We start from the raw sequence: 56,018 nt of genomic DNA, 5'->3' as shown, positions 1-56,018 counted from the left end.
CCGGGCCGTGCCGCCGGTGGGCCTCCTCGGCGGCGCGCACCGACGCGGCGAGCGCCCGCGGCAGGTCGTGGGCGGCCAGCGCGTGCCGGGCGAGCGCGGCGGCCACCCCGGGGGCGTCGTCCCGGCGGGCGAGCAGCGCGGTGAGCCGCGCGTGCAGCCGTACCCGCTCGCCCGGGAGCAGGTCGTCGTGCACGGCCTCGCGGAGCAGGGCGTGCCGGAAGGCGTAGGACTCCGCACCGGGCGCCGGGTCCGGGACGAGCAGGTGGTGCGACACCGCCTCCCGCAGCCCCGCCTCCAGCTCGGCCGCGGACAGCTCGGACGCGTCGCGCAGCAGGTCGTGGGGGATGCTCCGCTCGGCCAGCGAGGCCACCCGCAGCACCTCGCGCGCCGGTCCGCCGAGCCGGTCGAGCCGGGTGAGCAGCACGTCGGCCAGGCCGCCCGGCAGACCGTCGGACCCCGCCGCGACCAGCTCCTCGGCGTAGAAGGCGTTGCCCTCGCTGCGGGCGGCGATCCGGCGCAGGGTGGCCTCGTCGACACCCCCGGTGGCCGCCCGGGCCCGGACCAGGGCCAGCACGGCGTCGGGCGTGAGCGGGCCGAGCTCGACCCGGCGGACGGCGGGCAGCCGGACGAGCTCGGCCAGCGACGCGCGCAGCGGGTGCCTGCGGTGCAGGTCGTCGGAGCGGTAGGTGCCCAGCACCAGCAGCCGCTGCGAGCCCAGCCGGGCGAGCAGGAACGCGAGCAGCTCGCGGGTGGAGCGGTCCGCCCAGTGCAGGTCCTCCAGCACGACCAGCAGCGGCGCCGCCGCGGCCGCGTCGCGCACGGCACCGGCCACCGCGTCTAACACCTGCAGGCGCCCGGAGTCCCCGTCGCCCGCCGCGGGACGGGGTGCCTCCGCCGCGCCGGGCAGCAGCCCGTGGAGCACCGGCCGCAGCGCGGTGCCCGCCCGGGCCAGCGCGTCGAGCACCTCGGAGAAGGGCAGGTAGGGGAGTGCGGCGCCGCCCGCGTCGAGACACCGCCCGACGACGACCTGCGCGCCCGCCCCCGCGGCGGCCCGGCCGAGTGCGGTGGCGAGCCGGGACTTGCCGATCCCCGCCTCCCCGGCGAGCAGCACGGCGCGGGCCCGACCGGCCCGGGCCGCGTCGAGGTCGCGGAGCAGGCCGGCGAGCTCGTCCGCGCGGCCCACCAGATCGTCCGGGTCCGGGCCGGTCGCGCCGCCCCCGTGGGTCCCTCCCGCCGTCATGGAGCGCATCGTGGCACGGGACACCGACACTCCCGGGGCCGCGACGGCGGTACCCGCCCGTCGGCGCGGCTCAGGCACGCGGCCCGGCCAGGACCCGCCCGCCCGGTGCCACCGGGTCCCGCCCGGTCCGTACCGGGGGGACCGGGCCGCGGGGCGCCGACGGGTGCCGCGCGGCCCGGGGCGGGTGGGGTGTCCGGTCCGGTGCCGGTCCGGCGACGGCGGTCCCGCGGGGGACCGGCGGCCGGGCGGCGGTGAGCCGGGCACGCAGCCGCAGCCACAGCCGTCCCACCGCCGACGGGCCGGCCGCGCCGCGCAGCAGCCGCTCCGTGCGGTACCGGTCCGCCTCCTCCCGCAGCCGGGCCTGCCGCTGCTCGGCGAGGGCGACGAGATGGTCCATCGGGATGTGTGTCATCAGCATGGTGACGACACTGCGGCTGAGGGGGCCGCCCGGGCATCGGGCGATCACGCCGTCCCGCGGGCCGCCCGGGGCCCGCGGGTAAGGGGTGCCCTCAGCCCCGTCCGGCGGGCGGGGGCAGCAGGCCCCGGCGGTAGGCCGGGACGAGGGCGCGCGGCACCAGGTGACGGCGTCCCTCCAGGGTGAGCGGCACCAGGTCGGGTGTGGTCGCCTTCCACTGCGACCGGCGGTGCCGGGTGTTCGATCGCGACGTCCGTCGCTTGGGAACGGCCATCAGAGGTCTCCTTCTCGGTCGGAACGTACGGTGGGGTCGTCCAGGGCGGCGGGCCCCACGGGCTCGGACTCGGCGCAGGGCTCGTCGTGGGCCCAGCCGAACGGGTCGGGCAGGGCGGCCCAGGCGTCCTCGCCCGCGGCTATCTCGGCGTCGGTGAGCAGCGCGGAGCGCAGGGCGGCGTCGATCTCGTCGGGGTCGGCGTCGTGGCAGATCGCGACGATGTCCTGGGCGCGGTCGCCCCAGCGCGGGTGCCAGGCCAGGGCGGCCAGCGCCCGGCGCTGGTCGCCGGCCTCGGTCCAGGCCTGCTCGTCGGCGCCGGCCAGCCAGTCGCCGGCGTGGCCGATCCGCATGCCGCCGCCCGCGCTCTCCACCCACAGCACCGCGTCGGGACGGGTGGCGAGCCAGACCCGGCCGCGGGCCCGCACGACGCCGTCGAGCAGGCTGTCGATCGCGTCGTGCAGCCGGTCCGGGTGGAACGGGCGTCGGGCGGAGAACAGCAGGGTGCGGACGCCGCTGTCGGCCTCCAGCGGGGGTGTCCCGCGCAGCAGCGGGTCGTGCACCCCGCCCGGGACACCGCGGCGGGACGCGGGGTCGAGCCCGTCGCAGAAGACCCGGTGGTCGGCCCGCCCGGCGAGCAGCCGGGGTGCGGTCGGGCACAGCCGGTCCAGGACGGCGGCGGTCCGGTCCGCGCCCCTGGGCCCGACCGCGCGGGTCAGCACCAGGACGTCGGCGAACTCGGCCTGCCCGACGGCGAGCCGGGCGACGGTCCGCTCGTCGTCGGGCAGCGTGGACAGCCCGCGCTCGGGCAGGGTCGCGTCCCCGGTGGCGTCGTCCAGCCAGTGGTCCGGGTCGAGCACGGCCACCACCCCGCGCAGGTCGACGAGGTCGGTCGCGGTGCAGGCCTCGCCGCCACCCGGCGGCTCGAACACCACCGCCCCCAGCGCCCAGCACACCGGCTCCGGCTCCAGGCGCGGGTCCAGGTGCAGCACCACCCGGTCCACCGTCCCGGCCAGCGCGGCCAGGGTCGGCAGCACGTCCTCGCGGATGGTGCAGCTCACACAGCCGTGGGCGAGCTCCAGCACGGTGCGCTCGTCGCGGCCCGCGTCCCGCAGCCGCCGGTGCACCACACCGCGGCCGAGGTCACGCAGGTCGTGGTGGAGCACGACGACACCCGGGTCCAGCTCGCGCATCCGCGTGATCGTCCGCTCCACTCCGTCGGGCTCGGTCCCGCACAGGACCACCAGCTCGGTCATGTCTTCCTCCCGGAGTCGGACGTGGTCGCGGTCCGGTGTAGCGTAAACGAAAACGATTCCCATGTTGAGAGGAGGGGCGCGATGGCCAAGTCGACCGACGTCCGGCCGATCGTGAAGCTGCGCTCGACGGCGGGGACGGGCACGACCTACGTGACCCGCAAGAACCGCCGCAACGACCCGGACCGCCTGGTCCTGCGCAAGTACGACCCGAAGGTGCGCAGGCACGTCGAGTTCAAGGAGGAGCGCTGATGCCCGCACGTCCCAAGCCGGTGCGCGCGCCGCGACGCAAGGCCAACCCGTTGAAGCAGCGGGGGATCGAGCACGTGGACTGGAAGGACGCCGCGCTGCTGCGCACGTTCATCTCCGACCGCGGCAAGATCCGCGCCCGCCGGGTGACCGGACTCACCGGCCAGCAGCAGCGGCAGGTGGCCACCGCGATCCGCAACGCGCGGGAGATGGCCCTGCTGCCCTACCCGCACGCGGGACGGTGAGCGATGGCGAAGCGCTGTGACCTGACCGGCCGCGAGCCGGGCTTCGGCAAGTCGGTCTCGCACTCCCACCGGCGCACCAGCCGGCGCTGGGACCCCAACGTGCAGACCCGCCGCTACTGGCTGGCCGAGGAGAACCGCTGGGTGCGGCTCACGCTCTCGGTGAAGGGGATCAGGACGGTGGACCGGATCGGCGTCTCCGCCGCGGTGGCGAAGATCCGGGCGAACGGGGTGAAGGTCTGATGGCCACGACCGGGCAGATCGCGAAGAACGAGCGGCGCAAGGAGATCGTCGCCCGCTACGCCGAGCGGCGGGCCGAGCTCAAGGCGCTCATCGCCCGCCCGTCGACGCCGGAGCCGGAGCGGGCCGCCGCGGTCGCCGAGCTGCGCCGCCAGCCACGCGACGCCAGCGCGACCCGGGTCCGCAACCGCGACTCGGTCGACGGGCGTCCCCGCGGGCACCTCCGCAAGTTCGGGGTGTCCCGGGTCCGGCTGCGCGAGCTCGCACACGACGGCGCACTGCCGGGTGTCCGCAAGTCGAGCTGGTGACCAACAGCGGTTGACCTGCAGGAACCGGGTTCCGGGACCCCCCGTTCGGGGGCCCGGGACCCCGGTGTAAAGTTCTTCCCGTCGGTGAGAGCGAGGCCCTCGGGCCCGCGTGACACCGGTGCTGCCGCCCCCTTAGCTCAGTCGGCAGAGCGTCTCCATGGTAAGGAGAAGGTCTACGGTTCGATTCCGTAAGGGGGCTCTACAAGGGGCCTCGCCGCATGCGGCGGGGCTTCTTGCATGACGGTGTAGCTCAGTTGGTAGAGCAAGCGGCTCATAATCGCTGTGTCGCCGGTTCAAGTCCGGCCATCGTCACCACGTTGGCGCATCATTCACGAGACATGCTGGGAGGCACCCGCGATGGCCAAGGCCACGGACGTGCGGCCGAAGATCACTCTGGCCTGCGAGGAGTGCAAGCACCGCAACTACATCACCAAGAAGAACCGGCGGAACGACCCCGACCGGCTCGAGATCAAGAAGTTCTGCCCGAACTGCGGCACCCACCGGGCGCACCGCGAGACCCGCTGAGTGCGTAGCGACTCCCGGAGCTGACGGTGGTCGACCAGTCCTGGGTCGGGCACAGCTCGGACCCGGTCGGGCCGTACCAGGTCGGTCGCGAGAAGATCCGCGAGTTCGCCGTCGCCATCGGTGACGGCGATCCGCTCTTCCGTGACGTGGACGCGGCACGTGCCGCGGGCCATGCGGACCTGGTGGCCCCGCCGACGTTCCCGACCTGCTTCACGATGCCGGTCATCGAGGGCTTCCTCCGGGAGCCCGCCTTCGGGTGGGACTACACCCGCATGGTCCACGGGGACCAGCGGATCACGTTCCGCAGGCCGGTCGTCGCCGGCGACGAGCTCACCACGGTGCTGCACGTCGACGAGCTGCGCACCCGGGCCGGCAACCACATGCTGACGCTGCGCTGCGAGGTCACCGACGCGGTGGGCGAGCCGGTGGCGACCACGCACTCGATGCTGGTCAGCCCCGCCGGTGAGGACGCGGGCGGCGAGGGGGACGCGTGAGTGCACCGCTGACCCCGCAGACCGCCGCCGCCTGCGCCAAGGGCGACGCGCTGCCGTCGCTGACCGTGCAGGTCACCCGCGCCGACCTGGTGCGCTACGCCGGTGCCTCCGGCGACCTCAACCCGATCCACTGGAGCGACCGCGTCGCCGCGGTCGCCGGGCTGCCCGGTGTGATCGCGCACGGGATGCTCTCGATGGCCCTCGCCGGCCGCGTGCTGACCGCGTGGACCGGGGACCCGGCCGCGATCCGCAGCTACGGCACCCGCTTCACACGGCCCGTCGTCGTCCCGGACGACGACGCCGGCGCCACCGTCGAGCTCTCCGGCACCGTCGCCGAGGTGCGCGAGGAGGGCGGGGAGCGGATCGCCGTCGTCGATCTCAAGGCGGCCTTCGAGGGGAAGACGGTGCTCGGCCGCGCCCGCGCCGAGGTCGTCCTCCCGGGGTGAGGCGACCCGGGGTACGGGCCCGCGGAAGCGGGTGCGTACACTCGTTCCAGCCGGACGCACCGGACGATCCGTTGCGTCCGCCCCGCCGCCACGTGGCGGATCGGGGCAAAGGGGTGTAGCTCAATTGGCAGAGCAGCGGTCTCCAAAACCGCAGGTTGCAGGTTCAAGTCCTGTCACCCCTGCCACGACGCCGCAGGCCGCCGGAGATCACGGCGGCGCGGCCGACGGCACGGACGGCGAAGCGACGAGGGTTCTCCCGAAGCGGAGGACGTGACCGAGGGCGGGCGGACGCCCGCCACGTGCGGAGGGCGACACGCGTGAGCGACGAGCACGAGTCGGAGCGGCCCGGGCGGGAGCGCCCGAGCAACGCCGCCGACCGTCGTGGGCGGCGGGCCTCCGGCTCCGCGAGCACCCCCGGCAAGGGCCGTGCCACCCCGACCCGCGCCACCGCGGCGACGAAGGAGAAGAAGCCGTCGCTCTTCGCCCGGCTCGCCCGGTTCCTGCGGGAGGTCGTCGCCGAGCTCCGCAAGGTCATCTGGCCCGACCGCGGCCAGATGGTGAAGTACACCATCGCGGTCCTGATCTTCGTGTCGATCATGGTGGCGCTGGTGTTCGTGCTGGACTCGGCGTTCGCCGAGGGCGTCGCCCTGCTGTTCGGCAACTGACGCGAGTACGAACGCCGACCGGCTCCGACCGACACCGAACAATGGAAGCGAGTAGGACGTGACCTCCGACAGCAAGGCGTACGACGAGGCGGCCGACGAGGCCGCGATCGACGCCGTCGCCGAGAACGCGGCCGACGAGACGCTGCCCGAGCAGTCCGTCCAGGACGCCGACGTCGAGGCGGCGCACGGTGAGGACGCCGTCTCCGGCGACTACACCGAGGCCGACGACGACAGCACCCCCGGCGCCGAGGCGGAGACGCTGGACGGCGAGGGCGAGACGGTCCCGACCGCCGGGGACGCGGACGACGCCGACTCCGGGGACGCCGACACCGAGGGTGCCGACGCCGTCGCGGAGGAGCCGGCCGAGGACGTGGACCCGGAGGAGGAGCTGCGCGCCGCACTGCGTCGCGCGCCCGGCGACTGGTACGTCGTCCACTCCTACGCGGGCTACGAGAACAAGGTGAAGTCGAACCTCGAGACCCGGGCGCAGACCCTGGACGTCGAGGACTACATCTTCCAGGTCGAGGTGCCCACCGAGGAGGTCACCGAGATCAAGAACGGGCAGCGCAAGAAGGTCCAGCGCAAGGTGCTGCCCGGCTACATCCTGGTGCGGATGGAGCTCAACGACCAGTCCTGGGGCGCGGTGCGGAACACGCCGGGCGTCACCGGTTTCGTCGGCGCGACGTCCAAGCCGTCGCCGCTGACGATCAACGAGGTCGTGAAGTTCCTGCTGCCGAAGGTCGAGGCCCCCAAGAAGGAGGCCGAGGCCGGCAGGACCGCGTCCGGCGGCGGCTCCGGCTCGTCCGGCGGCGCCCCCACCATCGAGGTCGACTTCGAGGTCGGCGAGTCGGTCACCGTCATGGACGGCCCGTTCGCCACGCTCCCCGCGAGCATCTCCGAGGTCAACGTCGACGCCCAGAAGCTCAAGGTGCTGGTCTCGATCTTCGGCCGGGAGACCCCGGTCGAGCTCGGGTTCAACCAGGTCTCCAAGATCTGATCGCACCCGTGAGGAACGTCCGCGGCATGGCAGGGCCGCGCGGCGTGCACATCGATCACTGAGGAACGGACATGCCCCCCAAGAAGCGGAAGCTCTCCGCGATCATCAAGCTCCAGATCCAGGCAGGCGCAGCGACGCCGGCCCCGCCGGTCGGCCCCGCACTGGGCCAGCACGGCGTCAACATCATGGAGTTCTGCAAGGCCTACAACGCGGCGACCGAGGCCCAGCGCGGCAACATCGTGCCGGTCGAGATCTCGGTCTTCGAGGACCGGTCGTTCTCCTTCGAGCTGAAGACCCCGCCCGCGGCGCGGCTCCTGCTCAAGGCGGCCGGTGTCGAGAAGGGCTCCGGCGAGCCGCACAAGACCAAGGTCGCCAGCGTGACCATGGCCCAGGTCCGGGAGATCGCCCAGGTCAAGATGAACGACCTGAACGCGAACGACCTCGACCAGGCCGCCAAGATCATCGCCGGCACCGCCCGGTCGATGGGCATCACGGTCGACGGCTGAGCGAGCCCCCCACACCACCCGTACGCGTGGGAGAGCCGGGCGCGGCTCCTACCACGACCTGACCTCTGAAGGAGACGAGGACAGATGGCACAGCGCAGCAAGGCCTACCGTGAGGCCTCCGCGAAGATCGACGCGGACCGCCTCTACTCGCCGCTCAGCGCGGCGAAGCTGGCCCAGGACACGGCCAGCAAGAACACCGACGCGACCGTCGAGGTCGCGATGCGGCTGGGCGTCGACCCCCGCAAGGCGGACCAGATGGTCCGCGGCACCGTGAACCTGCCGCACGGTACCGGTAAGACCGCCCGGGTCATCGTGTTCGCCACCGGCGACAAGGCCACCGAGGCCGAGGCCGCCGGCGCCGACGCCGTGGGCGCCGAGGACCTCATCGAGCGGATCCAGGGCGGGTGGCTCGACTTCGACGCCGCCATCGCGACCCCTGACCAGATGGCCAAGGTCGGCCGCATCGCCCGCATCCTCGGCCCGCGTGGCCTGATGCCGAACCCGAAGACGGGCACCGTGACGCCGGACGTCACGAAGGCCATCAACGAGATCAAGGGCGGCAAGGTCAACTTCCGGGTCGACAAGCAGGCCAACCTGCACCTCGTCATCGGCAAGGCCTCGTTCGACACCGAGAAGCTGGTGGAGAACTACGGCGCCGCCTACGACGAGATCCTGCGGCTCAAGCCGTCGGCCGCCAAGGGCCGCTACGTCAAGAAGATCACCGTCTCCACCACCACCGGGCCGGGCATCCCGGTGGACCCGAACCGCACCCGCAACCTGCTGGTCGCGGACGAGGAGACCGACTGATCGGCTGATCAGCGCCTGACACGACGACGCCCCCGGTTCCCTGCGGAACCGGGGGCGTCGTCGTGTGCGGGGTCAGGCCCAGTCGCGCAGGACGTCCTCGACGCTCTCCGGTCCGGTGCCGCGACCGGCGGTCTCGGTGACCGTGCGGGAGAAGCGCGGAGCCGGCGCGGCCTGGGGCACGCCGTCGGAGGTGACGATGGTGCCGCGCGCGGTCAGGTGCGCGTTCTCGCGGGCCTCGGCGAACGACAGCACCGGGGTGGTGCAGGCGTCGGTGCCCTCGAAGACCGCGGCCCACTCGTCGCGGGGCTTGGAGGCGAACACCTCGGTGAACCGGGCCCGCATGGCCGGCCAGCCGCCGCGGTCGTACTGCGGGCCGAGCTCGTCCTCGGTGAGCCCCAGGCCGGCGATGAGCTGGGCGTAGAACTGCGGCTCCAGCGCCCCGACGGCCATGTGCCCGCCGTCGGCGCAGGTGTAGGTGTCGTAGAACGGGGCGTGCCCGTCGAGCAGGTTGGAGTCGCGCTCGTCTACCCAGGCGTCCTGGGACAGGAAGCCCCAGAACATCTGGTTCAGCACGCTGACGCCGTCGACCATGGCGGCGTCGACGACCTGGCCCTGCCCGGAGGCCTTCGCCTCCCAGATCGCGGCCAGCACGCCGACGACGAGCAGCATCGACCCGCCGCCGAAGTCCCCGACCAGGTTCAGCGGCGGGACCGGGCGCTCCCCGGCACGGCCGATCGCGTGCAGCGCACCGGTCATTGAGATGTAGTTCAGGTCGTGCCCGGCGCGCGGCGCCATCGGGCCGTCCTGGCCCCAGCCGGTCATCCGCCCGTAGACCAGGCGCGGGTTGCGGGCGTGGCAGTCCTCGGGGCCGACGCCGAGGCGCTCGGTGACGCCCGGCCGGTAGCCCTCCAGGAGGACGTCGGCGGACTCGACCAGCCGCAGCACGGTCTCCCGGCCCGCCGGGTCCTTCAGGTCCGCGGTGACCGAGCGACGGCCGCGCGCCGTCGGGTCGGGCACCGCGTCGGACCCGAGCTTCAGCCCGCCCGACGGCCGGTCGATGCGGACGACGTCCGCCCCGAGATCGCCCAGGATCATCGCCGCGTGCGGCCCCGGCCCGATCCCGGCCAGCTCGATCACCTTCAGTCCGGCCAGCGGACCCTTGCCCCGTGTCACCGTGGACCTCCTCGTCGCGCGAATGGTTCCCGGCGACGGTAGCGACCCGGCGCCGGTGCTCAGCCGGTCGACTCGCGAGCCGGCTCCTCGTAGTCCCAGATGTCCTTGCCGATCTCACGGACGGGATGGTCGGTCTCGTCCCGTTCCTGGATCGTGTAGGCGTAGCGGCCGTGCTGCCAGCCGTCGCGCGTCGCGACCTCCAGCAGGCAGGCCTCGGCCCAGCCGTGCCACTCGTCGAAGTCGCGGGGCAGCGGGTCGGGTGCGTCGCACTCGATCTCGGTCATCCGGTGCAGCACGCCCCGCAGCGGCTGCCAGGCGTGCACGTCCAGCCAGATGTTGTCCATCGCCGGCGCCTCCGTCGGGTGGGGTCGACCCCCAGTCTCGCCGGGCGCCGTCGTGGCGGGCCGGACGGCCGGGGGTCTTCACCCGATCGTGGTCAGGCCTTCAGCAGGTCCTCGCGGCCCTCGGCCTCGAGCTTCGCCTTGTACGGGCCGAAGAGCTGCTTGGCGATCGGCAGCAGCTTGAGGACCTTCGAGACCGGGCCCTTGGCGCGGACGTCGCCCTTGGCCAGCGCGACCGGGAGGATGACCTTGCCCAGCCAGAACCGGTTGCCGGTGTCGGCGGACATGAACAGCTCGATGTTCGGGTCGGGGCCCTGCCCGGCGCCGGTGTGGATCTCCGAGTTCGGCATGTCCACGGTGAGGACGGCGTCCGGGTTCGTGTAGGTGATCCGCAGGACGACCCCGGACGGCTGCAGCTTCGCCACCAGGTCCGGGTCGGCCATCCCGATCCGGAACACCCCGCCCAGGTACTCGTAGACCTCGGCCTCGTCGGCGAACACGGCCATCAGCGCCTCCTCGCGAGATGTGGCCGGGCAGGATGCCGCCCGGCACGTCGCGGCGAGTCTGTCCCGCGCCGTCCGGGGCGCGCAGCCGATCACCGGGCCAGGCTTGGCCCGTCCGGGCCGTGCGGCGGGCCGGGGCGGATCTCAGCGACCGGCCGGGTGCTCGTCGAGCAGCCCGCAGCGCCCCGCCAGCGCGGCCGCCTCGATCCGGTTCGCCGCGCCCAGCTTGTGCAGCAGCGAGGCGATCATGCGCTTGGCGGTGCGCTCGCTGACCAGCATCGGGCGGGCGATGTCGGCGGTCTCCAAACCCCGTGCCAGCAGCGTCCACAGCTCGATGTCGCGTTCACCGAGCCGGTCGAGCAGGCCGTCGGCGGTGCGGTCGGCCGCGACGAGCAGGGCGTCGAGCAGCTCCGCGCGCAGCACCCGCACCCCGGCCGCGATCGACAGCAGTGGCGCGACCAGCACCTCCGGGTCGGCGGACTTGCCCAGGTAGCCGTCGGCGCCGGCGCGCATCGCGGCGGCGGCGAGGTCCAGGTCCTCGGTGCCCGACAGCGCCAGCACCCGGGTGGCGGGGTAGGCGGCCTTGACCCGGCGGATCGTCTCCACCCCGCCCAGCGGGGGGAGTGCGAGGTCGACGATCGCGATCCCGGCCCGGTGCTTCCCGACCAGCGCGACGGCGTCCTCCCCGGCGGTGGTCGAGTCCGCGACCCGGAAGGTGTCCCCGGCGCGGGACTCCAGCAGCAGGGCGAGGCCCTGTGCGAACAGGGCGTGGTCGTCGACGATGACGACCACGTGCGGCGCTGTCGGCACGGGCGGCACGGTCGGTGAGCCTAGTGTGGCCGCCGACCCCGTCCGCTCCCGAGAGGCCCCGACCGTGACCGCGCCCGCCGGTGAACTGCCCGAACGCACCCGGGAGGAGCGCCAGGCCGTCGTCCTGAGGATCTGTGTCGTGCTCGGCGCGGTGGGCCTGCTGGTGGCCCGGCCGGACCTCACCGGGGGCGGACCGGTCGTGGCTGCCGTCCTGATCGGGCTGAGCGCGGTCTACGCGGCCGCGCTCGGGGTCGTCTCGGTGCTCCGCGGGCGGCTGCCCGTCCCGCCGGCCGTGCTGACCGGGGTCGACGGTCTGCTAGCCCTGCTCGCCTGCGGGCTCACCGGTGGGGTGGCGAGCCCGATGGTGGCCGCGCTCCCGCTGGTCGTCATCGCGATCGCGCTGCGCGGCGGGCACCGGCTCGGGCAGCTCGTCGCTCTCGGTCTCGGCGTCGGCTACACCGCGGCGGCGCTGCTCGGCTCCGCCCCGGGGGTCACGGTCGGCGCCGCGGTCGTCGCGGGACTGTGGTGGACCGGTTTCCTGTTCGCGACGGCGGTGCTCACCGGGGTCCTCGTGCGCCTGCTGGAACGCCAGCTCGCCGACATCGCCACCACCCGGGCCCGGGCCGAGAGCGAGCACGAGCGCTACCTGTCCGAGCGTGCGCTGCGGGACCGGATCGTGTCCCAGAGCCGGGCCCGGCTCGACGGGGCCCGCGTCGTGCTGCACGAGTTCCGGACCCCGGTCGCCTCGCTGACCGCGCTGTCGGCCGACCTCGCCGCGGGCAGGCTGGGCGGGGACGCCGCCCGGCGGGCGTCGCGGCTGCTCGCCGACCACGCCGCCCACCTCCAGGACATGCTCGACGGGCTGGCCGACCTGGCCGTCGCCGACGGCAGCCCGCTCGGGCGCGACCGGCCCCGCCGCGTCGCGCTCGCCGAGCTGGCCGACGCCGTGCTCGACGCCGCCGGGATCGCCGCGCACCGGCGGCACCCGGTCGTCGAACCGGCCGGGGCCGCGGTCCACTGCGACCCGCAGCGGCTGCGCCGGATGCTCACCAACCTGGCCGAGAACGCCGCCCGGCACTCCGGTGACGAGGTCGTGGAGCTGCACCTGGCCCACGACGGTGCCGTGCTCACCGCCGAGGTCCGCGACCGCGGGCCCGGGCTGCCCGCGGGGCAGGAGGGCGTCGTGACGGCCAAGGGCGTCGCGCTGGGGGAGCGCCGCGGTACGGCCGGGCTGGGCCTGTGGATCGCCGAGGCGCTCGCGTCCGCGATGGACGGTGAGCTGAGCCTGCTCCCGCGCGAGGGCGGCGGCCTCGTCGCCCGGCTCACCCTGCCGCTCGCCGGCGCCTGAGGACCGGTCTGGCACCCGGGGGCCAGCGCTGGCGCGGGCGACGGCTGTGCCGGAGGTCTCCGCCCGGCCAGGATCGACCGCCATGCGTACGACGGCAGCGGTGCTGTGGGAACCCGGTGGCAAGTGGGAGATCGAGGAGGTCGAGCTCGACTCCCCGAACGCCGGGGAGGTGATGGTCGAGCTGACCGCGTCGGGGCTGTGCCACTCCGACGAGCACCTCGTGACCGGTGACCTGCCCGCGGTCCTGCCGATGGTCGGCGGCCACGAGGGCGCGGGCCGGGTCATCGAGGTCGGCCCGGGCGTCACCGAGCTCGAGATCGGCGACCCGGTCGTGATGACCTTCCTGCCCTCCTGCGGGCGCTGCCCGTACTGCTCCAAGGGCCAGCCGAACCTCTGCAACGACGGCGCCGGAGCCACCCTCGGCCCGCAGCTCGACGGCACCTACCGGTTCCACGCCCGCGGCGAGGACCTGGGCCAGATGTGCCTGCTCGGCACGTTCGCCCGGCACACCGTGGTCCCGGTGAAGTCCGCCGTGAAGATCGACGAGGGCTTCCCGCTCGACCTGGCCGCGCTGGTCGGCTGCGGCGTCACCACCGGCTTCGGCTCCTCGGTGCGCACCGCCGACCTGCGGGCCGGGGACACCGCCGTCGTCATCGGGATCGGCGGCATCGGTGCGAACGCGGTGCAGGGCGCCCGGGCGGCGGGCTGCCGCTACGTCGTGGCCGTCGACCCGGTCGGGCACAAGCGGGAGCGCTCCCGCGAGCTGGGCGCCACGCACGTCGCCGCGAGCATCGACGAGGCCTGGGAGATCGTCAGCGAGGTGACCCGCGGGCAGATGGCCGAGGCGGCGATCCTGTGCACCGGCGTCGCGATGGGCGACGACCTGCAGCCCGCGCTGCAGCTGGTCGGCAAGCGAGGCCGGGTCGTCGTCACCGCGCTGGCCCGCGCCGAGGAGGAGACGGCGTCGCTGTCGCTGCTCGACCTCACGCTCTACGAGAAGCAGATCCGCGGCGCGCTGTTCGGCAGCTCCGCGGCGCAGTTCGACATCCCGCGCCTGCTGGAGATGCACAACCTCGGCCACCTCAAGCTCCGTGAGCTGATCACCAAGGAGTACACCCTCGACCAGGTCAACGAGGGCTACGAGGACATGCGTTCCGGACGCAACATCCGCGGCCTGATCCGCTACTGACCGCCCCCGGCGCGCACCGACGGCCCCGGCCCGCACGAGCGGGACCGGGGCCGTCGGCGTGGGGGAGCGGGTCAGCCGTCGACGAGCTCGCGCACGGTGCGCAGGTGCTCCGGGCTGCCGTCGACGACCATCGTCGTGACCAGCGAGTCGCGGAACACCGGCAGCTCCTCGGCGATCTTCGCCTTCGGGCCGATCAGGGCCACCTGCTCGACCATCGAGGTCGGGATGGCCTTCGCGGCCGCGTCCTTGTCCCCGCCCAGGTAGAGCTCCTGGATGCGGGCGCACTCGTCGTCGTAGCCCATGCGGGCGAAGACCTCGTAGTGGAAGTTAGCGCCCTTGGCGCCCATCCCGCCGATGTAGAGCGCGAGGAACGGGCGGATCCGGTCCGCGGCGGCCTCGATGTCGTCGTCGACGACGACCTGCACCATGCAGACGACCTCGAAGCCGTCCGGGCGCCCGCCGCGGGCGGCGAACCCGGCGTCGAGGGACTCGCGGTAGTGCGCGTCGTGCCGGGGCGCGTAGAACAGCGGCTGCCAGCCGTCGGCGATCTCGGCGGCCAGTGCGACGTTCTTCGGGCCCTCGGCCGCGAGCAGGATCGGCAGGTCGGTCCGGTACGGGTGCAGCGTCGAGCGCAGCGGCTTGCCCAGCCCGGTGCCGCCCGGGTACGGGATCGGGTAGTGCGGCCCGTCGGAGCCGACCTTCTCCCGGGCGATCGTGTCCCGCAGGACCGCCACGTACTCCCGGGTGCGGGCCAGCGGCTTCGGATACGGCTGCCCGTACCACCCCTCGACGACCTGCGGCCCGGACGCGCCGATGCCCAGCACCATCCGCCCGCCGGACAGGTGGTCCAGGGTCATGGCGGCCATCGCCGACGCGGTCGGGGTGCGCGCGGACATCTGCACGACCGAGGTGCCCAGGCGCATCCGCGTGGTGCGGGAACCGAGCCAGGACAGCGGGGTGAACGCGTCCGAGCCGTAGGCCTCGGCCGTCCACATCGAGTCGAAACCCAGGTCCTCGGCGGCGTCGACCTTCTCGACGGTGCCGGGGGGCGGGCCGGCGCCCCAGTAGCCCAGGGCCAGTCCGAGCTTCACGACGCCGTCCCGAAGGTCACCGGGAGCCGCTTGATCCCGTTGATGAAGTTGCCGGTGAGGAACTCCGGCTCGCCCACCGACAGGTCCGGGACGCGGGTGAGGAGCTCGTGGAACAGCGCCCGCAGCTGGGTCTTGGCCAGGTGGTGGCCCATGCAGAAGTGCGGGCCGCCGCCGCCGAAGCCGACGTGCGGGTTCTCGGCGCGGGTGATGTCGAAGACGTCCGGGTCGGCGAAGACGGCGTCGTCGCGGTTGCCGGAGTGGTAGAAGAGCACGACCCGCTCGCCCTCGGCGATGCGCTGCCCGCGGATCTCGGTGTCGCGGGTCGCGGTGCGGCGGAAGGTCAGCACCGGGCTCGCCCAGCGGACGAACTCCTCGACGGCCGGCTTGATCCGGTCGTCGAACTCCTCGGTGAGCAGCCGCTTCTGCTCGGGGTTGCGGTCCAGCGCGAGGATCGCGTGGCTGGAGGTCTGCCGGGTGGTGTCGTTGCCCGCGACGCAGAGCAGCACGAAGAACGCCGCGATCTCCTCGTCGGTGAGCGCGTCGCCGTCGACCTCGGCCTGGACCAGGGCGGTCATCAGGTCGTCGGCGGGCTCCTCGCGGCGCAGCGCGGACAGCTCGAACGACGCGGTGTGCAGCGTCATCAGCCCGTTGAGCAGCACCGCCATCGGGTCGCCCTCGCCGATGTAGTCCGGGTCGTTCCAGCCGACCATGGCGTTGGCGGCGTCGGCGACCTCCTGCCGCTTGTCCGGCGGGATGCCGATCATCTGCGAGATCGTCCACATCGGCAGCCGCGCCGCGACCGCGGTCACGAAGTCCGCCGAGCCGTCGCCCGCGAGCAGGTCGTCGACGATGATCCGGGCCTGCTCGGCGATCTGCTCCTCGATCTGCCGGACCCGACGCGGGGTGAACACCGAGCTGATGACCTTGCGCTGGCGGTGGTGTCGCGGTGCGTCCATCGCGAGGATGGAGTGCGCGGCCTCCAGCATGTCCTCGGGCACGTCCTCCAGCATCACGCCGCCGTACTGCTGGCCGGACGCGAAGGTCTCGGCGTCGCGGCTGACGGCCTGGATGTCGGCGTGGGTGACCAGCGCCCAGAACCCGGGGGCATCCGGGTCGGGGAGCAGGTCGGTCTCGGCCGGGGGGTGCCAGGACAGCGGTCGCTCGCGGCGCAGCTCGGCGAACCGCTCCTCGCGGGCGTCCGGGGTCTGCGCCCAGAACGCCTGGGTGGAGATGTCGAGCGGGTCGTACGGGCGCTTCTCCGTCGTGGTCACGGGGTTGCCTCCTCGCGGTTGCGTCGTCGGAACCGGATCAGATCTCGGGTGGGGGGATCATGCCCGTCAGCACGGCACCGCTGATGCCGCCGTCGGCGACGAGCGCGTGCCCGTTGATCCAGGCGGACTTCGGGCCGGCCAGGAACAGCACCGGTCCGGCGATGTCGGCGGGGGCCGCGTGCCTGCCGAGGAACGCGGCGAGCGCGTCGAGGTTCTCCTTGCCCATCGACTCCTCGAAGTCGCCGAGGATGGGCGTCTCGACCGGCCCGGGGCAGACGGCGTTCATCCGCACCCCGTTCTCGCCGAACACGGGGGCCATGAGCATCGTGTAGACGATCAGGGCCTCCTTCGAGAAGTTGTAGGTGTTGCCCGCCTGCGGGTGCTCGGCGAACCAGGCGAGCCCCTCGTCGACGGTGTCGGTAGCGAGCAGCTCGCGCAGCGCCGCCAGCCGACCCGCCCAGGCGTAGCCGGCGATGGAGGCGACGTTCACGATCGCGCCACCGGGGCGGATCCGCTCGACGACCGACTCGGTCAGGTGACGGAGCCCGAGCAGGTTCACCCGCAGCACGAGCTCCGCGGGCGCGGTGCCGGGCACCCCGGCCACGTTGCAGAGGGCGTCGAACTCCCCGTCGAGGGCGGCGACGGCGGCGTCGATCGACGCGACGTCGGACAGGTCGCAGTGCACGTGCCGCGCGACGCCGACGGGGGTGTCCTTCAGGTCCAGCGAGACGACCTCGTCGCCGGCGTCGACGAACCGGCGCGCGACCTCGGCGCCGATCCCGGACGCGGCACCGGTCACCAGTACCCGGCGGCTCACTTGGTGACCAGGAGGTCCTCGCGGCCGTCGGCCTTGAGACGCTCGACGTAGGCCGGGAACAGGCGCTTGGACAGCGGCGCGAGCTGCAGGAGCTTGGTGACCGTGCCGTCGACCTTCACCTTGCCCTTGGCCATGGCGAAGGTCAGGTTGACCGTGCCCTGCCAGTAGGCGTTCGCGGTCTCGGTGGACATGGTCATCGTGGCCTGCGGCTCGGGGGCGCCGTCGTCGGAGCCCTTCCAGACCTTGGCCCCGGGCAGGTCGATGATCAGCGCGGAGTCGGGGTCGGTGCACTGCTGGCGCAGGACCAGGCCGGTGCCGCGGAGCTTGGGCTCCAGCTCGGGGTCGGCCAGTGCGGTCTCGAAGATGCCACCGATGTAGCGGTACAGCTCGTCCTCGTCGGCGAATCCGGGCACGGTTCCTCCACGTCGTCGTGTGTGCGCGTCCTTGCCACCCGAACGTAACGTAGATTACGTTACTGCGAAAGTACCCGACCCCGACGACGTGGAGTGCCGGCGATGACCGTGACCAGGACCGGGGAGCCCACCGGGGCCACCGACGACGCCTCCGACGACGCCTCCGACGGCACGAGCGTCCGCGAGCAGGTCGCCCGCCTGCGGACCACGTTCCGTGGTGGCCGTACCCGCGACCGGAGCTGGCGGCTGCGCCAGCTGAGCGGTCTCGAGCGGATGCTCACCGAGGCCGAGGACGAGTTCGTCGCGGCCCTCGCCGCCGACCTCGGCCGTCCCCGCGTCGACGCCTGGATGGCCGACCTGGCCCCGACCGTCGCGGAGTCCCGCCACGCCCGGAGGCACCTGCGCCGCTGGATGCGCCCGCACCGGGTCGGCCTGCCGCTGTCGGTGCAGCCGGGGTCGGCGCGCTGGGTGCACGAGCCGCTCGGGGTCGTGCTGGTCATCGGGCCGTGGAACTACCCGGCGTACCTCACGCTCGCGCCGCTGGTGGCCGCGTTCGCGGCCGGGAACTGTGCCGTGGTGAAGCCCTCGGAGTACGCGCCCGCGACCGCGGAGGTGCTCGCCCGGCTGCTGCCGCGCTACACCGACCCGGACGCCGTCGCCGTCGTCACCGGAGGGCCGGGGGAGACCCAGGAGCTGCTCGCCCAGGGCCTGGACCACGCGTTCTTCACCGGCAGCCCGGAGGTCGGGGCGAAGGTGATGGCCGCCGCGGCGCCGCACCTGACCCCGGTCACGCTCGAGCTGGGCGGGAAGAGCCCGGTGATCGTCGCCGCGGATGCCGACGTCGAGGTCGCCGCGCGCCGGATCGCCTGGACCAAGCTCATGAACTCCGGCCAGACCTGCGTCGCCCCGGACTACCTGCTCGTCGACTCCGCCGTCCGCGACGAGCTGGTCGAGCGGCTGGTCGCCGAGACCGCGCGGATGCGCGGCGGCGCGGGCGGGGGCGTGCGGATCGTCGACGCCCGGCAGGCGGCGCGGCTCGCGGGCCTGCTCGCCGACGACCACGGGGGCACCGTGGTGGCCGGCGGGACGATCGACCCGGAGACCCGCACCGGGGAGCCGACGGTCGTGCTCGACCCGCGGCCGGGGTCCCGGCTGATGACCGAGGAGATCTTCGGCCCGATCCTGCCGGTGCTGACCGTCGACGGTGTCGACGCCGCGATCGCGCACGTCAACGCCGGTCCGAAGCCCCTGGCCGCCTACGTGTTCACCGGCTCGTCGCGCACCGCGGAGCGGGTCACCCGCGAGGTCCCCGCCGGGGCGACCGTCGTCAACCACCTGATGTTCCACGTGCTGGTGCCCCAGCTGCCCTTCGGGGGAGTGGGGCGCAGCGGCTCCGGGGCCTACCACGGGCGGTTCGGGTTCGAGACCTTCTCGCACCGGCGGGCGGTGTTGCGCAAGCCTGCCCGGCCCGACCCCGGCATCGTCTACCCGCCCTACGACGGGCGGACCGAACGCCTGCTGCGCAGGATCTTCTGATCGGACACGCGTCCGGCGTGGCACCCTGGTGGGTCGGCACGGGTCGTGGAGAGGGGGCGGGCGGGGTGGCCAGGAGAGCGGGTCGGCAGATCGCTGCCGAGCAGTACTACGACGCTGCGATGTCGATCCTCGCGCGCGAGGGCGCGGCCGGGCTCAAGATCGGTCCGTTGTGCCGGTCGCTCGGCGTGACCAGCGGGTCGTTCTACCACCACTTCGGCGGCTGGGCGGGCTTCGTCCGCGGACTGCTGCGCTACTGGGAGGCCGAGCAGACCGACCGGATCGTCGAGCTGGCCCGGGCGACCGCGGACCCGGTCGAGCGCATCGACGTGGTCAAGCAGCTCACGGTGGCCCTGCGGCACGACGCCGAGGCCGCTATCCGGGCCTGGGCCCAGATCGACCCCGAGGTCGGCCGCGCCCAGGCGCGGGTGGACGTGCAGCGCCGGATCGCGCTGGAGCAGGTGGTGGCCGACGTCGTGCCCGACCCGGACGACGCCCGCAGGCTCGCCGTCTTCGGCATCTCGCTGATGGCCGGCTACCAGCAGACCTGCGACCCCCGCGACCGCGATCTCCTGCGTGCCCTGTTCGACGACTACCAGCGCCTCATCCTGTCGCACGCCCCGCACGTGACGCCGCCGATCGGGTGATCCTCCGGGCGGGTGGGGGCGTGGTCGCCGACTCGGTCGTACAACGGCAATCGGGCCGTTCGGACCAGCCCTGATACCCGGCCGGGAGCACTGTTACCCACGGTCCGCAACATTGCGCGGTGATCTGTAACCCACGGTAACCATAACGTAGATTACGGCATGGTCGCCGATCGCCGACCCCGCCGACCCGCCAGTAACCCCTGACGCGCAGACTCGTTGTTCCGTTCAGCACCGACGACTGGCCCCCGCTCCCCAGCGTTCCCGGGCCCCGGTGCGGTTCGTCGGTCTATTGCGCGAGGAGGCGACACGTGACCGGTGTCGAGGTGAAGGTCGAGGGACTGACGAAGTCCTTCGGTCGGGCCAACATCTGGTCGGACGTGACCCTGACGCTGCCCGCGGGCGAGGTGTCGGTGCTGCTCGGGCCGTCGGGTACCGGTAAGTCGGTGTTCCTGAAGTCCCTGATCGGGCTGCTCAAGCCGGAGCGGGGGTCGATCGTGATCGAGGGCGTCGACCTGTGCAAGTGCTCGGAGTCCGAGCTGTACGAGATCCGGAAGCTGTTCGGGGTGTTGTTCCAGGACGGTGCGTTGTTCGGGTCGATGAACCTGTTCGACAACATCGCGTTCCCGTTGCGGGAGCACACGCGCAAGTCGGAGTCGGCGATCCGCGACATCGTCATGGAGAAGATCGACATGGTCGGTCTGGTCGGTGCCGAGGGCAAGCTGCCGGGTGAGATCTCGGGTGGTATGCGTAAGCGTGCGGGGTTGGCGCGGGCGTTGGTGCTGGATCCGAAGATCATTCTGTTCGACGAGCCGGACTCGGGTCTGGACCCGGTGCGGACGGCGTACCTGAACCAGCTGATCATCGATCTGAACGCGATGACGGACTCGACGTTCCTGATCGTCACCCACGACATCAACTCGGCGCAGACGGTCCCGGACAACATCGGGCTGCTCTACCGCAAGCACCTGGCCATGTTCGGCCCCCGCGAGGTCCTGCTGACCTCCGACGAGCCCGTCGTCGCCCAGTTCCTCAACGGGCGTCGCGAGGGGCCGATCGGGATGTCGGAGGAGAAGGACGCCGCCCAGGCCGCCCGCGAGATGGAGGAGGCCGGCGAGCTCGAGGGCCGCCCGCCGATGAAGCCCCAGCTCGTCGCCTCGACCGGGATGCCCGACCGGCAGGCCGTGCATCGCCGCCGTGAGCGGGTCCAGGAGATGATGCACGAGCTTCCCGAGTCGGCGCAGGAGGCGATCCGGGAGCAGTACGCCGACAGCGACGCGCAGGCGGGCGGCCCGTCGCAGGACGGCACCACCCGTCAGATGGCCCGCAGCGGCGCGACGGTGAGCGATGACCGTCCCACCGACATCCACCCGCGCATCACCGACGACACCCCCGACCCGGGCGGCCGTCACCAGCTCTCCGGCGGTGAGCGGTGAGCACCCCCAGCCCCGTCACGCGGGCGCTCACCCCGGTCGGCAAGTTCTTCGGCCTGTTCGCCGAGATCGGCCGCCAGGGACTGCGCCGGCCGTTCCAGTGGCGCGAGCTCGTCGAGCAGACCTGGTTCGTCACCAAGGTCTCGGCGCTGCCGACCGCACTGTTCACCATCCCCTTCGGTGCGACGATCGCGCTGCTGCTCGGTGAGCTGACCCGCCAGTTCGGCGCCCAGTCCCAGACCGGCGCCGGCGCGGTCCTCGCGATCGTCCAGCAGGCCGCGCCGATCGTCACCGCGCTGCTGATCTCCGGGGCGGGCGGGAGCGCCGTCTGTGCGGACCTGGGCGCGCGGACCATCCGCGAGGAGATCGCGGCGATGGAGGTGCTCGGCATCTCGCCGATCCAGCGCCTCGTCGTCCCACGGGTGCTCGCGATGGGCATCACCGCCGTCGTCCTGAACGGCCTCGCCACCTGCGTCGGCGTCGCCGGCGGCTACTTCTTCAACGTGATCATCCAGGGCGGCTCGCCCGGCGCCTACATCTCCAGCTTCTCGGCGATCGCGCAGGTCAGCGACATCGTCGTGTCGGAGATGAAGGCCTTCCTGTTCGGCATCGTCGCGGGCGTCGTCGCCGCCTTCCGCGGGCTGAACCCGCCCCCCGGCGCCAAGGGCGTCGGCGACGCGGTGAACCAGGCCGTCGTCATCTCCTTCGTCCTGGTCTTCCTGATCAACCTCGTGCTCACCGCCCTGTACCTCGAGCTCGTCCCGCCGAAGGGCTTCTGATCCATGGCAACCCCACTCGGAACACGTGCCCGGCGGGCCGCGCAGGCGCCGCTGAACCAGCTCGAGGAGCTGGGCGACCAGCTCTCGCTCTACATCCGGTCGATCCTCTGGATCCCGAAGACGCTGACCCGCTACAAGAAGGAGGTCGCCCGGCTGCTCGCCGAGGTGTCCTTCGGGTCCGGCGCGCTGATCGTCATCCTCGGGACCGTCGGCGTCATGGCGTCGCTGTCGCTGTTCGTCGGCTCGCTGGTCGGCCTGCAGGGCTTCCGGGCCCTCGACGCCCTGGGAGTCGAGGCGCTGACCGGCTTCATCACCGCCTACTTCAACACCCGCTCGATCGCCCCGCTGGTCGCCGCCTCGGCGCTGACCGCGACCCTCGGCGCGGGGTTCACCGCCCAGCTCGGCGCGATGCGGATCTCCGAGGAGATCGACGCCCTCGAGGTCATGGCCGTGCCCTCGGTGCCCTACCTGGTCACCACCCGGGTGGTCGCCGGCATCGTCGCGATCATCCCGATCTACACGCTCGGCCTGCTCGCCAGCTACGCCGCCTCGCGGATCAACGTCACGCTGATCAACGGCCTGCCGGGTGGCACGTACGACCACTACTTCGACCTGTTCCTGCCGGTCAGTGACGTACTGCTGTCCTATCTCAAAGTGATCGTGTTCGCGACGGTGATCATCCTGATCCACTGCCACTACGGCTACTCCGCCAAGGGCGGACCGGCCGGCGTCGGCGTCGCGGTCGGGCGGGCGGTGCGGCTGTCGATCGTCAGCACCGCGGTCCTCGACTTCTTCCTCACCCTCGTCATGTTCGGCACCTCGACCTCGGTGCGGGTGGCCGGATGAGGTCCACCAAGCGTGTGCTGCAGGGCCTGGCCTTCGTCACGGTCATCGTCGTCCTGCTCGGCCTGGCCGTCGCCCAGTACTCGGGGGTGTTCTCCTCCGGCGTCCCGGTCACGCTGAACGTGGCCCGGGTCGGCACCCAGATGCAGGAGCGCTCCGACGTCAAGGTCAACGGCCTGATCGTCGGGCAGGTCGACAAGGTCGTCTCGAACGGCACCGACACCAGCATCGAGATGTCGATGGACCCGCAGTACCTCGACCAGATCCCCGAGAACGTCACCGCGCAGCTGCTCCCCAAGACGCTGTTCGGCGAGAAGTTCGTCTCGCTCGTCCCGCCGGCCGCGCCGTCGACGGCCCGGCTCGCCGCGGGCGACGTCATCCCCGAGGACCGCAGCAAGGCCGCGCTGGAGGTCGAGCGCGTGCTCGACGAGCTCCTGCCGCTGCTGCAGACCGTCCGCCCGCAGGACCTCGCGACCACCCTCGGCTCGCTCTCCCAGGCCCTGCAGGGCCGCGGCAACCAGCTCGGCGAGACCCTCACCCAGCTCAACACGCTGGTCGAGGGCCTCAACCCGGCCGTGCCCGACCTGCAGGAGGACATCCGCCAGCTGGCGACGTTCTCCGACAACCTGAACCAGGCGGCGCCGGACCTGCTCGACGCGCTCGACAACCTGACGGTCACCAGCCGCACGATCGTCGAGAAGCGCGAGGGGCTGCGGAACCTCTACCGCTCCATCACCGGCGCGTCGGACGACCTGCGGGCCTTCCTCGACGCGAACGGCGAGAACATCATCGGGCTGTCGGCGGCCAGCCGGCCGACGCTGGAGACGCTCGCGCGCTACTCGCCCGAGTTCCCCTGCCTGACCCGCCAGCTCGTCGAGCTGATCCCGAAGATCAACGACGCGATCCGGCCGGGCACCGACCGGGTGGGCGTCAACATCACCCTCGAGATCGTGGCGAGCAAGGGCAAGTACCTGCCCAACCAGGACGAGCCGCGCTACGGCGACGACCGCGGCCCGCGCTGCTACCCGATCCCGGTGCCGACCGGCACCCAGTACCCGCCGGACGGCCCGTTCCGCGACGGCTCCGTCCCCGGCCCGGCCCCGGCCGGGCAGCCGATGGGCAACCCCGAGGACTTCGGGGTCGACACCTTCGGCACCTACGACGGCACGAACAGCTTCGGCCTGATCCAGGACCAGAGCGCGCAGAACGGCGCGGGCGTGCTGCCCCCGCTGACCACCACGCTCGGCCAGGTGGGCATCCAGCCGTCGTCCTACGAGGGGGCGCACCAGAGCGGCTCGGTCGACATGGGCGTCGCGAACTCCGCCGGTGAGCAGGAGGTCGTCGCGCAGCTGCTGGCCGCCCACCAGGGCGGCTCCCCGCAGGCCGTGCCGGCCTGGAGCAGCACGATGGTCGGCCCGCTCCTGCGCGGCACGGAGGTGACGCTGACGTGAGCAGGCTCCCGATCTCGGCGCTGGTCAAGTTCCTGGTCTTCGCGCTGATCACGGCGATGGGCACCACGCTGCTCGGCCTGACCATCGCGAACGCCCGCGGCGGCCAGGTCACCGAGTACACCGCCCGGTTCACCGACGCGACCGGCCTGCTGGCCGGCGACGACGTCCGCATCGCCGGCGTCGTCGTCGGGTCGATCAAGGACGTCCGCATCGTCGACCAGCGGGTCGCCGAGGTGGCGTTCGACGTCGACTCGTCCACCCCGCTGCCGGCGACGGTCAGCGCGACCCTGAAGTACAAGAACCTCATCGGCCAGCGGTACATGGCGCTGGACCAGGGCGCGGGCCCGACCGGGCAGGACCTCCCCGCCGGCGGCCAGATCCCGATCGACCGGACCCGCCCCGCGGTCAACCTGACCGTGCTGTTCAACGGCTTCCAGCCGCTGTTCCAGGGCCTCGACCCGGACCAGATCAACAAGCTGTCGATGGAGATCGTCCAGGTCCTGCAGGGCGAGGGCGGCACGGTGCAGAGCCTGCTGGCCTCGACGTCGTCGCTGACCAACTCGATCGCCGACCGCGACCAGGTCATCGGCCAGGTCATCGACAACCTGAACCTGACGCTCGACACCGTCAACCGCAACGACGAGGGCCTCAACGAGCTGATCAGCTCGCTGCAGGCGCTGGTGTCCGGGCTGGCCCAGGACCGCGAGCCCATCGGCAACGCCATCCAGTCCATCGGCGAGCTGACCCAGGTCACCGGGTCGTTCCTGGAGGACGCCCGCCCGCCGCTGCGCGACGACATCCGCAACCTCGGGGACCTCGCGACCCAGCTCGACCAGGGCCGCCCCGCGATCGAGCGGTTCCTGCAGTACACGCCGTTCAAGCTGAACCGGATCGCCCGCGTCGGCTCCTACGGCAGCTGGTTCAACTTCTACCTCTGCGGCCTCGACGGCCAGATCGGCATCTCGCCGATCCTGCCGCCGACCTCGCTGGAGCAGCTGGGCATCGGCCCGATCCGCAACCCCGAGCGGCGCTGCGGCGCGGACCCGTCCGGGATCGGGGCCGGCAACACCGTCCCGACCGACGGCTCGCAGCCCGGCGACCCCGCGGACAACCGCGCCCAGGACAACCCGTTGATGCGTGAGCCGACCACCGAGTCGGTCGGCGGCCTGCTGGACCAGGCGGCCGGCCGTGGCCCGGTCGACTCCAGCAGCGACCCGACCGCAGCGCTGCAGCCGGGAGGCAACTGATGGCACAGGCAGGGCAGAAGCGCCCCGTCCTGACGGCGGTGATCGGACTCGTGCTGATCGCGGCGCTGACACTGGCCGCGTTCAACTACGAGGCGATCTTCTCCGGGGCCACCCGCTACACCGCGGAGTTCCCCGAGGCGGCGGGCCTGCAGGCCAACGACCGCGTCACCGTGGCCGGCGTCGAGGCGGGCCGGGTGCAGAAGGTCTCCCTCGACGGCGACCACGTGAAGGTCGAGTTCACCGTCGAGGACGCCTGGGTCGGCAACCGGACCACGGCGTCGATCGAGATCGCGACGCTGCTCGGCTCCAAGTTCCTCGCCCTCGACCCGCGCGGCGACGGCGAGCAGAACCCCGACGAGCCGATCGGCCGGGACCGGACCAAGTCCCCGTTCGACGTCGTCGACGCCTTCAACGGCCTCTCCGGCACGATCGACCAGCTCGACACCACGCAGCTCGCGTCGAGCCTGACCACGCTCTCGGACACCTTCCGCGACACCCCGCCGGAGATCCGCGGGGCCCTGGACGGGCTGTCCCGCCTGTCGAACACGATCTCCAGCCGCGACGGCGAGCTGAAGAAGCTGCTCGCCAACACCCGGCAGCTGTCGACCACGCTGGCCGACCGCCGCGGCGACGTCGTGAAGCTGGTGAACGACGGCAACCTGCTGCTCGGTGAGCTGCAGCGCCGCAAGGACGCGATCGCGAACCTGCTCGACGGCGTGCAGCGCCTGTCGATCCAGCTGCGCGGCCTCGTCGCCGACAACCAGGCGCAGCTGCGCCCGGCTCTGGAGACCCTCGACCGCGTGCTGGCGGTGCTCGAGGAGAACCGCGACAACCTCGGCGAGATCCTCGACAAGGAAGCGGTGTTCGTCCGCGTGTTCGGCAACGCCCTCGGCAACGGCCGTTGGTTCGACAACTACCTGTGCGGCCTGCTGCCGCCGGTCGTGCCGCTCGGGGGTGACTGCTGATGGGGTCCTGGGCCAACGACCGGCGCCAGATCCAGTTCGGTGCCCTGATCGCCGTCGTCGCCGTCCTGGTGGCGAGCGCGATCTGGCTGATCACCTCCGGCGGCGGCCGTCAGGTCACCGCCTACTTCACCAGCTCCGCCGCGCTGTTCCAGGACAACGACGTGCGGGTGCTCGGCGTCCCGGTCGGCAAGATCGACCGGATCACGCCGGAGGGCGACCGGGTGCGGGTCGACATGACCATCACCGACGACGAGGTGCGCCTGCCCGCCGACGTCAAGGCCGCCGTCGTCTCGCCGAGCCTGGTCACCGGCCGCTACGTGCAGCTGACCCCGGTGTGGACCGGCGGACCGGAGTGGAACGGCGAGCCGATCCCGCTGGAGCGCACCGCGTTCCCGCTCGGCGTCGACGACCTCACCCGGACCGCGACCGAGCTCTCCCGGGCCCTCGGCCCGCAGGGGGCGAACAAGGACGGCGCGCTCAACGACGTCCTGGACGTCACCGCGAAGAACCTCGACGGCAACGGCCGCGCGCTCAACGACACCATCCGCAACCTGGGTGGGCTCTCGGCGACGCTGAACGGATCCAGCGGTGACCTGTTCGGCACCATCACCGAGCTGCAGAAGTTCGTCGGGACGCTGCGGGAGAACGACCCCGGCATCCGCGAGCTCAACGGGAAGCTGGCCGACGTGACCGGCTTCCTCGCGAGCCAGCGCGGCGAGCTCGGCGGGGCGCTGAACCAGCTGTCCTACGCGCTCGGCGAGGTCGCGGACTTCGTGCGGGACAACCGGTCGACGCTGCGGTCGAACGTGGACAAGCTCGCGAGCGTCTCGCAGGAGGTCGTCGACCACCAGCGGGCGCTGTCCGAGATCGCCGACGTCGCCCCGGCCGCGCTGAACAACCTCACCAACATCTACAACGGTTCCTCCGAGACCCTCGACACCCGGGCCAACATCAACGAGCTGGCCTACCCGCTGCCGGTCGCGATCTGCGAGATCCTCCGCCGCGGCGCGGGCCAGATCCCGGGTGGCCTGGACCAGCCCACCGCCGCGCTGTGCGACGGCCTGGCCCCGATCCTCGACGGCGCCGTGCCGCTGCCGACCCCGCAGCAGGTGCTCGAGCAGCTCCAGGCCGGCGGCTCCGGGGTCAACCCGGCGGTGCCCCAGCTGATGCCGGGCTCGCCGCTGTCGCTGACCGACCCGGGCTCGCAGCTGCGAGCCCCGGCCGACCCGCAGGCTCCCGCCCCCGGTGGGCAGCCCGCACCGGGTGCCACCGGCGCCCCGGCCACCCCGGCCACCCCGGCGCCGTCGACGACGACGGCCCCGCAGGCCACTCCCACCCCGGTCCCCGAGACCGAGGAGCGCGGGGGCGGCGGACTGTTCGGCCTGTTCGGAGGTGGATCGTGATCGGCTCCAGCGGCCGTGTCGGCCGGGTGTCGGCGCTGCTGACCGCCGTGGCCCTGTTCGCGGGCGGCTGCGGCGCGGTGGACGGCGGCCTCCGGGGCATCCCGCTGCCCGGTGGCGCGAACCTGGGCGACGACCCGTACTCGGTGCAGATCGAGTTCGCCGACGTCGTCGACCTCGTCCCGCAGTCGATCGTGCGCGTCGGTGACGTTCCGGTCGGCGCGGTCGAGACCGTCGCCGTCGAGCCGGGGTCGTGGAACGCGCTGGTCACCGTCGCGGTGAACCGCGACGTCAAGCTCCCGGCCAACGCCACCGCGCGGGTCCGCACGACCTCGCTGCTCGGTGAGAAGTTCGTCGAGCTGTCCCAGCCGACCGTTCCCGCCGAGGGCGACCTCGCGCGGAGCGGGAAGATCGGGCTGCAGGCCAGCGGGCGCGCGGCCGAGGTCGAGGAGGTCCTCGGGGCCCTGTCGCTGCTGCTCAACGGCGGCGGCGTGGCCCAGATCCGGACCATCTCCACCGAGCTGAACAACGCGCTGTCCGGGCGCGAGCCGCAGGTGCGGGCGCTGCTGGACAACCTCGACCGGCTCGTCGGCTCGCTCGACAGCTCCAAGGACGACATCAACCGGGCGCTCGACGGGCTCAACCGCCTGTCGGCGACGCTCGCCGAGCGTCGCCCGCAGATCGAGAACGCCCTGCAGAACATCAGCCCCGGCCTGCGCGAGCTCGAGTCCCAGCGCAGGCAGCTGGTCGGCATGCTGCAGGCGCTCGACCGGCTGTCCGGTGTCGCGACGAACGTCGTCAACCGGTCCCGCGACGACCTGCTCGCCGATCTGGAGGCGCTGCGCCCGGTGCTGCGGAACCTGGCCGACTCCGGCCAGAACCTGCCGGACTCGCTGCAGCTGCTGCTGTCGATCCCGTTCACCGACGCGGCCACCGACGCCGTCGCCGGTGACTACGCCAACCTCTACGTGAAGCTGGACCTGGACCTCGGTTCGATCCTGCGCAACATCCTGAACTCCAACCAGCTCGGGCTGCCGCTCGACCCGACGCAGCTGGCCCAGCTGCCGCCCACCGCGCAGCTGCTGACGCCGCTGCTCGGCGCGACCCCGCGGCAGCCGGCCCCGGCGGTCCCGGGTGCGCCCGCGCTGCCGCTGCTCGGGACCGAGCAGCCCACCACCGCGCCGGCGCCGCCCGCCTCGGGCACCGCGCCGGCCACCCCGGCACCGTCGGCGACCCCGGCACCGAGCCCGACGCCGGAGCAGGGCTCCGGTGGCGGCGGCCTGCTCGGCGGACTCTTCGGAGGCGGATCGTGATCACCAAGACCGTCCGCTGGCAGCTGACCGCGCTGGTGCTCGTCACCATCGTGGCGGTCGGCTACGCGGGCTTCCGCTATGCGGGCCTCGACCGTATCTTCGGCGCGACGACCTACCCGGTCACGGTGGAGCTCGCCGACTCCGGCGGGATCTTCAGCGGCGCCGATGTCACCTACCGCGGCGTGAGCGTCGGCCGGGTCGGGCAGCTGTCGCTGACCGCCCGCGGCGTCGACGTCCAGCTCGACATCGAGAACTCCGCGCCGTCCATCCCGGCCGACGCCCGGGCCGTTGTCGGGAACCTCTCGCCGATCGGCGAGCAGTACGTCGACCTCCAGCCGGTGGCCGACGGCGGCGAGGCGCTCGCCTCCGGCTCGGTCATCCCGCAGGACCGCACCCGGACCCCGGTCCAGATCAACACCTTCCTGACCGAGCTGGACCAGCTCGTGTCGACGGTGCCGAAGGACTCGCTGCAGACCGTCGTCCGCGAGCTCGGCCAGGGCTTCGAGGGCACCGCGCAGCCGCTGCAGCAGCTGCTCGACACCACCGGGGAGTTCACCCGGGCCGCCACCGACGCGCTGCCGCAGACGACCGCGCTGATCCGCGACGCCCGGCCGGTGCTCACCACGCAGAACGAGGTGGCCCCGCAGTTCCAGGAGTTCAGCCGCGGCCTGCGCGAGGTCACCGAGCAGCTCAAGCAGTCCGACCCGGACCTGCGCCGGATCATCGACGACGGCCCGCGCCTGGGCGACCAGGTCAGCGGCCTGCTCCGGGAGAGCGGCCCCGGGCTCGGCGAGTCGATCGCGAACCTGCGGACGGTGACCGAACTGCTGGCCCCGCGCCAGGCGGGCCTGCGCCAGCTGCTCGTGACCTACCCCGGCCTGGTGGCCGTCGCGCCGAAGGTCGTGCCCGGCGACGGGACCGCGCACCTCGGCCTGGTCGTCAACATCGCCGACCCGCCGGTCTGCACCCGGGGCTACGAGGGCACGCCCAACCGCGGTGGCCTCGACGTCTCCGAGCGACCGGTGAACGAGGACGCCCGCTGCACCGAGCCCCCCGGAAGCCCCACCAACGTGCGCGGAATGCAGAATGTGCCGAGGCCCCAGCCGCTCGAGGTGCCGGACTACTCCGGCAACTCGGGGTTCGGCGGCCACGGTGACGGTCACCACGGCGGCGACACCGCCGACGGACCGGCCCCGCGGCCGAACGCCGGGTCGCTCGGCGACGACCGTGCCGAGCGGGTCGCGACGCCGGGCCTGGTGACGAGCTTCGCCCAGATCCTGGGCGGTTGAGCACGACGGTCGCGCCCCGTCCGGGGCGCGACCGGCACGACGGCCGCGGGGGACCGCCGTCCGCCGGACGGCGCGGACCCCCACGGCCGGCCCACGGCCGCCCGGTGCGGTCGCCGAGCGGCTGTGCCCCCGCAGCCGGGAGGAGGAACGCTCCCCGATGAACACCGACGTTGCCGGCTCCGACGCCGACACGAAGGCCGACCCGACGGCCGACACCCCCGACGGTGCCGCGCCCGTGGAGCCTGCCACCGGTCCGGACGGCGGCCAGGCCCCGCCCGGACCGCTCGCCAGGGCCCTGCCCGTGGCCGCCGTCGTCGCGGCCGTGCTCGCGCTCGTGCTGGGCGGCCTGTGGCTGTTCGCGCTGAACAGCGACGCCACCCAGGTCGCGCAGGCCCGCGACGAGGCGCTCCGTGACGCCCGCCAGGCCGTGATCAACCTGAACACCCTGGACCACAAGGACGCCCAGAAGGGCCTGGACCTGTGGATCCAGTCCTCGGCCGGGTCGGTCCGCGACGAGTTCGTGTCCAACCGCGACGCCTACGCCAAGCTGGTCACCGACCAGAAGCGCACCACCGCCGCGACCGTCACCGACGCCGCGGTGACCGAGGTCGACCCGCGCGCCGGGACCGCCCGGGTGCTCGCCGGCGTCGACGTGACCGTCACGCCCGAGGGCGGTCAGCCCGCCGTGACCCGCCAGCGCATCGAGCTCGGCATGGTCCGCACCGACGACGGCTGGAAGGTCGACGCACTGGAGCCGCTGGTCACCCCGGGTACGGGCTGACCCTCCGGCCCGACCCCCGGCCCCCCGGCGGTGCCCCGCACCGCCCCGCTCCCAGGTCGACCACCCCAGGAGGTCACCGCATGTCCACCCCCCGCCGCCGCCCCGCGGGCGGCATCCGCAGGCCCCAGGTCGCGGGCCGCCCGCGCACCCGCGCCGACGAGCCCGACGAGGAGGAGACCGGCACCGGCGGTGTCGCCCTCGACGAGCGCTCCGGTGACGCGGTCCCGTCCGCCGCACCGGTGCGCTCCGGCGACGCCGGGCGCACCGACACCCCCGGCACGGCCGCCGACGACGCCGACGGCGCCCCGGCCGACGCCGACGGCACCCCGCGCCGCCGGTCGGTGCTGTCCGCCCCGACCACCCGGCGCGCGACCGGCCTGCTGCTCGCCGTCACGGTGCTGCTCGTCGCGGCCGCCGCGTTCTTCGGCGCCGAGTGGTACCGCACCACCTTCACCGGGTCGGCGTCCAACACCGCGCTCACCGACGTCGGCACCACCGCGCAGGTCAGCGAGCAGGTCGGTGAGGCGATCACGAAGGTCTACTCCTTCGACTACGCCCGCCTCCAGCAGGCCGAGGACGACGCCCGCGGCGTCATCACCCCGGGCTTCCAGCCGGAGTTCGACAAGATCTTCGACAGCGTGAAGGACCTGGCCCCGCAGCAGAAGGCCGTGGTCACCGCGACGATCCCGAAGCTCGCCGTGGCGAGCATCGACGGCGACCGCGCGACCGTCTACGCCTTCGTCAACCAGGTCATCCGCCGCCAGGCCGACGGCGGCGCCCCGCAGGAGGGCGCCGCGGCGGCCCGGCTGCGGGTCGACGCCCAGTTCGTCGACGGCCGCTGGAAGATCTCGGCGATGACGCCGGCCTGAGCAGGTCCCGCCTCGCCGTACCCCCGGGTGAACCGGGGGTACGGCGAGGAGTATGGTTACTCCCGATCCACCGAAGACCGCAGGTCCGCGTCCTTCCCGAAGGGCGTACGAAGGTTCCGGGAACGTCCGGACGGCCCGCGCAGGAGGACGAGGCGACACCGGGCGCGCGAGCGCCCCACGAACTTCCGACGCCCCGTGCTGCTGCGCACGGGGCGTTCGTCGTCTCCGGGGTCGGAGTGGGAACTGCGTCGGTGGCACCCCCAAGCACGTCCCACGTGCACGAGACCGACCCCCGAGAGGAGGGCAGCGATGGCAGCACCTGAGAAGGTCGCAGCGGTCGAGGAGATCACCAACCGCTTCCGCGAGTCGGACGCCTCGGTCGTGACCGAGTACCGCGGGCTCAGCGTCGCCAAGCTGACCCAGCTGCGCCGGGACCTGGGTGCGGGCGCGAACTTCCGCGTCGCGAAGAACACCCTGGTCAAGCGCGCGGCGGCGGAGGCCGGGGTCCAGGGCCTGGACGACCTGCTCGCCGGCCCGACGGCCATCACCTTCATCAAGGGTGAGCCCGTCGAGGCCGCGAAGGCGATCAAGCAGTTCGCGAAGGACAACCCCGGTCTGACGATCAAGGGCGGGTACATGGACGGGCGCGCCCTGTCCACCGCCGAGGTCGAGCAGCTGGCGGACCTCGAGACCCGCGAGGTCCTGCTGGCCAAGCTGGCCGGCGCGATGAAGGCGAACCTGTCCAAGGCCGCCGGGCTGTTCAACGCCCCGGCCTCGCAGGTCGCCCGCCTCGCGCAGGCGCTGGCCGACAAGAAGGCCGAGTCCGGCGAGTCCGCCGCTCCGGCCGAGGCCGACGGCGACTCCGCCGAGAGCTGATCACCACCCCCATCTGTCTTTCGTAGAGAAAGGACCGCCACCATGGCGAAGCTGTCCACCGACGAGCTGCTCGACGCCTTCAAGGAGCTCACCCTGCTCGAGCTCTCGGACTTCGTGAAGAAGTTCGAGGAGACCTTCGAGGTCACCGCGGCCGCCCCGGTCGCCGTCGCCGCCGCGGGTGCCCCCGCCGCCGGTGCCGCCCCCGCCGAGGAGGAGAAGGACGAGTTCGACGTCGTCCTCGAGGCCGCCGGTGACAAGAAGATCCAGGTCATCAAGGTCGTCCGTGAGGTCGTCTCGGGCCTGGGCCTGAAGGAGGCGAAGGACCTCGTCGAGTCCGCGCCGAAGCCGCTGCTCGAGGGTGTCGCCAAGGAGGCCGCCGAGGCCGCCAAGACGAAGCTCGAGGAGGCCGGCGCCAAGGTCTCGCTCAAGTGACCTGAGCACCGCTCGCACGACGGGGCGCCGACCCACCGGGTCGGCGCCCCGTCGTCGTCTCCGGGATCAGGTCTGCTCGCGGGCCCGCAGCTCGCGGCGCAGCACCTTGCCCGTGACGGTCTTGGGGACCTCGTCGAGCAGCTCCACCTGCCGCGGGTACTTGTAGGCCGCCATCCGCTCCTTGGTGAACGCGATCAGCTCCTCCGGGGTGGCCGAGGCGCCCGCCCGCAGCGACACGAACGCCTTCACCGTCTCGCCCCGGTACTCGTCGGCGACGCCGACCACCGCGGCCTCCCGCACCGCCGGGTGCTCGTAGAGCACGTCCTCCACCTCGCGCGGCCACACCTTGTAGCCGCCCGCGTTGATCTGGTCCTTCTTGCGGTCGACGATGTAGAACCAGCCGTCGGCGTCCATGTAGCCGACGTCCCCCGTTCTGAGTTCGGGCTGCGCGAGTTCCCCGGTGGGGAACGCGTGGGCCGTCTCCTCGGGCTTGCCCCAGTAGCCCGCGACGACCTGCGGCCCGGACGTGCAGATCTCCCCGATCTCGCCGGGCGGGAGCTCCGCGCCGTCGTCGTCGAGGATGCGCACGACGGTGCCGTAGATCGGGACACCGACCGACAGCGCCCCGGACGCGGAGTCCACCGGCCCCTGCGTGCCGATCGGCGTCGCGTGCGACGGCGAGGTGGTCTCGGTCAGCCCGTAGATGTTGTGGATCCACAGCCCGAACGCCTCGTGGAACGCGGTGACCGTCGACGGCGGGATCGGCGCCCCGCCCGAACAGATCGTGCGCAGCGACGCGAACGCCTCCCGGTCGGCGTTCGGGGCGTTCATCAGCGCGATGAACACGGTGATCGCCCCGACGGTCAGGGTCGGCCGGTGCTCCCGGATGACGTCGACGCCCAGCGACGGCTCGAACCGGTGGAACAGCACCAGCGGCGCGGCCAGGTACTGGGCGAGGGTCACGTGCGCGATCAGCCCGGTGATGTGGAACAGCGGGGCGATGCCGAGGACGATCTCGTCGTCGCCGAGGCCGCACCAGGTGGCGTAGGCCTGGCTGGTGAAGACGACGTTGCCGTGGGTGTTCATCGCGCCCTTGGGCGGCCCGGTGGTCCCCGAGGTGTAGGTGAGGAACGCGGTGTCGCCTGCGGTGAACGACACCGGCGGGGGAGTGCTGCCCCGGTGCGTCTCCAGGAACGCGCCGAGGTCGGTGACGTCGTCGCCGGACAGGTCCGGCCGCGCGGAGTCGGGCAGCGCGCGCGGGTCGTCGCGGGTCTGGAACTCGCGCTCGGAGGTGGTGAGCACGGTGCGCACACCCGGCTGCCCGGCCAGCACGGTCCGCGCGACGCCGTCGTAGAGCGACTCCAGGCACACCAGCACCGACGACCCGGAGTCGCGCAGCAGCAGCTCCAGCTCCCGCTCCCGGTTCATCGGGTTGATCGACACCGCGACGCCGCCGGCCTTCCAGGTGCCGACCAGGCCGAGGACGAACTGCGGCACGTTCTGCAGATACATCGCGACCCGCTCGCCCGCGGTGAACCCGCCGGCGAGCAGCCCGGCGGCGAAGGCGTCGGTGAGCTCGTCGAGCTCGCGGTAGGTGAGCGCGCCGTCGAAGTAGCGGATCGCGTCGCCGTCGGGGTTGCGCGCCACCGCGGCGCGGAACATCGACAGCGCGTCCGGGAAGTCCGGGGTGATGTCGTGCGGCTGGCCCTCGGCGTAGCGGGCCAGCCAGGGGCGGTCGGCGTAGGACATCAGCGGATCACGATCGGGTTCACCGGTGCCCCCGTGCCGTTGACGACCTTCAGCGGGGCCGCGGCGTAGAGGAAGCTCCACCGTCCGTCGGCGGCGCAGGCGTCGGCGAGGTCGTCGAGCCAGGCGATCTCGGTGAGGGCGACGCCGAGGTTGCGCATCAGCGCGCAGTGCAGCGGGAGCGCGACGCCGGTGTGCGGCTCGCTGGTCACCTCGTTGGCGATCGTGTCGGTGACGAGGTTCGGGATCTCCTTGCGCTGGAACCACTCCACGAGCTCGCGCGAGTAGGTGAGCCCGGGCTCGGTGAAGTCGGTGTAGAAGGTGGCCGGGTCGTTGAGCTCGTACCAGTACTTCATCCATCCGGTGCGGATGACGAGCACGTCGTGCGGCTCGATCGTGACGCCCTGTGCCTGCGCGGCGGCCTCGAGGTCGGTGTGGTCGAAGGTCTCGCCCTTGTCGAGCCATTCCTTGCCGCGGTGCCGGGCCATGTCGATGAGCACGCCCCGCCCGACGACGCCCTTCTCCGCGATCGGCAGCACCGAGGCCCGGTCCATCGCGTCGACGGTGGAGCGCGCGTCGTAGCCGTTCCAGAGCTTGCCGTCGTACCAGACGTGGCCGAGCGCGTCGTACTGCGTGGAGCCCTGCAGGAAGATGAGGGCGGTGTCGTCGGCGTAGTGCAGACCGCCGGGGAACTGCGGCGCGTCGGCCGAGTCCCAGGTGCCCTCGTCCATGACGTTCTGGCGCTTGATGCCCTCGCGGCCCGGCCACAGCGGGTCGCCCGGCGCCTCGGTGCGTCCCATGTGGATCTGCAGGGTGAACACCTCGCCGGACCGGACGTGCTGCACGCCGCGCAGGACCTCGCCCGCGTCCAGGTAGTTCAGGCAGCCGAGCTCGTCGTCGGGACCCCACTTGCCCCAGTTGCTGGGGGCGTCGTCACCGAGGAGCTCGCGCATGGGAGGAGTGCTGTCGGACATCGTCGTCCTTTCGTCGCCGCCGGCCGTCACCGACCTGTGACCGATCGTTGGCGCCCCGACGACACCGTGTCAACCGTCACGCGGAGCGACCTGAACGGGCGTCGGTGGACCGGTCGTCCCGGCAGGATGACCGCTCGTCGACGAAGTGGGACTTGACTCGGTGCGGCGTGCAGGTCACTCTTGGGCAACGGTGGTTGCCTGGATGCTGGAATCGGCGACCTGTCTCGACAGCTGCGCTCGCAGCGTCTATAGTCATTCTTTGCGCTGTCTGCGTCCAGGCTCACGCGCTCATGACCGGGGAAGACTTCCGGACCGATCCGTCGGCCGCCGGAGAGGGTTCGGCGGATATGGGTGCGGGGGTTCGTTCGTCCGTCAGCGCCCGACAACAGACGGCGTGCGACGTGGCCGGCTACCGGCTTCTCGATCCGGGGGGACCCCGATCGGATCGAGGGAGACGGTAGCGCCCGCCACCGGCGCACGCCAGACGAGAAGCGCAGTTCTCGGAAGGACGCATCTTGGCTGTCTCCCGCGCCGCCGCGACCACCTCGACCCTCTCCGCTTCGGCGAACCCGAACTACCCCGGCGCACCCACCCGGGTCACCTTCGCGAAGATCGCCCAGCCGTTGGAGGTCCCCGACCTTCTCGACCTGCAGATCCAGTCGTACGAGTGGCTGGTCGGCAGCGAGGCCTGGTTCCAGCGCCGGATCGAGGCCGGTGACGATCTCCCGGTGAGCGGTCTGGAGGAGATCCTCACCGAGATCTCGCCGATCGAGGACTTCTCGGGCTCGATGTCGCTGTCCTTCTCCGACCCGCGCTTCGACGAGGTCAAGGCCTCCGTCGAGGAGTGCCGGGACAAGGACATGACCTACGGTGCCCCGCTGTTCGTGACGGCGGAGTTCACGAACAACACCACCGGTGAGATCAAGTCCCAGACGGTCTTCATGGGCGAGTTCCCCGTGATGACCGACAAGGGCACCTTCATCATCAACGGCACCGAGCGCGTCGTCGTGTCGCAGCTCGTCCGTTCGCCGGGTGTCTACTTCGACCACGCGATCGACAAGACGACCGAGAAGGACGTCTACTCGGTCAAGATCATCCCGAGCCGGGGTGCGTGGCTGGAGTTCGACGTCGACAAGCGCGACACCGTCGGTGTCCGCATCGACCGCAAGCGCCGTCAGCCGGTCACCGTGCTGCTGAAGGCCCTGGGGTGGACCGCCGAGCAGATCGGTGAGCGTTTCGGGTTCTCCGAGACAATCATGACGACGCTCGAGAAGGACAACACCGCGGGCCAGGACGAGGCGCTGCTCGACATCTACCGCAAGCTGCGCCCCGGCGAGCCGCCGACGCGCGAGTCGGCCCAGGCGCTCCTGGAGAACCTGTTCTTCAAGGACAAGCGCTACGACATGGCCAAGGTCGGTCGCTACAAGGCCAACAAGAAGCTCGGCCTCGACATCGAGAACTCGGTCGGCACGCTGACCGAGGAGGATGTCGCCACCACCATCGAGTACCTCGTCCGGCTGCACGCCGGCGAGACCACGATGGCCGTGGGCTCCGGTGACTCCGCGCGGGAGATCCCGGTCGAGACCGACGACATCGACCACTTCGGCAACCGGCGCCTGCGCACCGTCGGCGAGCTGATCCAGAACCAGGTCCGGGTCGGTCTGTCCCGCACCGAGCGGGTCGTCCGCGAGCGGATGACCACCCAGGACGTCGAGGCGATCACGCCGCAGACCCTGATCAACACCCGGCCGATCACGGCCGCGATCCGGGAGTTCTTCGGCACCTCGCAGCTGTCGCAGTTCATGGACCAGCACAACCCGCTGGCCGGACTGACCCACAAGCGCCGCCTGTCGGCGCTCGGCCCGGGCGGTCTGTCCCGTGAGCGTGCCGGCATGGAGGTCCGCGACGTCCACCCGTCGCACTACGGCCGCATGTGCCCGATCGAGACCCCCGAGGGTCCGAACATCGGTCTGATCGGCTCGCTGGCGTCCTTCGCGCGGGTCAACCCGTTCGGCTTCATCGAGACGCCGTACCGCAAGGTCGTCGAGGGTGTCGTCACCTCCCAGATCGACTACCTGACCGCCGACGAGGAGGACCGCTTCGTCGTCGCCCAGGCGAACGCCCGCCTCAACGAGGACGGCTCGTTCGCCGAGGACCGGATCCTGGTCCGCCGCAAGGGCGGCGAGGTCGACCTGATCTCGCCCTCGGGCGTCGAGTACATCGACGTCTCGCCGCGCCAGATGGTGTCGGTCGCGACGGCGATGATCCCGTTCCTCGAGCACGACGACGCGAACCGCGCGCTGATGGGCGCGAACATGCAGCGCCAGTCGGTGCCGCTGCTGCGCTCGGAGTCGCCGCTGGTCGGTACCGGCATGGAGCTGCGTGCCGCCGTCGACGCCGGTGACGTCGTCACCGCCGAGTCCGCCGGTGTCGTCGAGGAGCTGTGCGCCGACTACATCACCGTCATGGACGACGAGGGGCAGCGTCAGACCTACCGTCTGAACAAGTTCCGCCGCTCGAACCAGGGCACCTGCAACAACCAGAAGCCCATCGTGGACGAGGGGCAGCGGGTCGAGGTGGGCCAGGTGCTCGCCGACGGTCCCTGCACCGAGAACGGTGAGATGGCGCTGGGCAAGAACCTGCTCGTGGCGATCATGCCGTGGGAGGGCCACAACTACGAGGACGCGATCATCCTGTCGCAGCGCCTCGTGCAGGACGACGTGCTCACCTCGATCCACATCGAGGAGCACGAGATCGACGCGCGCGACACGAAGCTGGGCGCCGAGGAGATCACCCGGGACATCCCGAACGTCTCCGAGGACGTGCTGGCCGACCTCGACGAGCGCGGCATCATCCGGATCGGCGCCGAGGTCCAGCCCGGCGACATCCTGGTCGGCAAGGTCACGCCCAAGGGCGAGACCGAGCTGACCCCGGAGGAGCGCCTGCTCCGCGCGATCTTCGGTGAGAAGGCGCGCGAGGTCCGCGACACCTCGCTGAAGGTCCCGCACGGCGAGAACGGCAAGGTCATCGGCATCCGGGTCTTCTCCCGCGACGACGACGACGAGCTGGCCCCGGGCGTCAACGAGCTGGTCCGCGTCTACGTGGCCCAGAAGCGCAAGATCTCCGACGGCGACAAGCTCGCCGGCCGGCACGGCAACAAGGGCGTCATCGGCAAGATCCTCCCGCAGGAGGACATGCCGTTCCTCCCGGACGGCACGCCGGTCGACATCATCCTGAACACCCACGGTGTGCCGCGTCGTATGAACATCGGCCAGATCCTGGAGACCCACCTCGGGTGGATCGCCAAGTCCGGCTGGGAGATCGAGGGCACGCCCGAGTGGGCGGCGCAGATGCCCGAGGAGCTCTACTCGGTGCCCGCCGACACGAACACCGCGACGCCGGTGTTCGACGGTGCGCGCGAGCACGAGATCACGGGTCTGCTGGGCTCGACCCGTCCCAACCGGGACGGCGAGCGGATGGTCGGTCCGGACGGCAAGGCGCAGCTGCTCGACGGCCGCTCCGGTGAGCCGTACCCGTTCCCGGTCGCGGTCGGCTACATGTACATCCTGAAGCTGGCCCACCTGGTGGACGACAAGATCCACGCCCGGTCGACCGGCCCCTACTCGATGATCACCCAGCAGCCGCTGGGCGGTAAGGCGCAGTTCGGTGGCCAGCGCTTCGGTGAGATGGAGTGCTGGGCGATGCAGGCGTACGGCGCCGCCTACACCCTGCAGGAGCTGCTGACGATCAAGTCCGACGACGTCGTGGGCCGCGTGAAGGTCTACGAGGCGATCGTCAAGGGCGAGAACATCCCGGAGCCGGGGATCCCCGAGTCGTTCAAGGTGCTCCTCAAGGAGCTGCAGTCGCTCTGCCTGAACGTCGAGGTGCTCTCCAGCGACGGTGCGGCGATCGAGATGCGGGACGCCGACGACGAGGACCTCGAGCGTGCCGCGGCGAACCTGGGCATCAACCTGTCCAGCCGCCCGGGCTCGGAGTCGATGACCGTCGACGACGTCGTCAACTGACCCCCGTCCGACCAGCCGCCCTTTAAACGAAGAAACAGAGGACATACGTGCTCGACGTCAACTTCTTCGACGAACTGCGCATCGGCCTGGCCACCGCCGAGGGCATCCGCCAGTGGTCGCACGGTGAGGTCAAGAAGCCCGAGACCATCAACTACCGCACCCTGAAGCCGGAGAAGGACGGGCTCTTCTGCGAGAAGATCTTCGGTCCGACCCGGGACTGGGAGTGCTACTGCGGCAAGTACAAGCGCGTCCGGTTCAAGGGCATCATCTGCGAGCGCTGCGGCGTGGAGGTCACGCGCGCCAAGGTGCGTCGTGAGCGGATGGGCCACATCGAGCTGGCCGCCCCGGTCACGCACATCTGGTACTTCAAGGGCGTCCCGAGCCGGCTGGGCTACCTGCTCGACCTGGCCCCCAAGGACCTCGAGAAGATCATCTACTTCGCGGCGTACGTGATCACCTCGGTGAACACCGAGCTGCGGCACAACGACATGTCCACGCTCGAGAACGAGATGAGCGTGGAGCGCCGCCGGGTCGAGCAGACCCGCGACGCCGACCTGGAGGCCCGCGCCCAGAAGCTCGAGGCCGACATCGCCGAGCTCGAGGCCGAGGGTGCCAAGGGCGACGTCCGTCGCAAGGTCAAGGACGGCGGCGAGCGCGAGATGCGCCAGCTGCGCGACCGTGCCCAGCGCGAGCTGGACCGGCTCGACGAGATCTGGACGACGTTCACCAAGCTCGACGTCCAGCAGCTCATCGCGGACGAGTCCATCTACCGCGAGCTCTACGACCGCTACGGCGACTACTTCACCGGCGCCATGGGTGCCGAGGCGATCCAGAAGCTGCTGGAGAACTTCGACATCCCGGCCGAGGCCGAGAAGCTGCGCGAGATCATCCGGTCCGGCAAGGGCCAGAAGAAGCTGCGTGCGCTCAAGCGCCTGAAGGTCGTCGCGGCGTTCCAGACCACCGGCAACTCGCCGATGGGCATGGTGCTCGACTGCGTCCCGGTCATCCCGCCGGACCTGCGCCCGATGGTGCAGCTCGACGGTGGCCGCTTCGCGACCTCGGACCTGAACGACCTGTACCGCCGGGTCATCAACCGGAACAACCGCCTCAAGCGACTGATCGACCTCGGCGCGCCCGAGATCATCGTCAACAACGAGAAGCGGATGCTCCAGGAGTCCGTCGACGCGCTGTTCGACAACGGCCGTCGCGGCCGGCCGGTGACCGGGCCGGGCAACCGCCCGCTCAAGTCGCTGTCCGACCTGCTGAAGGGCAAGCAGGGCCGGTTCCGCCAGAACCTGCTCGGCAAGCGCGTCGACTACTCGGGCCGTTCGGTCATCGTCGTCGGCCCGCAGCTGAAGCTGCACCAGTGCGGTCTGCCCAAGCAGATGGCGCTGGAGCTGTTCAAGCCGTTCGTGATGAAGCGCCTGGTGGACCTCAACCACGCGCAGAACATCAAGTCCGCCAAGCGGATGGTCGAGCGCGGCCGCTCGCAGGTGTGGGACGTGCTCGAGGAGGTCATCTCCGAGCACCCCGTGCTGCTGAACCGTGCGCCCACGCTGCACCGTCTCGGCATCCAGGCCTTCGAGCCGCAGCTGGTGGAGGGCAAGGCCATCCAGCTGCACCCGCTGGTCTGCGAGGCGTTCAACGCGGACTTCGACGGTGACCAGATGGCGGTGCACCTGCCGCTGTCGGCCGAGGCGCAGTCCGAGGCCCGCGTGCTGATGCTGTCGTCGAACAACATCCTGTCCCCGGCGTCGGGTCGCCCGCTGGCGATGCCGCGTCTGGACATGGTCACGGGTCTGTACCACCTGACCCGTCTCCGCGAGGAGGCCCACGGCGCCGGGAACCACTACGGCTCCGCGGCCGAGGCGATCATGGCCTACGACCGCAAGGTCCTCCACCTGCAGGCGCCGATCAAGATCCGGCTCCCGCAGGTCACCCCGACCCCGGGCACGGACGCCGAGACCGTGACCGAGGAGGGCGTCTGGACCGCGGAGACCACGCTCGGGCGGGTGCTGTTCAACGAGCTCCTGCCGGCGGACTACCCGTTCGTCAACGAGCCGCTGCCGAAGAAGCGCCAGGCCACGATCGTCAACGAGCTGGCCGAGCGCTACTCGATGACCGAGGTCGCGCAGGTCCTGGACCGGCTGAAGGACGCGGGCTTCTACTGGGCCACGCGCTCCGGCGTCACGATCTCGATCGCGGACGTGCTGGTCCCGCCGGCCAAGGCGGGCATCCTCGAGGAGTACGAGGCGAAGGCCGACCAGATCAACAAGCGCTACCAGCGTGGTGCCCTGTCGCACCAGGAGCGCAACGACGAGATGGTCAAGATCTGGAGCCGGGCGACCGAGGAGGTCGCCAAGGCGATGGAGCAGAACTTCCCCGAGGACAACCCGATCCCGACGATCGTGCAGTCCGGGGCCGCGGGCAACATGACCCAGATCCGCCAGCTGGCGGGCATGAAGGGTCTGGTCGCGAACCCCAAGGGCGAGTTCATCCCGCGTCCGATCAAGGCCTCGTACCGCGAGGGCCTGTCGGTGCTGGAGTACTTCATCTCCACGCACGGCACCCGTAAGGGTCTGGCGGACACCGCGCTGCGGACCGCGGACTCCGGGTACCTGACCCGTCGTCTGGTCGACGTGTCGCAGGACGTCATCGTCCGCGAGGTCGACTGCGGCACCGAGCGCGCCATCCCGATGGCGGTCACCGAGGAGACGAGCGACGGTCGGTTCATCCCGCACCGTTACCTGCGCACCTCGGTGTACGCCCGGACCTCCGGCGAGGAGATCACCGCGGCGGACGGCACCGTGCTGGTCCGCAAGGGCGACGACCTCGGCGACGCCGTGCTCGACGCGCTCGTCGCGGCCGGCGTCAAGACGGTCCGGGTCCGCTCCGCGCTGACCTGCGCCTCGGCCACCGGTATCTGCGGCATGTGCTACGGCCGCTCGATGGCCACCGGCAAGCTGGTGGACGTCGGCGAGGCCGTCGGCATCGTCGCCGCGCAGTCCATCGGTGAGCCCGGCACCCAGCTGACGATGCGTACGTTCAAGCAGGGTGGCGTCGCGGGTGACGACATCACGACCGGTCTGCCGCGTGTCACCGAGCTGTTCGAGGCCCGGGTCCCGCGCGGCAAGGCGCCGATCGCCGACGTCGACGGCCGCATCCGCATCGAGGACGGCGACCGGTTCTGGAAGATCACGCTGATCCCGGACGACGGCGGCGAGGAGATCGTCTACGAGAAGCTGTCCAAGCGGCAGTGGCTCGGGATGACCACCGTCGACGGCACCGAGCGTCCGCTCGCGGACGGCGACCACGTGACGGTCGGCCAGCTGCTCCTCGAGGGCATGGCGGACCCGCACGAGGTGCTGCGTGTCATGGGCCCGCGTGAGGTGCAGCTGCACCTCGTGCGTGAGGTGCAGAAGGTGTACCGCACGCAGAGCGTGGACATCCACGACAAGCACATCGAGGTCATCGTCCGGCAGATGCTGCGCCGGGTCACGATCATCGACTCGGGTGCGACCGAGTTCCTGCCCGGCGCACTGGCCGAGCGGGGCGAGTTCGAGTCCGAGAACCGCCGGGTCGTCGCCGAGGGTCTGGAGCCGGCCTCCGGCCGTCCGGTCCTGATGGGGATCACCAAGGCCTCGCTGGCGACGGAGTCGTGGCTGTCCGCGGCCTCGTTCCAGGAGACCACCCGCATCCTCACCGATGCCGCGATCAACGGAAAGCGCGACAAGCTCGTCGGGCTCAAGGAGAACGTGATCATCGGTAAGCTGATCCCGGCCGGTACCGGCATCAACCGGTACCGCAACATCCAGGTCCAGCCGACCGAGGAGGCCCGCGCGGCCGCCTACGCGCTGCCGAGCTACGACGACGGCTACTACAGCCCGGACGTCTTCGGCACGGGCACCGGTGCCGCGGTGCCGCTGGACGACTACGACTTCGGTCGCGACTACCGCTGAGGTAGCCGTCCGGTCCGGACCCACGACGGTGGGTCCGGACCGTGACCGGACAGGTCCCGGACGGGGCCGGACACCGCTCTCCCGTGGCGGTGCCCGGCCCCGTTCGTGCGTTCCGGGGCCGCCCGGGGGAGCGGGCCTCAGCGCAGGCAGTCCGCCCGCAGGGCCAGGCCCAGGGTGCGCAGCGAGGCGTCGGCCTCCGCCAGCAGCCCGGCCAGCGTCGGGAAGGCGTGCCACATGCCGGGCGCGCGCTCGTAGGTGACCGGTGTCCCGGCCGCGCGGGCGCGCTCGACGAGGGTGTCGGCGTCGTCGACGAGGATCTCGTCGGCACCGGCGACGACGTGCAGCGGCGGCAGCCCGGCCAGGTCCGCGTCGAGCGGCAGGAGCTCGGGGGCGCCGGTGTGCGGCCCCGCGTAGTCGGCGACGGCGTCGGGCAGCCAGGACGGGTCGAGCATCGCGTCGGAGGCGACGTTGCGGGTGAGCGCGTCCGCGGTGCAGGACAGGTCCAGCCAGGGCGAGATCAGCCCGATCGAGCCCGGCAGGTCCTCGCCGGCCGCGCGCAGCCGCAGCAGCAGCGACATGGTCAGCCCGCCGCCCGCGGAGTCCCCGGCCACCGCGATGTGCCGGGCCGGGATCCCCGCGGCCCGCAGGGCGGTCCAGGCGGCGTACGCGTCGTCGAGGGCGGCCGGGAACGGGTGCTCCGGGGCGAGCCGGTAGTGCGGGGCGAGGACCGCGCTGCCGGTGGCGTGCGCGAGCCCGGCGAGCAGCGGCCGGTGCGACGCCGAGGACCCCACGAGGTACCCGCCGCCGTGCAGGTAGAGCACCCGGTGCGGGGCCGTCGGCCCGGGCGGTGCGACGACCGCGGTGGGCACCCCGCCGAGCGTCCCGCGGGCCCGACGGGTGCCGCGGGGGAGCGGGAGCGACGCACCGACGAGGTCGAGTCCACGCCGCCGCAGGGCGACGGGTAGTGTCGGGGCGAGCAAGGGCGCGATGAGTGCGCGCGTGGCGAGGCGGTTGACGGCCGTCGGCAGGTGCATACCGGACCGTAACCGTCCCTCCGTCGCCACCGTCCACAGGGTGATCCACACCGTGATCGACACGGCGGGATCCCGCTGGGGCGCAGTCATCGCCCACCACCGATCCGACCGCGACGAGCGGCCGTCGATCTGCGACGAGCGGGTGAGTCCGCTTGCCAGTGACGGCGTCGTGCGGCATCGTCGGGTCACCACAGGTCTCCTCCGGGGCGTCGTCCCGGGGGATCCGAGGACCATCGAAGCCCCCGATGGCCCCGAAGGCAGGTCCGAGGCGAACGCCCGGAACGGACCCGCTTTGACCGTGTCGAAGAGGGCCGGGTATTCTCATGTCTTGTGCTCGGCTCCGGTCGGGCAGGTCCGCGTGTCCCGTGGTGTGCACCGATCCGTTGGTTCCGACCCTCAGATCTGTGGTTGCGCCCCGGAGCAGGGCACGCCGGACGTCCCGACAGCCTCCGCGGGGCCCTTCCGGCCCCGAGCGTGCCCGGGACGACACGCCCGACCTCGGGGTCCGGCGCGACGGTGGCGGAGTCCGGCGAGAGCCGGCAGCCACGCCGGCGCCCGGAGCCCGGGACACCGAACCAAGATCACCAGTGTCACGGCGAGCGAGACAGTCGAGCCACGTCGACGGGAAGAAGTAGACGGTTCATGCCCACGATCCAGCAGCTGGTCCGCAAGGGCCGCGAGGACAAGGTCTCCAAGACCAAGACCGCCGCGCTGAAGGGAAGCCCCCAGCGCCGCGGGGTCTGCACCCGCGTGTACACCACCACGCCCAAGAAGCCGAACTCGGCGCTGCGCAAGGTCGCCCGTGTGCGCCTGTCCAGTGGCATCGAGGTCACCGCGTACATCCCCGGTGAGGGCCACAACCTGCAGGAGCACAGCATCGTGCTCGTGCGCGGTGGTCGTGTGAAGGACCTCCCCGGCGTGCGCTACAAGGTCATCCGTGGGTCGCTGGACACCCAGGGCGTGAAGAACCGCAAGCAGTCCCGCAGCCGCTACGGCGCGAAGAAGGAGAAGAGCTGATGCCCCGCAAGGGCCCCGCCCCGAAGCGTCCGCTGGTCTCGGACCCGGTCTACGGCTCGCCGCTGGTCACCCAGCTGGTGAACAAGGTCCTCAAGGACGGAAAGCGGTCGCTCGCCGAGCGCATCGTCTACGCCGCCCTCGAGGGCACCCGTGACAAGACCGGCACCGACCCGGTCGTCACGCTGAAGCGCGCTCTCGACAACGTGAAGCCGGCCCTCGAGGTCCGCAGCCGCCGTGTCGGTGGCGCGACCTACCAGGTCCCCGTCGAGGTCCGTGCCGTCCGGCAGACCACCCTGGGGCTGCGTTGGCTGGTCACCTACTCCGGCCAGCGCCGTGAGAAGACCATGGTCGAGCGCCTCATGAACGAGCTGCTCGACGCCAGCAACGGCCTCGGCGCCAGCGTCAAGCGGCGCGAGGACATGCACAAGATGGCGGAGTCGAACCGCGCCTTCGCCCACTACCGCTGGTGACCGGCCGACCGTCGGGCGCCAACTCGCGATCCAGGGAGAGCTGAGCAGTGGCAGCACAGGACGTGCTGACGGACCTCACCAAGGTCCGCAACATCGGCATCATGGCCCACATCGACGCCGGTAAGACGACCACGACCGAGCGGATCCTGTACTACACGGGGATCAACTACAAGCTCGGCGAGGTGCACGACGGCGCCGCCACCATGGACTGGATGGAGGAGGAGCAGAAGCGCGGCATCACGATCACGTCGGCCGCGACGACCTGCTTCTGGAAGAACCACCAGATCAACATCATCGACACCCCCGGGCACGTCGACTTCACCGTCGAGGTGGAGCGGTCCCTGCGGGTGCTCGACGGCGCGGTCGCGGTCTTCGACGGCAAGGAGGGGGTCGAGCCGCAGTCCGAGCAGGTCTGGCGGCAGGCCACCAAGTACGACGTCCCCCGCATCTGCTTCGTCAACAAGATGGACAAGCTGGGCGCGGACTTCTACTTCACCGTTCAGACGATCAAGGACCGCCTGAACGCGACCCCGCTCCCGCTCCAGATCCCGATCGGCTCCGAGAACGACTTCGTCGGTGTCGTCGACCTGGTCGAGATGCGCGCGCTCACCTGGCGCGGCGAGGTCGCCAAGGGCGAGGACTACACCGTCGAGGCCATTCCGGCGGACCTCCAGGCCAAGGCCGAGGAGTACCGCACGGCGCTCGTCGAGGCCGTCGCCGAGACCGACGACGAGCTCATGGAGCTCTACCTCGGTGGCGAGGACCTGACGACCGAGCAGATCAAGACCGGTGTCCGCGCGCTGGTGACCAACCGCGCCGCCTACCCGGTCCTCTGCGGCTCGGCCTTCAAGAACAAGGGCGTCCAGCCGATGCTGGACGCGGTGATCGACTACCTGCCGTCGCCGTACGACGTGCCGCCGGTCGAGGGTTTCCTCACCGACGGCGAGACGCCGGCGAGCCGCAAGCCGTCGAAGGACGAGCCGTTCTCGGCCCTCGCCTTCAAGATCGCCGCGCACCCGTTCTTCGGCAAGCTGACCTACATCCGGGTGTACTCGGGTCAGGTCGCCGCCGGCGCCCAGGTCATCAACTCGACCAAGGACCGGAAGGAGCGCATCGGGAAGCTCTTCCAGATGCACTCCAACAAGGAGAACCCGGTCGACGAGGCCGTGGCCGGCCACATCTACGCGGTCATCGGTCTGAAGGACACGACCACCGGCGACACGCTCTGCGACCCGCAGAACCCGATCGTCCTCGAGTCGATGACCTTCCCGGACCCGGTCATCCAGGTCGCCGTCGAGCCCAAGTCGAAGGCGGACCAGGAGAAGCTCTCGCTGGCGATCCAGAAGCTGGCGGAGGAGGACCCGACGTTCCAGGTCTCCCTGGACGACGAGACCGGCCAGACCATCATCGCCGGCATGGGCGAGCTGCACCTCGAGGTGCTGGTCAACCGGATGAAGTCCGACTACAAGGTCGAGGCCAACATCGGTAAGCCGCAGGTGGCCTACCGGGAGACGATCAAGAAGGCCGTCGAGAAGTTCGAGTACACGCACAAGAAGCAGACCGGTGGTTCGGGCCAGTTCGCCCGCGTCATCATCAAGCTCGAGCCGCTCACCAGCGGTGACGGTGCGCTGTACGAGTTCGAGAACAAGGTCACCGGTGGCCGTGTCCCGCGGGAGTACATCCCGTCGGTCGACGCCGGTGCCCAGGACGCCATGCAGTACGGCATCCAGGCCGGCTACCCCGTCGTCGGTGTGAAGCTCACGCTGCTGGACGGTCAGTACCACGAGGTCGACTCCTCGGAGATGGCCTTCAAGGTCGCCGGTTCGATGGCGTTCAAGGAGGCGGCCCGCAAGGCGAGCCCCGCCATCCTCGAGCCGATGATGGCCGTCGAGGTGATGACGCCCGAGGACTACATGGGTGACGTCATCGGCGACCTGAACTCCCGCCGCGGCCAGATCCAGGCCATGGAGGAGCGGGCCGGTGCCCGTGTCGTGAAGGCGACCGTGCCGCTGTCCGAGATGTTCGGCTACGTCGGCGACCTGCGGTCGCGGACCCAGGGCCGGGCGAACTACACGATGGTCTTCGACTCCTACGCCGAGGTTCCGGCGAACGTGGCGAAGGAGATCATCGCGAAGGCCACGGGCGAGTAAGAGCTCCCCGGGGCGGGCCCCAGTGCCCGACCTGCTCGGAGGGTGCGGTCCGCGGATCGGTAAGGTCCGCGGCCCGCACCACCCGACACCCACAGACCTGCCGTCAGCACGGCGGAGTACAGACACGAGTCCAGGAGGACCCAGCAGTGGCGAAGGCGAAGTTCGAGCGGACCAAGCCGCACGTCAACATCGGCACCATCGGTCACATCGACCACGGCAAGACCACGCTGACGGCGGCCATCACCAAGGTTCTGCACGACAAGTTCCCGACCCTCAACGAGGCGTCGGCGTTCGACATGATCGACAAGGCGCCGGAAGAGCGCCAGCGCGGTATCACGATCTCGATCGCGCACGTCGAGTACCAGACCGAGAAGCGGCACTACGCGCACGTCGACTGCCCCGGGCACGCCGACTACGTGAAGAACATGATCACCGGTGCCGCCCAGATGGACGGCGCGATCCTGGTGGTCGCCGCGACCGACGGCCCGATGCCCCAGACCCGTGAGCACGTGCTGCTCGCACGTCAGGTCGGCGTGCCGTACATCGTCGTCGCCCTGAACAAGGCGGACATGGTCGACGACGAGGAGATCATGGAGCTCGTCGAGATGGAGGTCCGCGAGCTGCTGTCGGCTCAGGACTACCCGGGCGACGACCTCCCGATCGTGCGCGTCTCGGCGCTGAAGGCGCTCGAGGGCGACGACAAGTGGGCCGAGGCCATCGTCGAGCTCATGGACGCGGTCGACGAGGCCATCCCGGAGCCCGAGCGCGACATCGAGAAGCCGTTCCTCATGCCCGTCGAGGACGTCTTCACGATCACCGGTCGCGGCACGGTCGTCACCGGCCGTATCGAGCGCGGCATCGTCAAGGTCAACGAGACCGTCGACATCGTCGGTATCCGGCCGAACAAGACCTCGACCACCGTCACCGGTGTCGAGATGTTCCGCAAGATCCTCGACGAGGGTCGCGCCGGCGAGAACGTCGGTCTGCTCCTGCGCGGTATCAAGCGTGAGGACGTGGAGCGCGGCCAGGTCGTCGTGAAGCCGGGTTCGATCACCCCGCACACCGAGTTCGAGGGCCAGGTGTACATCCTGGGCAAGGACGAGGGCGGCCGTCACACCCCGTTCTTCAACAACTACCGTCCGCAGTTCTACTTCCGGACGACCGACGTGACCGGCGTCGTGACCCTCCCGCAGGGCACCGAGATGGTCATGCCGGGTGACAACACCACCATGAGCGTTCAGCTGATCCAGCCGATCGCCATGGAGGAGGGCCTGCAGTTCGCCATCCGTGAGGGTGGCCGCACCGTGGGCGCCGGCCAGGTCACCAAGATCAACGCGTGACGTGACGGGGCCGTCCCCCTGGGGGCGGCTCCGTTACCCACCCCCCGGTCGAGGGTGCCGCACAGCGGTGTGTCATCCTTGACGGGTTGCACGATGAGCATGGCGCGTGGAAGCGCCGCCTCTGTTCCCGGTCTCCGGTAGTCCAGGGGTCGCGTACCACGCGCCATGTTCGTTGTCAGCCCCGGTTCCGCGGTCCGCCGCGCCACCGGGGAGATTCCGAGCGACATGCCCGCCCCAGATGGGGGTGGGACGCGGTGACCCGGGCATAACCATGCGGGTAGGGCGCGACACGCCCGACCTCGTGGACCGGAGAGCCCCGGCAGGACGAGTGCTCCAGGGAACTGGACGCGCGACTCCGGGCCGACAGAGACCTGAACAGAGCACGGGCCGCAGCCGGCCCGCCGGACATCCGGTGGCAGCACGGCGCGAGTTCTTACGGGGCCGAACCGCGACACCCCCGCGGCAGGAAGAAGAGGACGACCGACGACCATGGCGGGACAGAAGATCCGCATCAGGCTCAAGGCCTATGACCACGAGGCAATCGACGCGTCTGCTCGCAAGATCGTGGAGACCGTGACGCGTACCGGTGCCCGGGTCGTCGGCCCCGTGCCGCTGCCTACCGAGAAGAACGTGTACTGCGTCATCCGCTCGCCGCACAAGTACAAGGACTCGCGCGAGCACTTCGAGATGCGCACGCACAAGCGACTCATCGACATCCTCGACCCGACGCCCAAGACGGTCGACGCGCTCATGCGCATCGACCTGCCGGCGAGCGTCGACGTCAACATTCAGTGACGGCGGGGTGGAGACGATGACTGCTGCATTCAAGAAGACGACTGCCACCAAGCAGACGAAGAAGGTCACCGGCCTCCTGGGCACCAAGCTCGGGATGACCCAGTTGTTCGACGAGAACAACCGCATCGTGCCGGTCACCGTGGTCCAGCTCGGGCCGAACGTCGTGACGCAGGTGCGCTCGCAGGAGACCGACGGCTACACCGCCGTCCAGCTGGCCTACGGGGCCATCGACCCGCGCAAGGTGAACAAGCCGGAGTCCGGCCACTTCGCCAAGGCCGGCGTCACCCCCCGTCGCCACGTCCTGGAGCTCCGCACCTCCGACGCCGCCGAGTACACCACCGGCCAGGAGGTCACCGTCGAGGCGTTCGCCGAGGTGGCCGAGGTCGACGTGGTGGGCGTGACCAAGGGCAAGGGCTTCGCCGGTGTCATGAAGCGCCACGGGTTCAAGGGCCTGGGCGCCTCGCACGGCACGCAGCGCAAGCACCGTTCGCCGGGCTCCATCGGCGGCTGCGCCACCCCGGGCCGCGTGTTCAAGGGTGTGCGGATGGCCGGCCGGATGGGTTCCGACCGCCAGACCACGCAGAACCTGAAGGTCCACCGGGTGGACGCCGAGCGCGGGCTGCTGCTCGTCAAGGGCGCCGTCCCCGGTCCGCGCGGTGGCCTCGTCGTGGTGAAGACCCCCGCGAAGGGTGATGGCAAGTGAGCACCGTGCAGATCAAGACCCCCGAGGGTTCCGCCGGCGGCAGCGTCGAGCTGCCGGACCACGTCTTCGACGTGACGGCGAACATCGCCCTCATGCACCAGGTGGTGACCGCGCAGCTCAACGCCGCGCGTCAGGGCACGCACGACGTGAAGGGTCGCGGCGAGGTCCGCGGCGGTGGCAAGAAGCCGTACCGGCAGAAGGGCACCGGTCGCGCCCGTCAGGGCTCGATCCGCGCGCCGCAGTTCGCCGGTGGTGGCATCGTCCACGGCCCGACGCCCCGCGACTACTCGCAGCGGACCCCGAAGAAGATGAAGGCCGCCGCCCTGCGTGGCGCCCTCTCCGACCGGGCCCGCGCCGGCGCCGTGCACGTCGTGTCCGCCTTCTCCGAGGGCGACGCGCCGTCGACCAAGGCCGCCCGCAAGGCGATCGAGGCCGTCGTGCCCGACGCCCGCCGGGTGCTCGCGGTCGTCGAGCGTTCCGCGGAGAACGCCCTGCTGAGCCTGCGCAACCTGCCGCAGGTCCACCTGATCGCGCCCGACCAGCTGAACACCCACGATGTGCTCGTCAACGACGTCGTGCTGTTCACGCAGGCGGCGCTGGACGAGTTCCTGGCCGGCCCGATCGCGAAGCCGAAGGCTGCCGGCCGCCGCGCTGAGGAGGCCGACAAGTGATCACGGACCCGCGGGACGTGCTGCTCGCGCCGGTCGTCTCGGAGAAGAGCTACGGGCTGCTCGACGAGCGCCAGTACACCTTCGTCGTGGCACCGGACGCGAACAAGACCCAGATCAAGATCGCCGTGGAGAAGGTGTTCGGGGTCAAGGTGACCAGCGTGAACACGCTGAACCGCCCGGGCAAGCGCAAGCGCTCCCGCACCGGCTACGGCAAGCGCAAGGACACCAAGCGCGCGATCGTCACGCTCTCCGAGGAGAGCAAGTCGATCGACGTCTTCGGTGGCCCGGCGAGCTGAGGGAGCGAGCTGACCCATGGCCATTCGTAAGTACAAGCCGACCACCCCGGGCCGTCGTGGCTCGAGCGTGTCGGACTTCGCCGAGATCACCCGGGACACCCCCGAGAAGTCGCTGCTGCGCCCGCTGCACAACAAGGGCGGCCGCAACGCGCACGGGCGGATCACCACCCGTCACCAGGGTGGCGGACACAAGCGCGCCTACCGTCTGATCGACTTCCGTCGTAACGACAAGGACGGCGTGCCGGCGAAGGTCGCGCACATCGAGTACGACCCGAACCGCACCTCGCGGATCGCACTGCTGCACTACGCCGACGGCGAGAAGCGCTACATCATCGCGCCGGCGAAGCTCAAGCAGGGCGACAAGATCGAGAACGGTCCCCGGGCCGACATCAAGGTGGGTAACAACCTGCCGCTGCGCAACATCCCGACGGGCACCGTGGTGCACGCGATCGAGCTCCGCCCCGGTGGCGGCGCCAAGATCGCGCGCTCGGCCGGTGTCGGCGTCCAGCTGGTCGCCAAGGACGGGCCCTACGCGCAGCTGCGGATGCCCTCCGGCGAGATCCGCTACGTCGACGTGCGCTGCCGCGCCACCGTCGGCGAGGTGGGCAACTCGGAGCACGCCAACATCAACTGGGGTAAGGCCGGCCGTATGCGGTGGAAGGGCAAGCGCCCGACCGTCCGTGGTGTCGTCATGAACCCGGTGGACCACCCGCACGGTGGTGGTGAGGGCAAGACCTCCGGTGGTCGCCACCCGGTGAACCCGGCGGGCAAGCCCGAGGGCCGTACCCGCAAGAGCAAGCCGTCCGACAAGTTGATCGTCCGCCGGCGTCGTACCGGCAAGAAGCGCTGAGCAGGGAGGTAAGACATGCCGCGCAGCCTGAAGAAGGGCCCCTTCGTGGACGACCACCTGCTCAAGAAGGTGGACGTCCTCAACGAGTCCGGCAAGAAGACCGTCATCCGCACGTGGTCCCGTCGGTCCACGATCATCCCGGAAATGATCGGTCACACCATCGCCGTGCACGACGGCCGCAAGCACGTCCCGGTGTTCGTGTCCGACTCGATGGTCGGTCACAAGCTGGGCGAGTTCGCCCCCACCCGGACCTTCCGGGGCCACATCAAGGACGACCGCAAGGCGCGTCGGCGCTAGTAGCCGGCCCGAGTAGCGACTAGGAGAGGTGGAGAAAATGGCAGAGACCACTGCCGAGACCACCGGCGCTGCGCTCGAGCCGACTCGTGCGCGCGCCGTGGCGCGGTTCGTCCGCAGCTCGCCGACGAAGACCCGTCGTGTCGTGGACCTGGTCCGCGGCCTGCCGGTCGACGAGGCGCTGGCGATCCTGCGGTTCTCGCCGCAGGCCGCGGCGGAGCCCGTCGCGAAGGTCGTGGCGAGCGCCGCGGCCAACGCCGAGAACAACCTGGACCTGGACCCGGAGACCCTCGTGGTCGCCGTGGCGATGGTCGACGAGGGCCCGACGCTGAAGCGGATCCGGCCGCGCGCCCAGGGGCGTGCGTACCGCATCCGCAAGCGGACGAGCCACATCACCATCGAGGTCGAGTCGGTTCCGCAGAAGGCCGGCCGTCGTGGTGCGAAGGGGAGGGCCCGCTGATGGGGCAGAAGATCAACCCGCACGGCTTCCGCCTGGGCATCACCACGGACTGGAAGTCGCGCTGGTACGCCGACAAGCAGTACTCCGAGTACGTCAAGGAGGACGTCGAGATCCGCCGCATGCTCTCCAAGGGCATGGAGCGGGCCGGCATCTCCAAGGTCGAGATCGAGCGCACCCGGGACCGCGTGCGGGTGGACATCCACACCGCGCGTCCGGGCATCGTGATCGGCCGTCGTGGCGCGGAGGCCGACCGGATCCGGGGCAACCTCGAGAAGCTGACCAAGAAGCAGGTCCAGCTGAACATCCTCGAGGTCAAGAACTCCGAGTCCGACGCGCAGCTCGTCGCCCAGGGCGTCGCCGAGCAGCTGTCGAACCGGGTCGCCTTCCGGCGTGCGATGCGCAAGGCCATCCAGTCGGCCATGCGCAGCCCGCAGGTCAAGGGCATCCGGGTCCAGTGCTCGGGCCGCCTCGGCGGTGCCGAGATGTCGCGGTCGGAGTTCTACCGCGAGGGTCGGGTCCCGCTGCACACGCTGCGTGCCGACATCGACTACGGCCTGTTCGAGGCCCGGACCTCCTTCGGCCGCATCGGCGTGAAGGTCTGGATCTACAAGGGCGACGTCGTCGGTGGCCGCCGCGAGGGCGTCCCGGCCGCCGCCGAGGCCCCGGGCCGCGGCCCGCGCCGCGAGCGTCCGGCCCGGCGCCGTTCCGGTGCCTCGGGCACCACTGCGACCAGCACCGAGGCCGGGCGTGCCGCGCAGAGCGCGGGCCAGGCCGGCGGCGCCGCGACGGCGACCGCCGAGGCCCCGGCCTCCGGTGAGAACCAGAGCAACGGTGGGGAGAGCTGACCGATGCTGATCCCACGCAAGGTCAAGCACCGCAAGCAGCACCGTCCCAAGCGCAAGGGCATGGCCAGCGGTGGTACCGCGGTCACCTTCGGCGACTGGGGCATCCAGGCGCTGGAGCCGGCCTACGTGTCCAACCGGCAGATCGAGTCGGCGCGTATCGCGATCAACCGGCACATCCGTCGTGGCGGGAAGATCTGGATCAACGTCTTCCCGGACATCCCGATGACCAAGAAGCCGGCCGAGGTCCGCATGGGTTCCGGTAAGGGTTCGCCCGAGAAGTGGGTCACGAACGTCAAGCCGGGCCGGGTGCTCTTCGAGATGAGCTTCCCGAACCGCGAGGTGGCGCACGAGGCCCTGACCCGTGCGATCCACAAGCTGCCCATGAAGTGCCGGATCGTGTCCCGTGAGGGTGGTGACATCTGATGGCGAGCAGTGGCAACACCAAGGCCGCCGAGCTGCGCGAGCTCTCCGACGAGGAGCTGGTCGTGCGTGTCCGGGAGGCCAAGGAGGAGCTGTTCAACCTCCGCTTCCAGATGGCCACCGGGCAGCTGGACAACAACCGGCGGCTGCGGGCCGTCCGTCACGACATCGCGCGGTGCTACACCGTGATGCGCGAGCGTGAGCTCGGCCTTTCCGCCGCACCGACCGAGAGCGAGGGCGCGGCGTGAGCGACGAGCAGAAGAACGACGAGCGCGGGGAGCGCAAGGTCCGCGAGGGCCTGGTCGTGTCCGACAAGATGGAGAAGACGATCGTCGTCTCCCTCGAGGACCGGGTGAAGCACCCCCTGTACGGCAAGGTCATCCGCCGGACCAGCAAGGTCAAGGCGCACGACGAGGGGAACACCGCCGGTATCGGCGACCGTGTCCGCCTCATGGAGACCCGTCCGCTGTCGGCGACCAAGCGCTGGCGGCTGGTGGAGA

At 71.3% G+C, this 56,018-nt stretch carries 59 protein-coding genes, 3 tRNA genes and 1 pseudogene (2 of these 63 only partly in view); 48 read left to right on the top strand and 15 right to left on the bottom strand.

The window, feature by feature from the left end:
- The 4 genes from KPL60_RS27765 to mrf form a co-directional block, all read right to left on the bottom strand.
- Positions 1-1,240, bottom strand: the start of a protein-coding gene (locus tag KPL60_RS27765; protein WP_226367652.1) for a LuxR family transcriptional regulator. The gene continues 1,805 nt to the left of window position 1, outside the view; only the first 1,240 of its 3,045 coding nucleotides appear in the window; its start codon is at positions 1,238-1,240; the stop codon falls past the left edge of the window.
- A 70-nt stretch (positions 1,241-1,310) separates the two neighbouring features.
- Complete coding sequence (locus KPL60_RS27760) at positions 1,311-1,658, bottom strand: hypothetical protein (RefSeq protein WP_226367651.1); 348 nt, start codon at positions 1,656-1,658, stop codon at positions 1,311-1,313.
- Positions 1,659-1,749: 91 nt separating this feature from the next.
- The gene (gene rpmF / locus KPL60_RS27755; RefSeq protein WP_073576503.1) at positions 1,750-1,929 is read right to left on the bottom strand and encodes a 50S ribosomal protein L32; all 180 of its coding nucleotides are present in this window, start codon (positions 1,927-1,929) and stop codon (positions 1,750-1,752) included.
- Positions 1,929-3,182, bottom strand: a complete 1,254-nt coding sequence (mrf, locus tag KPL60_RS27750; RefSeq protein ID WP_226367650.1) for a ribosome hibernation factor-recruiting GTPase MRF — start codon at positions 3,180-3,182, stop codon at positions 1,929-1,931. Before mrf ends, rpmF begins: the two co-directional genes overlap by 1 nt.
- A gap of 81 nt (positions 3,183-3,263) precedes the next feature.
- On the opposite strand from mrf, the gene rpmG (KPL60_RS27745) reads away from it, so the two are divergent.
- The 14 genes from rpmG (KPL60_RS27745) (at position 3,264) to rplA (ending at position 8,658) form a co-directional block, all read left to right on the top strand.
- Entirely contained in the window at positions 3,264-3,431 is a 168-nt protein-coding gene (rpmG, locus tag KPL60_RS27745; protein ID WP_020623297.1) for a 50S ribosomal protein L33, read from the top strand.
- Positions 3,431-3,673: a 30S ribosomal protein S18 gene (gene rpsR / locus KPL60_RS27740; protein WP_179761791.1), complete on the top strand. Its 243-nt coding sequence runs from the start codon at positions 3,431-3,433 to the stop codon at positions 3,671-3,673. Before rpmG (KPL60_RS27745) ends, rpsR begins: the two co-directional genes overlap by 1 nt.
- A gap of 3 nt (positions 3,674-3,676) precedes the next feature.
- Positions 3,677-3,913: a 50S ribosomal protein L28 gene (rpmB, locus tag KPL60_RS27735; protein WP_179761792.1), complete on the top strand. Its 237-nt coding sequence runs from the start codon at positions 3,677-3,679 to the stop codon at positions 3,911-3,913.
- On the top strand, positions 3,913-4,218 hold the full coding sequence (rpsN, locus tag KPL60_RS27730; protein WP_073576499.1) for a 30S ribosomal protein S14: 306 nt from the start codon (positions 3,913-3,915) through the stop codon (positions 4,216-4,218). Before rpmB ends, rpsN begins: the two co-directional genes overlap by 1 nt.
- 126 nt (positions 4,219-4,344) lie before the next feature.
- A tRNA-Thr gene (locus tag KPL60_RS27725) sits at positions 4,345-4,417 on the top strand.
- Positions 4,418-4,457: 40 nt separating this feature from the next.
- Positions 4,458-4,533: transfer RNA gene (locus tag KPL60_RS27720), tRNA-Met, on the top strand.
- A 42-nt stretch (positions 4,534-4,575) separates the two neighbouring features.
- A complete protein-coding gene (gene rpmG / locus KPL60_RS27715; RefSeq protein ID WP_020623293.1) occupies positions 4,576-4,743 on the top strand; it encodes a 50S ribosomal protein L33 in 168 nt (55 codons plus the stop codon).
- A 26-nt stretch (positions 4,744-4,769) separates the two neighbouring features.
- Positions 4,770-5,237, top strand: a complete 468-nt coding sequence (locus KPL60_RS27710) for a MaoC family dehydratase N-terminal domain-containing protein (RefSeq protein WP_226367649.1) — start codon at positions 4,770-4,772, stop codon at positions 5,235-5,237.
- Positions 5,234-5,683: a MaoC family dehydratase gene (locus tag KPL60_RS27705; protein ID WP_139282878.1), complete on the top strand. Its 450-nt coding sequence runs from the start codon at positions 5,234-5,236 to the stop codon at positions 5,681-5,683. Before KPL60_RS27710 ends, KPL60_RS27705 begins: the two co-directional genes overlap by 4 nt.
- 109 nt (positions 5,684-5,792) lie before the next feature.
- Positions 5,793-5,868 (top strand) — tRNA-Trp (locus KPL60_RS27700).
- Between the two features lie 132 nt (positions 5,869-6,000).
- Positions 6,001-6,348 carry a preprotein translocase subunit SecE gene (secE, locus tag KPL60_RS27695; protein ID WP_062397901.1) on the top strand — a complete coding sequence of 116 codons (348 nt, stop codon included), beginning with the start codon at positions 6,001-6,003 and terminating at the stop codon, positions 6,346-6,348.
- A gap of 58 nt (positions 6,349-6,406) precedes the next feature.
- Positions 6,407-7,345 (top strand): transcription termination/antitermination protein NusG, encoded by a 939-nt coding sequence (gene nusG / locus KPL60_RS27690; RefSeq protein ID WP_226367648.1) that lies wholly within the window; start codon positions 6,407-6,409, stop codon positions 7,343-7,345.
- A 71-nt stretch (positions 7,346-7,416) separates the two neighbouring features.
- Complete coding sequence (rplK, locus tag KPL60_RS27685) at positions 7,417-7,851, top strand: 50S ribosomal protein L11 (protein WP_073576496.1); 435 nt, start codon at positions 7,417-7,419, stop codon at positions 7,849-7,851.
- Positions 7,852-7,935: 84 nt separating this feature from the next.
- Complete coding sequence (rplA, locus tag KPL60_RS27680) at positions 7,936-8,658, top strand: 50S ribosomal protein L1 (protein WP_226353855.1); 723 nt, start codon at positions 7,936-7,938, stop codon at positions 8,656-8,658.
- A 72-nt stretch (positions 8,659-8,730) separates the two neighbouring features.
- Here rplA and KPL60_RS27675 read toward each other — a convergent pair whose 3' ends face one another.
- The 4 genes from KPL60_RS27675 to KPL60_RS27660 all read right to left on the bottom strand — a co-directional run bounded on the left by KPL60_RS27675 (position 8,731) and on the right by KPL60_RS27660 (position 11,485).
- Complete coding sequence (locus tag KPL60_RS27675) at positions 8,731-9,831, bottom strand: CaiB/BaiF CoA-transferase family protein (protein ID WP_226367647.1); 1,101 nt, start codon at positions 9,829-9,831, stop codon at positions 8,731-8,733.
- A gap of 59 nt (positions 9,832-9,890) precedes the next feature.
- Positions 9,891-10,175: a hypothetical protein gene (locus KPL60_RS27670; protein ID WP_226353853.1), complete on the bottom strand. Its 285-nt coding sequence runs from the start codon at positions 10,173-10,175 to the stop codon at positions 9,891-9,893.
- Positions 10,176-10,267: 92 nt separating this feature from the next.
- Positions 10,268-10,678, bottom strand: coding sequence for a sterol carrier protein (locus KPL60_RS27665; RefSeq protein ID WP_226353852.1), 411 nt, complete (start codon positions 10,676-10,678; stop codon positions 10,268-10,270).
- Positions 10,679-10,819: 141 nt separating this feature from the next.
- A complete protein-coding gene (locus KPL60_RS27660) occupies positions 10,820-11,485 on the bottom strand; it encodes a response regulator transcription factor (RefSeq protein ID WP_226353851.1) in 666 nt (221 codons plus the stop codon).
- A 64-nt stretch (positions 11,486-11,549) separates the two neighbouring features.
- On the opposite strand from KPL60_RS27660, the gene KPL60_RS27655 reads away from it, so the two are divergent.
- The gene (locus KPL60_RS27655; RefSeq protein WP_226367646.1) at positions 11,550-12,833 is read left to right on the top strand and encodes a sensor histidine kinase KdpD; all 1,284 of its coding nucleotides are present in this window, start codon (positions 11,550-11,552) and stop codon (positions 12,831-12,833) included.
- Positions 12,834-12,915: 82 nt separating this feature from the next.
- Positions 12,916-14,022: an NDMA-dependent alcohol dehydrogenase gene (locus tag KPL60_RS27650; RefSeq protein WP_226353849.1), complete on the top strand. Its 1,107-nt coding sequence runs from the start codon at positions 12,916-12,918 to the stop codon at positions 14,020-14,022.
- Between the two features lie 71 nt (positions 14,023-14,093).
- Here KPL60_RS27650 and KPL60_RS27645 read toward each other — a convergent pair whose 3' ends face one another.
- Genes KPL60_RS27645 through KPL60_RS27630 form a run of 4 tightly spaced genes read right to left on the bottom strand, consistent with a single transcriptional unit; the run spans position 14,094 to position 17,614 of the window.
- Positions 14,094-15,113, bottom strand: coding sequence for an LLM class F420-dependent oxidoreductase (locus KPL60_RS27645; protein ID WP_226367645.1), 1,020 nt, complete (start codon positions 15,111-15,113; stop codon positions 14,094-14,096).
- On the bottom strand, positions 15,110-16,384 hold the full coding sequence (locus KPL60_RS34920) for a cytochrome P450 (protein ID WP_226367644.1): 1,275 nt from the start codon (positions 16,382-16,384) through the stop codon (positions 15,110-15,112). Before KPL60_RS34920 ends, KPL60_RS27645 begins: the two co-directional genes overlap by 4 nt.
- Positions 16,385-16,421: 37 nt before the next feature.
- Positions 16,422-17,201: a coniferyl-alcohol dehydrogenase gene (locus tag KPL60_RS27635; protein WP_226367643.1), complete on the bottom strand. Its 780-nt coding sequence runs from the start codon at positions 17,199-17,201 to the stop codon at positions 16,422-16,424.
- On the bottom strand, positions 17,198-17,614 hold the full coding sequence (locus tag KPL60_RS27630) for an SCP2 sterol-binding domain-containing protein (RefSeq protein WP_226353845.1): 417 nt from the start codon (positions 17,612-17,614) through the stop codon (positions 17,198-17,200). The genes KPL60_RS27635 and KPL60_RS27630 overlap by 4 nt, the downstream gene beginning before the upstream one ends.
- Positions 17,615-17,716: 102 nt before the next feature.
- Here KPL60_RS27630 and KPL60_RS27625 point away from each other — a divergent pair, with 102 nt between their 5' ends.
- The 15 genes and pseudogenes from KPL60_RS27625 to rplL all read left to right on the top strand — a co-directional run bounded on the left by KPL60_RS27625 (position 17,717) and on the right by rplL (position 33,469).
- Complete coding sequence (locus KPL60_RS27625) at positions 17,717-19,150, top strand: aldehyde dehydrogenase family protein (protein WP_226367642.1); 1,434 nt, start codon at positions 17,717-17,719, stop codon at positions 19,148-19,150.
- A 119-nt stretch (positions 19,151-19,269) separates the two neighbouring features.
- Positions 19,270-19,794 (top strand): TetR/AcrR family transcriptional regulator, encoded by a 525-nt coding sequence (locus KPL60_RS27620; protein WP_226353843.1) that lies wholly within the window; start codon positions 19,270-19,272, stop codon positions 19,792-19,794.
- 308 nt (positions 19,795-20,102) lie between these two features.
- Positions 20,103-21,227 (top strand): ABC transporter ATP-binding protein, encoded by a 1,125-nt coding sequence (locus KPL60_RS27615; protein ID WP_226353842.1) that lies wholly within the window; start codon positions 20,103-20,105, stop codon positions 21,225-21,227.
- Positions 21,224-22,003 carry an ABC transporter permease gene (locus tag KPL60_RS27610; RefSeq protein ID WP_226353841.1) on the top strand — a complete coding sequence of 260 codons (780 nt, stop codon included), beginning with the start codon at positions 21,224-21,226 and terminating at the stop codon, positions 22,001-22,003. Before KPL60_RS27615 ends, KPL60_RS27610 begins: the two co-directional genes overlap by 4 nt.
- 3 nt (positions 22,004-22,006) lie before the next feature.
- Positions 22,007-22,849 carry an ABC transporter permease gene (locus KPL60_RS27605; protein ID WP_226353840.1) on the top strand — a complete coding sequence of 281 codons (843 nt, stop codon included), beginning with the start codon at positions 22,007-22,009 and terminating at the stop codon, positions 22,847-22,849.
- On the top strand, positions 22,846-24,297 hold the full coding sequence (locus tag KPL60_RS27600; RefSeq protein WP_226353839.1) for an MCE family protein: 1,452 nt from the start codon (positions 22,846-22,848) through the stop codon (positions 24,295-24,297). The genes KPL60_RS27605 and KPL60_RS27600 overlap by 4 nt, the downstream gene beginning before the upstream one ends.
- 11 nt (positions 24,298-24,308) lie before the next feature.
- Positions 24,309-25,295 (top strand): annotated as a pseudogene (locus tag KPL60_RS27595) (MCE family protein); the annotation flags it as partial.
- 248 nt (positions 25,296-25,543) lie between these two features.
- Positions 25,544-26,509 carry an MCE family protein gene (locus KPL60_RS27590; protein ID WP_226353838.1) on the top strand — a complete coding sequence of 322 codons (966 nt, stop codon included), beginning with the start codon at positions 25,544-25,546 and terminating at the stop codon, positions 26,507-26,509.
- On the top strand, positions 26,509-27,912 hold the full coding sequence (locus KPL60_RS27585) for an MCE family protein (RefSeq protein WP_226367641.1): 1,404 nt from the start codon (positions 26,509-26,511) through the stop codon (positions 27,910-27,912). The genes KPL60_RS27590 and KPL60_RS27585 overlap by 1 nt, the downstream gene beginning before the upstream one ends.
- Complete coding sequence (locus KPL60_RS27580) at positions 27,909-29,222, top strand: MCE family protein (protein ID WP_226367640.1); 1,314 nt, start codon at positions 27,909-27,911, stop codon at positions 29,220-29,222. Before KPL60_RS27585 ends, KPL60_RS27580 begins: the two co-directional genes overlap by 4 nt.
- Entirely contained in the window at positions 29,219-30,511 is a 1,293-nt protein-coding gene (locus KPL60_RS27575; RefSeq protein WP_226367639.1) for an MCE family protein, read from the top strand. The genes KPL60_RS27580 and KPL60_RS27575 overlap by 4 nt, the downstream gene beginning before the upstream one ends.
- Before the next feature lie 157 nt (positions 30,512-30,668).
- The gene (locus tag KPL60_RS27570; RefSeq protein WP_178375981.1) at positions 30,669-31,292 is read left to right on the top strand and encodes a hypothetical protein; all 624 of its coding nucleotides are present in this window, start codon (positions 30,669-30,671) and stop codon (positions 31,290-31,292) included.
- A gap of 80 nt (positions 31,293-31,372) precedes the next feature.
- Positions 31,373-32,161 carry a nuclear transport factor 2 family protein gene (locus tag KPL60_RS27565; RefSeq protein WP_226367638.1) on the top strand — a complete coding sequence of 263 codons (789 nt, stop codon included), beginning with the start codon at positions 31,373-31,375 and terminating at the stop codon, positions 32,159-32,161.
- Between the two features lie 309 nt (positions 32,162-32,470).
- Entirely contained in the window at positions 32,471-33,037 is a 567-nt protein-coding gene (rplJ, locus tag KPL60_RS27560; protein WP_226353833.1) for a 50S ribosomal protein L10, read from the top strand.
- A 42-nt stretch (positions 33,038-33,079) separates the two neighbouring features.
- Entirely contained in the window at positions 33,080-33,469 is a 390-nt protein-coding gene (rplL, locus tag KPL60_RS27555) for a 50S ribosomal protein L7/L12 (protein WP_062397856.1), read from the top strand.
- 66 nt (positions 33,470-33,535) lie between these two features.
- Here the strand turns inward: rplL and KPL60_RS27550 are convergent, their stop codons facing one another.
- Both KPL60_RS27550 and KPL60_RS27545 read right to left on the bottom strand, forming a co-directional pair.
- The gene (locus KPL60_RS27550; RefSeq protein ID WP_226367637.1) at positions 33,536-35,218 is read right to left on the bottom strand and encodes an AMP-binding protein; all 1,683 of its coding nucleotides are present in this window, start codon (positions 35,216-35,218) and stop codon (positions 33,536-33,538) included.
- Positions 35,218-36,189 (bottom strand): cyclase family protein, encoded by a 972-nt coding sequence (locus KPL60_RS27545; RefSeq protein ID WP_062397852.1) that lies wholly within the window; start codon positions 36,187-36,189, stop codon positions 35,218-35,220. Before KPL60_RS27545 ends, KPL60_RS27550 begins: the two co-directional genes overlap by 1 nt.
- Positions 36,190-36,704: 515 nt before the next feature.
- Here KPL60_RS27545 and KPL60_RS27540 point away from each other — a divergent pair.
- On the top strand, positions 36,705-40,214 hold the full coding sequence (locus KPL60_RS27540; RefSeq protein ID WP_226353831.1) for a DNA-directed RNA polymerase subunit beta: 3,510 nt from the start codon (positions 36,705-36,707) through the stop codon (positions 40,212-40,214).
- A gap of 47 nt (positions 40,215-40,261) precedes the next feature.
- On the top strand, positions 40,262-44,173 hold the full coding sequence (locus KPL60_RS27535) for a DNA-directed RNA polymerase subunit beta' (RefSeq protein ID WP_226367636.1): 3,912 nt from the start codon (positions 40,262-40,264) through the stop codon (positions 44,171-44,173).
- A 137-nt stretch (positions 44,174-44,310) separates the two neighbouring features.
- Here KPL60_RS27535 and KPL60_RS27530 read toward each other — a convergent pair whose 3' ends face one another.
- Positions 44,311-45,207, bottom strand: a complete 897-nt coding sequence (locus tag KPL60_RS27530; protein WP_226353829.1) for an alpha/beta hydrolase — start codon at positions 45,205-45,207, stop codon at positions 44,311-44,313.
- 642 nt (positions 45,208-45,849) lie between these two features.
- Between KPL60_RS27530 and rpsL the strand changes: the two genes are divergently transcribed.
- The 15 genes from rpsL to rpsQ form a co-directional block, all read left to right on the top strand.
- On the top strand, positions 45,850-46,224 hold the full coding sequence (gene rpsL, locus KPL60_RS27525; protein WP_020622943.1) for a 30S ribosomal protein S12: 375 nt from the start codon (positions 45,850-45,852) through the stop codon (positions 46,222-46,224).
- Complete coding sequence (gene rpsG / locus KPL60_RS27520; RefSeq protein WP_020622942.1) at positions 46,224-46,694, top strand: 30S ribosomal protein S7; 471 nt, start codon at positions 46,224-46,226, stop codon at positions 46,692-46,694. Before rpsL ends, rpsG begins: the two co-directional genes overlap by 1 nt.
- 47 nt (positions 46,695-46,741) lie before the next feature.
- A complete protein-coding gene (gene fusA / locus KPL60_RS27515) occupies positions 46,742-48,844 on the top strand; it encodes an elongation factor G (RefSeq protein WP_308016840.1) in 2,103 nt (700 codons plus the stop codon).
- Positions 48,845-48,990: 146 nt separating this feature from the next.
- Positions 48,991-50,184 carry an elongation factor Tu gene (gene tuf / locus KPL60_RS27510; RefSeq protein WP_226367635.1) on the top strand — a complete coding sequence of 398 codons (1,194 nt, stop codon included), beginning with the start codon at positions 48,991-48,993 and terminating at the stop codon, positions 50,182-50,184.
- A gap of 489 nt (positions 50,185-50,673) precedes the next feature.
- Entirely contained in the window at positions 50,674-50,979 is a 306-nt protein-coding gene (rpsJ, locus tag KPL60_RS27505; protein WP_003938093.1) for a 30S ribosomal protein S10, read from the top strand.
- Between the two features lie 16 nt (positions 50,980-50,995).
- Positions 50,996-51,682, top strand: coding sequence for a 50S ribosomal protein L3 (gene rplC / locus KPL60_RS27500; protein ID WP_051050086.1), 687 nt, complete (start codon positions 50,996-50,998; stop codon positions 51,680-51,682).
- On the top strand, positions 51,679-52,353 hold the full coding sequence (gene rplD, locus KPL60_RS27495; RefSeq protein ID WP_226353828.1) for a 50S ribosomal protein L4: 675 nt from the start codon (positions 51,679-51,681) through the stop codon (positions 52,351-52,353). Before rplC ends, rplD begins: the two co-directional genes overlap by 4 nt.
- Positions 52,350-52,649 carry a 50S ribosomal protein L23 gene (gene rplW / locus KPL60_RS27490; RefSeq protein ID WP_062397845.1) on the top strand — a complete coding sequence of 100 codons (300 nt, stop codon included), beginning with the start codon at positions 52,350-52,352 and terminating at the stop codon, positions 52,647-52,649. The genes rplD and rplW overlap by 4 nt, the downstream gene beginning before the upstream one ends.
- A 16-nt stretch (positions 52,650-52,665) precedes the next feature.
- Positions 52,666-53,499 carry a 50S ribosomal protein L2 gene (rplB, locus tag KPL60_RS27485; protein ID WP_062397843.1) on the top strand — a complete coding sequence of 278 codons (834 nt, stop codon included), beginning with the start codon at positions 52,666-52,668 and terminating at the stop codon, positions 53,497-53,499.
- A gap of 15 nt (positions 53,500-53,514) precedes the next feature.
- The gene (rpsS, locus tag KPL60_RS27480) at positions 53,515-53,796 is read left to right on the top strand and encodes a 30S ribosomal protein S19 (RefSeq protein WP_226367634.1); all 282 of its coding nucleotides are present in this window, start codon (positions 53,515-53,517) and stop codon (positions 53,794-53,796) included.
- A gap of 37 nt (positions 53,797-53,833) precedes the next feature.
- Entirely contained in the window at positions 53,834-54,253 is a 420-nt protein-coding gene (rplV, locus tag KPL60_RS27475; protein ID WP_062397838.1) for a 50S ribosomal protein L22, read from the top strand.
- Positions 54,253-55,098: a 30S ribosomal protein S3 gene (gene rpsC, locus KPL60_RS27470; RefSeq protein WP_020622933.1), complete on the top strand. Its 846-nt coding sequence runs from the start codon at positions 54,253-54,255 to the stop codon at positions 55,096-55,098. The genes rplV and rpsC overlap by 1 nt, the downstream gene beginning before the upstream one ends.
- 3 nt (positions 55,099-55,101) lie before the next feature.
- On the top strand, positions 55,102-55,521 hold the full coding sequence (gene rplP / locus KPL60_RS27465; RefSeq protein WP_020622932.1) for a 50S ribosomal protein L16: 420 nt from the start codon (positions 55,102-55,104) through the stop codon (positions 55,519-55,521).
- Positions 55,521-55,766: a 50S ribosomal protein L29 gene (rpmC, locus tag KPL60_RS27460; RefSeq protein ID WP_020622931.1), complete on the top strand. Its 246-nt coding sequence runs from the start codon at positions 55,521-55,523 to the stop codon at positions 55,764-55,766. Before rplP ends, rpmC begins: the two co-directional genes overlap by 1 nt.
- A protein-coding gene (gene rpsQ, locus KPL60_RS27455) for a 30S ribosomal protein S17 (RefSeq protein WP_062397834.1) crosses the window boundary here: on the top strand, positions 55,763-56,018 show its 5' portion. 20 nt of this gene lie beyond the right edge of the window; 256 of the gene's 276 nt are visible here — the first part of the coding sequence; the start codon lies at positions 55,763-55,765; the stop codon falls past the right edge of the window. The genes rpmC and rpsQ overlap by 4 nt, the downstream gene beginning before the upstream one ends.

This window comes from Pseudonocardia sp. ICBG162, from assembly GCF_020496225.1.
Classification (GTDB): Bacteria; Actinomycetota; Actinomycetes; order Mycobacteriales; family Pseudonocardiaceae; genus Pseudonocardia; species Pseudonocardia alni.
Note: the sequence above shows the minus strand (reverse complement) of the source record. Positions and strands in the feature narration are given on the sequence as shown.

Bases quoted from the DNA above. Each gene is read 5' to 3' on its own strand.
- rpsC (WP_020622933.1), top strand. From the start codon at position 54,253: ATGGGGCAGAAGATCAACCCGCACGGCTTCCGCCTGGGCATCACCACG.
- KPL60_RS27625 (WP_226367642.1), top strand. From the start codon at position 17,717: ATGACCGTGACCAGGACCGGGGAGCCCACCGGGGCCACCGACGACGCC.
- rpsJ (WP_003938093.1), top strand. From the start codon at position 50,674: ATGGCGGGACAGAAGATCCGCATCAGGCTCAAGGCCTATGACCACGAG.
- KPL60_RS27605 (WP_226353840.1), top strand. From the start codon at position 22,007: ATGGCAACCCCACTCGGAACACGTGCCCGGCGGGCCGCGCAGGCGCCG.
- KPL60_RS27590 (WP_226353838.1), top strand. From the start codon at position 25,544: ATGGCACAGGCAGGGCAGAAGCGCCCCGTCCTGACGGCGGTGATCGGA.
- rpsG (WP_020622942.1), top strand. From the start codon at position 46,224: ATGCCCCGCAAGGGCCCCGCCCCGAAGCGTCCGCTGGTCTCGGACCCG.
- rpsL (WP_020622943.1), top strand. From the start codon at position 45,850: ATGCCCACGATCCAGCAGCTGGTCCGCAAGGGCCGCGAGGACAAGGTC.
- rpsN (WP_073576499.1), top strand. From the start codon at position 3,913: ATGGCCACGACCGGGCAGATCGCGAAGAACGAGCGGCGCAAGGAGATC.
- rplL (WP_062397856.1), top strand. From the start codon at position 33,080: ATGGCGAAGCTGTCCACCGACGAGCTGCTCGACGCCTTCAAGGAGCTC.
- KPL60_RS27760 (WP_226367651.1), bottom strand. From the start codon at position 1,658: ATGCTGATGACACACATCCCGATGGACCATCTCGTCGCCCTCGCCGAG.
- rplV (WP_062397838.1), top strand. From the start codon at position 53,834: ATGGCAGAGACCACTGCCGAGACCACCGGCGCTGCGCTCGAGCCGACT.
- rpsR (WP_179761791.1), top strand. From the start codon at position 3,431: ATGCCCGCACGTCCCAAGCCGGTGCGCGCGCCGCGACGCAAGGCCAAC.
- rpmB (WP_179761792.1), top strand. From the start codon at position 3,677: ATGGCGAAGCGCTGTGACCTGACCGGCCGCGAGCCGGGCTTCGGCAAG.
- rpsS (WP_226367634.1), top strand. From the start codon at position 53,515: ATGCCGCGCAGCCTGAAGAAGGGCCCCTTCGTGGACGACCACCTGCTC.
- rplB (WP_062397843.1), top strand. From the start codon at position 52,666: ATGGCCATTCGTAAGTACAAGCCGACCACCCCGGGCCGTCGTGGCTCG.
- rplJ (WP_226353833.1), top strand. From the start codon at position 32,471: ATGGCAGCACCTGAGAAGGTCGCAGCGGTCGAGGAGATCACCAACCGC.
- KPL60_RS27670 (WP_226353853.1), bottom strand. From the start codon at position 10,175: ATGGACAACATCTGGCTGGACGTGCACGCCTGGCAGCCGCTGCGGGGC.
- KPL60_RS27665 (WP_226353852.1), bottom strand. From the start codon at position 10,678: ATGGCCGTGTTCGCCGACGAGGCCGAGGTCTACGAGTACCTGGGCGGG.
- rplA (WP_226353855.1), top strand. From the start codon at position 7,936: ATGGCACAGCGCAGCAAGGCCTACCGTGAGGCCTCCGCGAAGATCGAC.
- KPL60_RS27550 (WP_226367637.1), bottom strand. From the start codon at position 35,218: ATGTCCTACGCCGACCGCCCCTGGCTGGCCCGCTACGCCGAGGGCCAG.
- rpmF (WP_073576503.1), bottom strand. From the start codon at position 1,929: ATGGCCGTTCCCAAGCGACGGACGTCGCGATCGAACACCCGGCACCGC.
- rplP (WP_020622932.1), top strand. From the start codon at position 55,102: ATGCTGATCCCACGCAAGGTCAAGCACCGCAAGCAGCACCGTCCCAAG.
- mrf (WP_226367650.1), bottom strand. From the start codon at position 3,182: ATGACCGAGCTGGTGGTCCTGTGCGGGACCGAGCCCGACGGAGTGGAG.
- rpmG (WP_020623297.1), top strand. From the start codon at position 3,264: ATGGCCAAGTCGACCGACGTCCGGCCGATCGTGAAGCTGCGCTCGACG.
- KPL60_RS27600 (WP_226353839.1), top strand. From the start codon at position 22,846: ATGAGGTCCACCAAGCGTGTGCTGCAGGGCCTGGCCTTCGTCACGGTC.
- KPL60_RS27530 (WP_226353829.1), bottom strand. From the start codon at position 45,207: ATGCACCTGCCGACGGCCGTCAACCGCCTCGCCACGCGCGCACTCATC.
- KPL60_RS27620 (WP_226353843.1), top strand. From the start codon at position 19,270: ATGTCGATCCTCGCGCGCGAGGGCGCGGCCGGGCTCAAGATCGGTCCG.
- KPL60_RS27585 (WP_226367641.1), top strand. From the start codon at position 26,509: ATGGGGTCCTGGGCCAACGACCGGCGCCAGATCCAGTTCGGTGCCCTG.
- rplC (WP_051050086.1), top strand. From the start codon at position 50,996: ATGACTGCTGCATTCAAGAAGACGACTGCCACCAAGCAGACGAAGAAG.
- rplK (WP_073576496.1), top strand. From the start codon at position 7,417: ATGCCCCCCAAGAAGCGGAAGCTCTCCGCGATCATCAAGCTCCAGATC.
- KPL60_RS27570 (WP_178375981.1), top strand. From the start codon at position 30,669: ATGAACACCGACGTTGCCGGCTCCGACGCCGACACGAAGGCCGACCCG.
- KPL60_RS27565 (WP_226367638.1), top strand. From the start codon at position 31,373: ATGTCCACCCCCCGCCGCCGCCCCGCGGGCGGCATCCGCAGGCCCCAG.
- rpmC (WP_020622931.1), top strand. From the start codon at position 55,521: ATGGCGAGCAGTGGCAACACCAAGGCCGCCGAGCTGCGCGAGCTCTCC.
- KPL60_RS27545 (WP_062397852.1), bottom strand. From the start codon at position 36,189: ATGTCCGACAGCACTCCTCCCATGCGCGAGCTCCTCGGTGACGACGCC.
- rpmG (WP_020623293.1), top strand. From the start codon at position 4,576: ATGGCCAAGGCCACGGACGTGCGGCCGAAGATCACTCTGGCCTGCGAG.
- KPL60_RS27650 (WP_226353849.1), top strand. From the start codon at position 12,916: ATGCGTACGACGGCAGCGGTGCTGTGGGAACCCGGTGGCAAGTGGGAG.